We start from the raw sequence: 57,671 nt of genomic DNA, 5'->3' as shown, positions 1-57,671 counted from the left end.
CGTCTCAAAAAGCAGAAATGCGCTATGGGATTCCTATGCCTATTATTCTTGCAACCATTAATATGGAATCAAGTTTTCGTCATAATGCACGTCCTCCACGCAAAAAACTACTTGGTTTTATCCCATGGAAGCGTCGGTCGACAGCTTATGGTTATGCTCAAGCGCTTGACAGTACATGGGCAATGTATCTTCGCTCTACAGGAAAGTCTTTTGCATGGCGTACGAATTTCGCAGATGCTGCTGATTTTGTTGCTTGGTATCATCGCCAAAGTGTTCAACGCAATGGCGTGAGGTTTGATGATGCATATAGCCTTTATTTAAATTATCATATGGGACATGGTGCTTATGCGCGTAGTGGCGGGCATGTCACTGTTGCACTTTCACAGGCAGCACAGCGCATGGCGAGAATATCGAAACTCTATGAACAGCAATTAAAGAGATGTGGATGGCGTTAGGGAGGATTTTGAAAATCTCAATCAGAGAATTGATGTGGTGAAATTATTCGAAAGAAAAAACCCTTATGATATGATAAAATAGTGTCGTTTTTCCGATCGTTCAATGAAATAAATTGTTTCTTTAGAATAAACTCAAGCGACAGAAAGCTTTTGCAATACACAATGTGTTTGAAGATACTCTCGACATTTTTACCTCCTTTGTTTAAAAAATTTACAATGGAAATTATCTTCTATTTAGCGCTGGCATTTCGCATTGGGCTAAGTACCAGATATTATGAAAATTTTAAAATATAATATCATTTTTATTTTCATTATGCGTATTACTGGCTGATTATTACATGAATATTTTCTTTGCTAAGCGTATAAAATAGCAATTAAAACAAATGCAATTCGGGCATTATAAAAAGGGTAAAATATTCGATATAAAAAAACGAGAAATGCATTAAACGAAAAAACGTTATTTTGTATAAAGAGGGCAATACAGTCTTCAAAAGAACTAAGTGTATTTAGTATTGTATGAAATAAAACATACTCGTCCATCCAGTCCATCTTAATTGAAAGAAGTTATCTTATTGTATTGTAAAAACACTCCCGTTTATAGGATGATAAGGTATATGCAACTTTACACACAATGAATACTCAGGGTAGGGAGTATTCAGAGAAAGATTTGTAGCGCCTATGAAGTAACAAGTCAGCCTCCAATGTTGTGATAGCTTTTGCATTTGAGAATATTTATGAGAAGCATTTTAATTCTTTTTCTTAAATGGTTTAAGCATATTGATTTATAAAGATAATATATCGTTATTTATATTAAAGTAAGAATCTCGAATGGCGTAGGGTTTTATCGTTTCAGATCTCTTGAGGTTGAATCAATAAAACCATTGGCTTGCACATAACAAGCACAATGGGTATGTGGATAAGAACTGTGAAAGAAAAGACTAAAAATGTTTTTTATGAACATACATTCTCAAATATAAGAATTTTTGCAACATTAGGGATTGAAAAGTATAATGATGGTACTGCTTTACTCCTACACCTCCAACATCGTTTGTGATGTGTAAGGAAGGAATCCAATTGATTCAATGCGTTATGGCTTATGGTGAGAGAGGTTTATTTTGTTTAGAGTTATCACTTAATAATATAAATAAATTATAATGATAACAATACGTTATTTAAGATTTAACATGCTTCAGTATTGAGTTGGTGAATGCTACTCAAGGGGATAATTTTTTAAATTGCTAGGACATCTGATAAGACTAAAAATATTCAACAAAAGTCCTGCTTCGCAATAATTGGAAAATATATCTTAGTCTTCTATTCCCAAATCTTTGTTTAGGTACTTCCTATCTTTTAAAAGGATATCGATAATCAACAGATTATGATTTTGTAGTGAAGAAGGATTCAAATTTTGTCCTTTAAAATATAAGGTGTCAGTTAAACAGCTCCTTTTTTATTTCTGTGTAAAGCATAAAAAATGATCTCTTTCCATTGTTATGTAAAGTAAAACTTTACAATCCAACAAATAATTAGAAACGCATAATGATAGCATTAAAGCAAGGAACGCGCTACTGGATCAATGGTTACAGAGCACATAAACCTTTTAAATTGATGCACACATCTTTTATTATAATTAATTCCCTTGATAGAACAGTTAGCCCTTTTGGTGGAGCTAAGCGGGATCGAACCGCTGACCTCTTGCATGCCATGCAAGCGCTCTCCCAGCTGAGCTATAGCCCCTATAAAAACAAATTGTCCCAAAAGGACAGTATACAATTCCAGCTTTTCTAGAACGATCAAACTTGAAGATCAAGAAGAATTTACATTTAATGGAAAAGATGTCCTCTTTTACTTCTTTTAAGCATCATCATCATTAGAAACACCGCCTCCGAGAATATCAGTAACGTCATCATCTTCATCGTCACCATCATGAGACAAAAATGTATCATCATCATCATCACCAAGATCTACATCACTATCTTCTAAATCAGGAAGATCGTCATCTTTAGAATCCACATCATCATCTTCAAGAAGCATAAAAGCAGATTTTTCAAGTGCTGTATCAAGCTCTTCAGTATCAACTTCTTCTTCATTATTTGCTTCAGCTGCTGCAACTTCAAAGTAAGAACGCGGATAAGAAATTCCTGTATAGGGCGACACAATAGGATCGCGATTTAGATCGTAAAATTTTTTTCCTGTTTCTGGATCAACACGTTTAGTTCCGAGTTCTTGTTTTGCCATAAGCCGTGCCTCTTTGATTAACTATTATTCCATTAAAAGATAAATTTTATGGTGCTTAATCGAAAAATAATACCTTTGTCAAAGATAAATACACTGTTCCACAGTGATTTTTTCATGACGTCTTTTAAAGCATGTGCTAAAGGATGCACAATTTCATAAAAGTTAGATAGAATTAAATAGAATTTCCATGCAAAAAGCAATCCCTATAACCACCTATAAATCGAGTAGTCTCTCTGGAAAAATTCAAATACCAGGAGATAAATCAATCTCTCATCGCTCTCTTATATTGGGAGGATTAGCAAGTGGTGAGACATATATTCATGGATTACTTGAAAGCGCTGATGTACTCAATACAGCTGCTGCTATGCAAGCTATGGGTGCCTGTATTATTAAAAAAGAAGACTTCTGGATCATACGAGGAACAGGGAATGGTTGCCTTTTAGCTGCACAAAAACCTTTAGACTTTGGAAACGCTGGAACAGGTGCTCGTTTGGTTATGGGAATGGTTGGTCCGTATCATATGAAAACAACCTTTATTGGTGATTCTTCTCTCTCTAAACGTCCAATGGGACGTATCCTTGATCCACTGCGTCTCATGGGGGTTGAAATTGAGGCAACGCGCGACGATCACCTTCCTTTAACGCTTTATGGTCCGAAAATGGCTAATCCGATACGTTACCGTGTTCCAATAGCTTCCTCCCAAATTAAATCAGCAATCCTGCTTGCTGGACTCAACACCGCCGGCACTACAACTGTTATTGAACCAGTTCTGACACGAGATCATACGGAAAAAATGTTAAAAGCATTCGGTGCGCAACTTGAAATAGAAAAAGATAACGAAGGTGCGCGTTTGATTCATCTTAATGGTCAACCCCATCTTACTGGACAAACGATTCATATTCCGGGTGATCCTTCTTCTGCTGCTTTTCCAATTATCGCAGCCCTTCTTGTAGAAGACTCTGATATCACCATTGAAAATGTTTTGATAAATAACTCTCGAATAGGACTTATCGAAACATTGTGGGAAATGGGTGCTCAAATTGAATTTTTGAACCGACGTCAAACAGGTGGAGAGGATGTTGCTGATCTACGGATAAAATCATCGGTCCTTAGAGGCGTTACGGTGCCCAAAGAACGTGCTCCATCGATGATAGATGAATATCCTGCTTTGGCAGTAGCAGCAGCCTTTGCAGAAGGCAAAACAGTTATGCTAGGCATTGAAGAATTGCGTGTAAAAGAATCAGATCGATTGTCTGCTGTTGCTCAAGGATTAAAAATTAATGGCGTAGACTGTGAAGAAGGTCAAGATTTTCTTGTTGTTTATGGAAAAGGTTCTGCCAAAGGTTTGGGGGGTGGGTATGTTGCCACACATCTTGATCATCGAATTGCTATGTGTTTTCTCATTTTTGGGCTTGTGTCAGAAAAACCTGTTACCATTGATGATAAACGAATGATCGCTACGAGCTTTCCAGAGTTTATTCCTTTTATAAAAAAACTTGGGGGGAGAATCGCTTGAAGCCTTTTGTTATTGCTATTGATGGACCTGCAGCCTCAGGCAAAGGAACCTTAGCACGTAAAATTGCTGCACATTATCATCTTCATCATCTCGATACTGGTCTCACTTATCGTGGTGTTGCTTATGCGCTTTTACAACAAAATTTATCTCTTCATGATGAAAGTAATGCTATTATTTATGCTAAAGAACTTGATTTTAATACCTTAAATCCTTCTCTTCTTTCTTCTCATGAACTTGGTGAAGCGGCTTCAAAAATAGCAATTAACCCTGCTGTACGCAAAATTCTTGTCGAAAAACAACGCAACTTTGCTAAAGTTTTGCCCGGCTGTGTGCTTGATGGGCGTGATATCGGAACGATTGTTTGTCCTGATGCCGATATCAAGTTTTATATTCTAGCCAATGTTCAAACACGCGCCAAACGCCGCTACCAAGAGATTTTAAAAAAAGGTGTTCAAGCAAATTATCATGAAATCCTAGCTCAACTTGAACAGCGCGACAGTCGCGATATAACGCGCAAACAAAGCCCACTAAAACCAGCAAAAAACGCCCACTTGCTTGATACGTCAGAATTGAGTATAGAAGCAACATTTGAAATTGCATGTAGTTTTATTGATCCAATCATAAAAATGCATATAATTGGATAAATTCGTCAAGGTGACTTCCGGCCTAGCGCTAACTTTTTTTCCTGTATTTAAGGAAAAAGGCAAGAAGTTGCTTATGTTAACACTAACCTAGCGCTCATACCTTATAATACAAGGTATATATTAGGAGTTCTTATGTCACAATACAATCCCACAACAGCGGATTTTGAAGCCCTTTTAACAGAATCTTTTCAAACTAATGATCTTAATGAAGGATCTGTTGTTAAAGGTCGTGTTATTGCAATCGAAAAAGACATGGCCATTATTGATGCTGGTCTTAAAGTCGAAGGACGTATTCCTCTCAAAGAATTTGGAGCTAAAGCAAAAGATGGTTCTTTGCAAGTTGGCGATGAAGTTGAGGTTTACATTGAACGCATTGAAAATGCGATGGGTGAAGCTGTTTTATCGCGTGAAAAAGCACGGCGCGAAGAAAGTTGGGTCCGTTTGGAGGAAAAATTCAATGCTGGTGCGCGCGTTGATGGAGTGATCTTTAGCCAAGTAAAAGGTGGTTTTACAGTCGATCTTGATGGTGCCGTTGCTTTCTTACCTCGCAGCCAAGTTGATATTCGTCCCATTCGTGATGTTTCACCTCTCATGCATAATTCACAGTCCTTTGAAATTTTGAAGATGGATCGTCGTCGTGGCAATATTGTGGTCTCACGCCGCACTGTTTTAGAAGAAAGTCGCGCTGAGCAACGTTCAGAAATCGTACAAAATCTTGAAGAAAACCAAATCGTTGAAGGTGTGGTGAAAAATATTACAGATTATGGTGCCTTTGTTGATCTTGGTGGGATTGATGGTCTCTTGCACGTTACAGATATGGCATGGCGGCGTGTTAATCACCCATCTGAAGTGCTCACAATTGGCCAAACGATTAAAGTGCAGATTATTCGCATTAATCAAGATACGCACCGTATTTCTCTTGGAATGAAACAGCTTGAAAGTGATCCTTGGGAAAGTATCAGTGTCCGGTATCCGATTGGTAAAAAAATTACGGGTGCTGTTACCAACATTACTGATTACGGTGGTTTTGTTGAAATTGAACCAGGAATCGAAGGGCTGATCCATGTTTCTGAAATGAGCTGGACAAAGAAAAATGTTCATCCTGGAAAAATTCTGTCTACATCACAAGAAGTAGAAGTGGTTGTTCTTGAGATTGATCCTTCTAAACGGCGTATTTCTCTTGGCTTAAAACAAACATTTGAAAATCCATGGGAAGCTTTTGCCAATAAATTTCCTGTCAATTCTCAAATTGAAGGAGAGGTTAAAAATAAAACAGAATTTGGTCTCTTTATTGGGCTTGAAGGCGATGTTGACGGTATGGTTCATCTGTCTGATCTTGATTGGAACCGTCCTGGTGAACAAGTCATTGATACTTACAATAAAGGCGATATCGTTAAAGCTGTGGTTCTTGATGTTGACATTGAAAAAGAGCGCATTTCTCTTGGAATTAAGCAGCTTTCCAGCGATAAAGTTGGAGAAGCAGCTGCTTCTGGCGAATTGCGAAAAGGTGCAGTTGTAACATGCGAAGTGATTGCTGTTAACGACAATGACATTGGTGTGAAATTGATTGACCACAACCTTGAGACAACTATTCGGCGTGCTGATCTTGCGCGTGATCGTGATGAGCAACGTCCTGAGCGTTTCGCAATTGGGCAAAAGGTTGATGCTCGCATCACAGCATTTGATAAAAAAACACGTAAAATTTCAGTATCAATCAAAGCTTTAGAAATTGCAGAGGAAAAAGAAGCTGTTGCACAATATGGTTCTACAGATTCAGGTGCTTCTCTTGGTGATATTCTGGGTGCAGCTTTGAAAAAACAAGAACAAGATTAATCATCAATCATTAAAGTTGATGTTGTTATTAAGGTCACTCATTTTAAGAGTGACCTTTTTATTTTCTAAAGAAATTGTCTACTTATTTTTTAATTATTGCGTCAAAAATTGCAAATGCTTGCAAATAAAAACAAAAAGTTTGTTTTTTGTCTATCAACGGTTCACTATTCAGATAAAATGCTTACAATTTAAATAAAAAACGATGTAATTAAATAACAATGGGACATGGCGTGCATAATATCCTTCATAAAATACTTTTTTCTCAAACAGAGAGAAAAGATCATTTTACTAATACGGATTTTCCTCTTCGTGCAATTTATAAAGTACAGGAAGATCTTTATAATTTAGGGCATGATATAGCTTCTGGTAAAGAAGTTTTACTCCCTGAATATGAGGGAGTAGAAGATTTTCGCAAGAGATTGAATGAAAGTGCTAAACTTATTCTTCATGCCTTTCATACCAGTGATTTTGCTGCCCAAAATGATGAGACCATCGCACCGTCTGCTCAATGGCTCATTGATAATTATTACGCCATTGATAAAACCATACAACAGCTACGCCGTAACCTCCCCAAGTCCTTTATAAAGCAACTTCCTCTTTCTAGACAAAAAGCAGGAATGCCACGAATTTTTATTTTAACTTGGCTTTATATCGCGCATACTGATAGTAGTTTTTCACAAGAAACACTGACTGCTATGATTAATGGATTTCAAGAAGTTTGTGCGCTCACAATTGGTGAATTGTGGGCTCTTCCTTCTGTGATGCAGATGCTGCTCATTGAAAATGTCCGTCGTCTTTCAGTCCGTATTGAAAAAGCGCGGCGTATGCGTCATCTTGCTAGTCAAGTGGCTGATAAAATTTCTCTTGTAGAAAATAAACCGAAACTCCATTCTATTTTTACGCAGTATCAACCACTTACTATTGATCCAACCTTTTCAGCGCATTTATTTTATCGTTTGCGCAGTGCATCTATTGATTCAACCGTAGCATTAACTTGGCTTGAAAAACAATTGGAAAGCCAAGGCAGTAGCTTAGAGATTGCAACAGCCGATGAACACACCCGACAAGCAGCAGATGGTGTGACCATGGGTAATATTATCAGTGCTCTTAAAGCTATAGATGATGTTGATTGGACAGCATGGTTTGAAACAGTGAGTTGTGTTGATTCTATTTTGCGTAAAAATAGTGATTTTTCTGAAATTGATGCTCACTCACGCAATATTTATCGACAAGTCATTGAAAAAGTTTCACGCTTTTCACCTCTTAGTGAACTGGAAGTTGCACATAAAGTCGTAGAAATAGCAAATTCCACTTCTGAAGATACGCCTCATCATTCTTGTGTGGGGTGGTACCTTGTTGATGATGGTCGTGGCATATTTGAAAAGGCTTGTGGATATAGCCCGCCTTTTTTCATAAAATGGACACGCGCTTCCTGTTGCTCAAAATTGAGAGTCATCGCCGTTCCTGTCTCTTTTCTGACGCTCACTCTTTTGCTGGTAATTTACGCCCTTTTACAGCTATCTGGCATGACACAATGGATGTCTTTTTGCTTTACTGGATTGGCGCTTTTTCCTGCTATCGATGCTGCTTTTGCTTTATTTAATACTGTTGTTTCGTGGTTTGTCCCATCAAGACAGCTCATTGGTTATGAATATAAAGAAGGTATTCCCGAACATGCACGGACAATGGTTGTTGTACCTACTTTGATGACATCACGCGATGATATTGATGAACAAGTGCGCAATCTTGAAGTGCACTATCTTTCCAATCCTAAAGGTGCCATTCATTTTGCACTCATTACAGATTGGGTGGATGCTCCATTAAGAGAAACGCAAGATGATCTTGATTTATTACACTATGCGCAAAAGAGTATTGATAAACTCAATGGTCGTTATCCTCGTGATGAACTTCCGCTTTTTTTCCTTTTACATCGCCGACGCCTTTATAATACAAGCGAAAAATGTTGGATGGGATGGGAACGAAAGCGAGGAAAACTTCATGAACTTAATCGACTCTTAAGAGGCGATAAAAACACAAGCTTTTATCCTCCCAATCCACGTCTTTCTATGGATTGCCGTTTTGTTATGACTCTGGATTGTGATACACGTCTTACTCCAGAGAGCGTCACACAACTTGTTGGAAAGCTTAACCATCCACTCAATCATCCCATTTTTGATCCACAAAGTGGAAAGGTTGTAAAGGGCTATAGCATTTTACAACCGCGCATTATTCCTTCTCTTACAACAGAAAAAAAAACATCAATTCTCCAACGCGTTTTTTCTACCAACCGTGGTATTGATCCTTATGTTTTTGCTGTTTTTGATACGTATCAAGATCTTTTAGGAGAAGGCACCTTTATCGGTAAAGGGCTTTATAATATTGATGCATTTGAACGAGCACTTTACGGCAAAATTAAAGAAAATACTGTTCTCAGTCATGATCTCTTAGAAGGAGGATATGCTCGTACTGCTTTTGTAAGTAGCGTAGAAATTATTGAAGATTATCCAACAGCTTATAATATTGATGTTATGCGGTATCATCGCTGGATCCGCGGTGATTGGCAACTTTTACCTTATCTTTTTTTTCCTCGTCAAATAAGCTTTGTAACGCGTTGGAAAATGCAGGATAATTTACGTCGTTCTCTCATGCCACTTATGTGGTTAATCGCAGCATTTTCAGGATGGATTCTTTTGCCATTAAAGAGTGCAATTGTCTGGCAAATATTCTTGTTGTTTAGCTCCTTCATTTCACCCATTCTATGTGTATTAAAAACGTTTGTCTCATCCAATATAGATCATTCTTTGCGTGGACATTTTCAATTAATTTGGAACAAAATTGCTCTTACAAGCGCTGATATATTTCTTAAAACGACGTTTCTTGCGCATTCGGCGTATTTTATGACCGATGCGATTATTCGTACACTCTATCGTATGACGATTTCAAAACAACATCTTCTTGAATGGAAAACTTCTGCCGCAACAAAATCAATACCCAATAGTTTGCGTTTCTATGTTTTTACAATGGCACCAGCATCGCTTTTTGGTATTCTTACTATAGCACTCCCCCTTTTTTCTGATAGTTTTGCAAGCTTGGTTGCTTTGCCTTTTGGGATAGCATGGTTTTTTTCACCCTTCATTGCTTGGATTGTGAGTCAACCTTCAACCTTTCAAGATAGCCTTTATCTTTCTTCAAAAGATGAAAAAAAACTCCGTTCTATTGCACGGCGGACATGGCTTTATTATGCAACTTTTGTCAATGCACAAAACAACCATTTGCCTCCCGATAATTTTCAAGAAGATCCTGAACCTCTTGTGGCTCAACGTACATCGCCTACGAATATTGGCGTTTATCTCCTTTCTATTATTGCAGCACGTGATTTTGGCTGGATTGGTTTTGAAGAGACCATCAACCGTATTGAATGTACATTACGCTCTCTTACAAAAATGGAAAAGTTTCGTGGTCATCTCTATAATTGGTATGAAACGGATACACTCAGGCCTCTTTTACCTACTTATGTATCAACCGTTGATTCAGGAAATCTTGCCGGTCATTTGGTAACACTCTCTTCTGCTTTAAGTGAATGGGCTGAAAAACCTCATATTTTTTTTCAAAGTGACCGAGAAGGCTTATCGGATGTTCTTGCTATTCTTGAAGAAACTGTCAGAGAAATTCCAGATCATCAACCCAGTTTACGATCTTTACGCCAAAAAATCGAAGAAAACATCACTCGTTTTCATGACTCTGTCTTCACTTTTATAGAACAAGAAAATACGGTCCCTTCTCACATCATAGATCTTTCACTTGCAGCCCACGATATTGTGCACTTAGTCGGTGAACTTGACCACAAAATTCAAACGATAGAATCTGCTGGTGCGCTTTCTTGGGCTAAATGCCTTATCGACACCTGTAACGCTCATCATAATGATGCGACTGCTCATTGTGATACTGAAAAATTAAGTAAAAAACTAAACAGGCTGGCTATAATGGCACGGCAAATAGCCTTTGATATGAAATTTGACTTTTTAGAACAGCCTAAACGGCATCTCTTATCCATAGGATATCGTGTTCAAGAAAACAAACTCGATGAAAATTGTTATGACCTACTTGCTTCAGAAGCACGTCTTGCAAGCTTTTTTGCCATCGCAAAAGGAGATATAAAACTTAAACATTGGTTTCGTCTTGGTCGACTTCTCGTACCCATAGGTGGGAAAGGTGCACTCCTATCATGGTCTGGATCAATGTTTGAATATCTTATGCCATCTCTCGTAATGCATGAACCTTTAGGATCTCTCCTAGATCAAACAAATCGATTGATTATTCGTTGTCAAATACAATATGCCCATAAACGGGAATTGCCATGGGGTATTTCAGAAGCCGCATTTAATGCTCGCGATCATTTAATGAACTATCAATATGCTCATTTTGGTGTTCCAAGTCTCGGTCTCCAACGTGGACTCTCACGCAATGCTGTCATTGCTCCCTATGCCAGTCTTCTAGCGGCACAATATGCACCTTCTTGCGCTGTCGCTAATTTAAAACGACTCCGTGATCTTGGAGCTTTAGGGACATATGGTTATTATGACTCTATTGATTTTACTCCTTCACGCGTGAAGATAGGGGAAAAATACGCCATTGTACGCAATTATTATGCGCACCATCATGGCATGTCTATCCTTGCTCTTAACAATGTTATTTTTCAAGGGCGAATGCGTGATCGTTTTCACAGAGATCCCGTTATTGAAGCAACACAATTGCTCTTACAGGAAAGAGCGCCTCATCTCATTCCTATTATTCATACCAAAGCTGTTAATCGTATGCGCAATAAGTCTCAAGCATTTGACGCTGCCCTTTTGCGTATTATTAAAAATCCGTTGCTCAAACCACGAGCAACTTTACTTTTGTCTAATGGCTCTTATTCTACCATGTTAACAGCTAATGGTTCTGGTTACAGCCGTTGGCACGATTATGCGATTACGCGCTTTATTCCTGATGCAACAGAAGATCAACAAGGTACTTTATTCTTCTTACGTGATACGCATAGTGGACGCTGGTGGTCTGTTACTGGTGAACCAACACGCGTTATTGAAGAAGAAGCTATCAGCATTTTTACAGATGAAAAGGCTGAATATACAAAAATAGTTGATGGTATTAAATCAACACTTGAATGTCTTATTACATCTGAAGGATGTGGTGAAGGGAGACGTCTTCAACTGATGAATACGACAAATAAAGATCGACTCATTGAAGTTACCTCTTATGGTGAACTGGCACTCGCAACAATGGACGTAGATAGAGCTCATCCTGTTTTTTCTCGTATGTTTATAGAGACAGAAATTGCTGAGGAAGGCAAAACAATTTTTGCCAAAAGGCGTAAACGCTCACCTAGCGATCCTGATATTCATATTGCTCATTTTGTTTCTAGTACAACAGATACTCTCCAAGAGACAGAAGCTGAAACAGATCGCTCTCTGTTTATTGGTCGGGGGCGATCTATTCATCGTCCCGCTGCATTTGACCAAAATACTCGTTTTAGTAATAGTCAAGGTTGTGTTCTTGACCCTGTTATGTCATTGCGATGCCGTATAAAAATTTCAGCCCATGAAAAAGCAGAACTTATTTTTTGGACTTTTGCTGCTCATACAAAAGAAGCGCTAAATAATCATATTAAACATTATCGACAACCTGATATGTTTCAAAAAGAACTTTCAATGGCATGGACGCACTCACAAGTCGCACTGTATCAGAGCGGAACCCAGCTTAAAGAAGCTATTATCTATCAAAAATATGCAACACCGCTTATTTATCCAGACCGCACATGGCGTCTTCCTTCTGAAATATTAGCAAAAACGCTAGGAAAACAGTCTGATCTTTGGCCCATGTCTATCTCAGGAGACAATCCACTCTGTCTTCTTAGGTTAAATAACGAGGGAAATATAGCTGTACTGCGCGAGCTCCTTAAAGCACACGAATATTGGCGTATGCGTGGACTCATTGTTGATTTGGTCATTCTTAATGAACAAACATTTTCCTATATACAAAATACACAACGCGCTCTTGAGTGGGTCTGTGAATCTTATTATCACCACACGCAAAAAACAGATGAACGCCAACATATTTTCATGCTTCGACGCGATCAAATGAGTGAACAGAGTTTTAAAACGCTTCTTGCATCAGCGCGTATCGTTCTTGATGCCCAAAATGGCTCTTTATCTGAACAACTTAAACGGCTTGATGAGAATGATTTTAATCTCACAATTCATAAAAATTATCAAGAATCTTATGATCAATTAGACTTGCCAAGATATAACGAAGGACAGCAATTTACAACACAAATTGAACAAAATCTTTTTTCTTCCATTGGTCTTATTAGCCAACAAAAACCATCCTCTTTTCTCCCAAATGGAGAAGATCTAAGATATTGGAATGGTTACGGTGGTTTTAATCAGCATAATCATTATGTAATACGTCTTCATGGACGTACCAATACACCGCATCCGTGGATTAATGTCATTGCTAATCACAGGTTTGGTTTTCATGTCTCTGCTGAAGGTGCAATTTTTACTTGGGCTAACAATAGCCGCGATTATCAACTAACTCCTTGGGCGAATGATCCAACGTCTAACCGACCAGGAGAAGCACTTTATTTGGTTGATCGCCAGTCTTTAAAACGTTTCTCACCCGTTTCTACTGTTGAATGTGACGAAAATATTGTCTATGAGGCGTGTCATGGGTTTGGATTCTCAACTTTTAAATCAACACATTCAGAAATCGCATTAGAACTGACCCATACACTTGATCCTGAAAAACCTATTCGCTTTTCACGTCTTATCCTTACGAATGAAGGGAAAAAACCACGCAGTTTACGCCTTTATAATTATGTTGAATGGGTTTTGGGAAATGTCCGTACAAAATATGCCCCCTTTATTGTTTCCTCTTATGAGGCTAGATGGGGTGCACATTTTATTCAAAATCCCTATCACATCGAGAAATATCAACAAGTTACATTTTTATCAGCCTCCGAAATGCCAACCAGTACGACCACCAATCGCGCTGAATTTATCGGTGCAACGGGAACCGTAACACATCCAAATGCGATCCATAAAGCTGGTGCTCTTTCGAATACCATTGCAGCAGGATGTGATCCTTGTTCAGCATTTGCCTATGATATTGATCTTTTGCCAGGGCAAACAAAAGAAATCATCTTCTATCTTGGCAGTGCTGAAAATAGGCAAGAAGCTGAAAAACTACTTGATCAAGCACGTGCAAGCGATTTTGAAATTCTGCTCACAAAACAAAAACAACAATGGAGTGATTTTGTTTCTCCTTTCCAAATCAAAACACCTGACTCTTCTTTTAATCTTATGGTCAACCATTGGCTTCCCTATCAAATTTATGCATGCCGCATCATGGCACGCGCAGGCTTTTACCAAGCGAGTGGTGCATTTGGCTTTCGTGATCAGCTACAAGATAGCTTGTCTTTGTTATTGCTGGAACCACAATTGGCTCATGACCAATTGTTAAATGCTACAGCGCACCAATTTCTTGAAGGGGATGTGCAACATTGGTGGTTGCCTGACACAAATGCTGGTGTTCGTACATACATTTCTGATGATATCGTTTGGCTTGCATATGCAACAGCTCTTTATGTCAATACCACTGGCGATGATGCCTTTCTTGATACGCTCATTCCTTTTATTGAAGGTGATGTTCTCAAAAGTGGGCAACAGGATGCTTATTTTCAACCCACCCAATCCTCAAAGGTTACAACAGTTTATGAACATTGTGCTTTAGCTTTAGACCTTGCCATTAAACGCTGCGGACCACATGGTCTCCCTCTTATTTTAGGTGGGGATTGGAATGATGGCATGAATTTGGTAGGTGTGGAAGGAAAAGGCGAAAGCATTTGGTTAGGATGGTTTCTTGGGTACACATTACAAGCATTTATCTCTTTAGCAAAAAAACGTGGTGACAATAGCCATATGCAAATATGGAGTACGTATCTTGAACATTTAACAAAATCCTTAGAGAAAAACGGTTGGGATGGTGCTTGGTATCGACGTGGTTATTTTGATGATGGAACACCTCTTGGCTCTAAAATCAATGATGAATGTCAAATTGATACCATTGCTCAATCTTGGGCTGTCATTTCTCAAATGGCATCGCCTGAACGTCAAAAACAAGCAATGACATCAATGCTAAAGCATCTCTATGATAAAAAAGGTGGACTCATTCGCCTTTTTTGGCCGCCTTTTGATAAAAGTACACTCGAGCCTGGTTATATAAAAGGTTATCCTCCAGGAATTCGAGAAAATGGTGGTCAATACACGCATGGTGCCATTTGGAGTATTTTAGCATTGGCTGAAATGGGACAAAACGATGAAGCTTATGCTTTATTTTCCGCGATTAACCCTATTAATCATGGACAAGATCCTGAAACTTATCGTGTTGAACCTTATGTGATGGCGGCAGATATTTATGCTGTTGAACCACGATGTGGTCAAGGCGGTTGGACTTGGTATACGGGTTCAGCTGGTTGGTTTTATCGTGCCGCAACACAAGCGATTCTTGGAATACAGCGTCAGGGAGACCTATTGTTTTTGCAGCCACATTTACCCTCTATTTGGCCAAAATATGAAGCAACAATGAAGTTTTATGATGCCGTTTATAGCATTAAAGTAAAATGGGGACCTAAAAATATGCTCTATGTTAATAGCAAAGAATATACCGAATTTCATACAGGGATAAAGTTACAAAAAACAGGTCAGCATGAAATTATACGTATTGTCAAATCTTAAAGATGAAAGATGAAAAAAGAGAGCAGACTTTTTATTCTTGTTCAAAACTGTAGAGTTGTTATATTGCACCGCCTATATTAGCCGTGTTGGTGCATAATGTTTTAGATTTTATGAAAATGAAAGAAAAAGGTTATGAATCATCCGGATATTGCTAGACGTGTTTACAATCACACTTGGAAACTTGATCCCATTATTCGGTCACTTCTTGATACGGATTTTTATAAGCTTCTAATGGTGCAGATGATTTGGGGGTTATATCCTAATGTTAATGTTACTTTTTCCCTCATAAATCGCTCTAAAACAATACGTCTTGCCGATGATATTGATGAGAGTGAATTGCGTGCCCAACTTGATCATGCTCTTAGTTTGCGCTTTACAAAAAAAGAAATGATTTGGCTTTCTGGTAATACATTTTATGGACGCAAACAAATTTTTGAACCGGATTTTCTTCAGTGGCTTGAGAATTTTCAACTTCCAGAATATGAACTCACCCGCAAAGATGGCCAATATATCCTTCATTTTCATGGACCCTGGGCCCATAGTTCCATGTGGGAAATTCCTGCCCTTGCTATTATTAGTGAATTACGTTCACGTGCTGCTCTCAAAAAACTAGATCGTTTTGCTCTTGATGTACTTTATGCGCGTGCTAAAGCAAAAATGTGGAGTAAAGTTGAACGTCTCAAAAAATTGCCTGATATTAAAATATCTGACTTTGGGACAAGGCGCCGCCATTCTTTTTTATGGCAGCGCTGGTGTGTGGAAGCATTAAAAGAAGGCATTGGTAATTCTTTTACTGGAACGTCTAATGTCCTTCTCGCCATGGATACAGATTTAGAAGCTCTTGGAACCAATGCTCACGAATTGCCCATGGTTATTGCTGCTCTTAGCAACAACGATGATGAATTACGCAGAGCTCCGTATCAAGTTTTGCAAGATTGGAACCGTTATTATGGTGGAAATCTTCTCATTGTTTTACCAGATACCTTTGGTACAGAAGCATTTTTACGCGATGCTCCAGATTGGGTAGCAGATTGGACGGGGTTTAGACCTGATAGTGCACCCCCTATTGAAGGTGGCGAACGTATTATTCAATGGTGGAAAGAAAAAGGAAAAGATCCACGCGAAAAACTTTTAATTTTTTCTGATGCTCTTGATGTCAATACAATCGAAAAAACCTATCATCATTTTCATGGAAGAGTGCGCATGAGTTTTGGATGGGGAACTGATCTTACCAACGACTTTGCGGGCTGTGCACCTCAAGAAATTGCAACACTTGATGCTCTTTCCCTTGTTTGTAAGGTGACCTATGCCAATGGTCGACCAGCCGTAAAACTTTCAGATAATGCTGAAAAAACTATCGGTAATCCAGAAGAAGTACAACGTTATCTCAATTTTTTTGGTAATAAAAAGCGAATTGCTAGACCTATAAAGACATAGTTTCCGGTTCTTTAAAACAAGTATATTGACTCATCATATTGTTTATAAGATTGATTTTTGTCCTCCCCTAAGGATGAGGATTCTTAACCTTTGCTGGTCTGTAAACAGTTCGGCTGTTTTTGAGCAGATTCTACTTGGCCTACCACGCATACGCTTCACTTACATAAGGCGCGATAGATAAGACTTAAAAGTATTTACGACGCATTAAAAAAATACTTAACGTGCCAAGGAAGTTTAGCCAAGGAGATTTTCTCATTTTAACCCTGTTAAATCAAGCACACTCATCTCCTTGCATGTATGAAGGTTTTCAAGTTCTAAGGGTTATTGTTGTAGTTTGACAGTAGGTTTTATACTAAGTGGGAAGAGGTTGGATTAAGTAGGAATACGTGGTAATTTGTTGTTTTTATATACAATTTTGGCCATTAAATGCGCGTTTTATCAAAATAGATTTTGACACCTAAAATTGCAAAAATGACCGAAAATCAGAAAAAAGTGCGTTTCCATAAGTAAAAATGAGAAAAGACTTTCAAAACCCTTTGAGAACACCTTTAAACTCTTTGAAAAAAATAAATTGGTACAAAATCTAGTGCCAAAATATACAAAACCAGATGACAAGCTATAATTGTAGCATTAGGAATTACTAAGGCAACATTGGAGGATGACAAATAGCATGGTGACTATTGGTGTGCATTTTGAAAGGCAAGGATGATGGTGCTCAAATAGATTTTATACACTTTACAGGAGATTTTACTTTATCCATGTATGGTCTGCTATTATGAAATGAGTAAAGCGTTGAGAGATGTTTCATTAAAATAAATGTGTAAATAACATGATTTGGGAGACCTTTTGTTTTACGTGATGGGCATGACTTCATTAAAAAACAGAGAATGCAATAATATTTTTATTTCGAATAAGCTTTATACAAAGACAGAGAAATTATTTATTCGCATATTATAATAAGAATGCGTGTATGTATAAAACAATTTGAAAAGCTCTGTTGTTTCTTATGAATTATTCTTCAGTTAATAACAGATGTAACATTAAAGATTGATATAATGGACCGGCTTCTTAACTGTATAAGTATAAAATGATGGTGTTTAGTAAGCTTTGTATTATATCCTCATTAAGAGATATGAAAAAAAACGAAATGTCTTTTAGAAAGAAATGACTATCATATCAATGACTTTTCAATGATGTATATGTAGAGATTCATACAAACATGCTTTACAAAAATAATGACTCTCTTCCATGAATGTGATTTATCATTGTTTACCAAGTAAGAACATTTTGAGTATTCATAAACAACTTTCTTTGTTCATAAAAATTATTTCACAGACATATTATTAATTAATTGCGTTCAAAAAGCTTGCTATTTCATATGCATTTTGGGAATGGAGAGCTTATATTCAAAACTTAAAAGTTCTCATAGTTTTTACAAATAAGTCGAAGCTAAAAAGAGTATCCCATAAAGTCTTTTTTATCATTAATAAGATGGACGTGTTACAATATAAATGGCAATCAGCAATAATATAACCGCAACAAGTAAAGAAATCCATAAAGGAGGGTGTAGCATTACAAAAAAGGATAAAAATCCTCCTGTCATACTCATCATTGCAAAAACTTTAACGAATGGAGAGATTGCTTTTTTTTCTTCCCATCGCTTAATAGGGGGACCAAAAATACGATGATTATTCAACCATTGATGAAAACGTGGAGAAGAACGCGTAAAACACCATGAGGAAACCAATAAAAAAGGCACAGTTGGCATAATAGGTAATACGACACCGATAATACCTAATATAACCATCGCCCACCCTGCTATATAATAGCAGATACGTAAAGGGTGCGATATCTTCAAATCTTTTTTCATTTTCTCGTACTATTTTCCTCTACGCAAAACCCTATACAAAAACATTGTATCTGTTTTTTTCTGTTTACATGTCTGAGTGTACAATTACGCTCTATCCCTTCATGCGTAAGTGTCTTTGCTGTTATAAGTTCCTTGAAAATACCGAATAGCTTACACAATATTATAATCATTTTAAATGATTTCAAGAAATGAGAAAAAGTTTCAGAAAAAAATAAAAAGGCTGCAGAATAAATCAATGCAGCCTCTTAATTAAAATGCAGTCTTGGGGGGGGGGAGAATATACACTGCATTCGTTGCTAGGCATTAGGAGGAAAAATAACCTAACAACCCAATCTCTAACTAAAATAGGCACGAGAAACAATACATAAAAATGCATGGCTGATATGCATGAATTTTAACACTTTCAAGTCTCTTGAACTGTGCTTCGACGAAAGAAAATCATCATGAAAGTAGCCATAAAAATCAACGTCAAGATCAACACAATTGTGGAAGCAGAGTCAGAGCCGATAAATAAGCTGAGATAAATCCCTAAAAAACCAGAAAAAGCTGCAACAAGTATTGCGATCATTAACATAAAAGAAAACCGCTTTGTGACAAGATAGGCAATTGCTCCTGGTGCTATCAGTAAAGAAATAACGAGCACGATACCTACAGCTTTCAAGGCCGCAACAATTGTAAGAGAAATCATTGTTAGAAGGGTATAGTGGAGTAGAGATATTGGTAAACCCATTGCACGTCCTTGAACTGTATCAAAAATATACAGCATAAAGTCGCGCCATTTTGCTGCTAAAATAAAAGTGACAATAGCAGAAATGATTGCTGTCTGCGTAATATCAAGCCAGTTAACACCCAAGAGATTACCAAATAGAATATGATTTAAATCTAAGCTACTATAAATAGATGTGGCTAAAACAAGCCCCAAACCAAACATTGAAGAAAAGACCACCCCCATCACCGTGTCCTGTTTGATACGGCTATTGCTTCCTAAAAAACCCGTTAATAGTGCACACACCATTCCTGCAACAAAAGCACCGCAAGTAATCAAAGTCATTGTAATATTCTCGGGACGCATATGCTGAATCCAAGCAAATGGCAAAGAAGTTAAAAATGCAATTACCCATGGTGTTGTCATATAACCAACAACAACACCGGGAAAAACTGCATGGGAAATGGCATCGCCTAACAGTGCCCATCCTTTTAAGATAAGAAAGCAGGAAAGCATTGCCATTGGAACAGAAAGAATCATGACAATAAACATACCCTTAAGCATAAAAGAAAATTGAAACGGAAGCAGTAATTGATCAATCATGATAATATCACACCCTTTTTTGCCGCATTTATACGTAAGCGTGCAGCAATAAACCCGTGTTTAGGAGCAAAAATAAAAGCCAAAATAAATAAAAATGCTTGAAAAAGTACTACGACCCCGCCTGTTTGCGCATTCAAAAAATAACTTACATAAACACCCAAGACACTTGTGAATGTTCCAATTATAACTGCAATAATCAAGACATTTACGAAACGATCACTTAAAAGATAGGCTGTTGCCCCAGGTGTCACAACAAGACAAATGACTAAGAACGCTCCAACGGTTTGCATGGCAGCAACCGTACAAGCGGCCAGCAATGTGAAAAAGAGAATCTTTAAAAACTTTACGTTTAATCCAATGGCGTGCGCATGCGTTTCATCAAATAATGAAACAAGAAGATCTTTCCATTTCAAAAGCAATATAAGCAAAGAAAAAAATCCGATAAAAGCCAATTGTAGAATATCTGTTGAACTAACTGCTAAAATATTTCCCAAAACAATCGTATCAATATTAACAGCCATTGGTTTTAATGATTTGAGAAATAACCCAAAGGCAAAAAAGGAAGAAAAAATGAGCCCAATAATGGTATCTTCTTTAAGTTTTGTTCGATGGTTAAAAAAGAGCATTGCTGCTGCTGCAAGACCACCAGAAAAAAAAGCGCCGAGTGAAAAAGGTAACCCTAAAAGGTAAGCTCCTGCTACACCAGGAACAATCGAATGGGAAAGTGCATCACCAATCAATGACCAACCTTTTAACATCAAAAAAGCCGAAAGAAAGGCACAAACACACCCAACTAACCCAGAAACCCACATTGCATTCACCATATATTGATAGCTCAGTGGCTCAAGCAACCAAGAAATCATGCAACGTGCTCCACTCTTTCAATATCTTCACAAACTGCAGACTGCTTTCTTCCCATGAAAACATCATTTTTTTTTGTGCTTTGAAGATCAAAAATATGGTGGTGCAAAGACCCTCCAAAAGTTTTTTCCAGATTTTGCTTTGTAAAGATTTTTTCAGTTAATCCGGAAGCTAACACTGTTCCTTTTATTAAAACCGTATGATCACAAAATTCACGAACAGAGCCCAAATTGTGAGTTGAAACCAAGATCACAGCTCCTTCTTTACGAAGATCTTGTAACAAAGCAATGATTTTATCTTCTGTTGTAACGTCAACCCCTGTAAACGGCTCATCTAATAAAATAGCTTTTGCTTTTTGTGCAAGAGCGCGTGCTAGAAAAACACGCTTTTTCTGTCCACCAGAAAGTTCTCCAATTTGGCGCTTAGCAAAAGCCAGCATATCAACACGTTCTAAGGCAATACGAACGGCTTCATAATCTTGTGTACGGGCATAGCGAAAGAAATTCATATGACCGTACCGCCCCATCAATACAACATCTTCAACCAAGACAGGAAAATTCCAATCGACATCTTCACTTTGAGGAACATAAGCAATAAGATTTTTTTTCAAAGCTACATCAACGGGCAAATCAAACATGCGAATTTTTCCCTTTGAGGGGCGTACAAACCCCATGATCGCTTTAAATAACGTTGACTTACCGGATCCATTAACACCAACCAATGCCGTAATAGAACCCTTTGGACTTTCAAAATTCACTTCGCGTAAAGCTGTATGTCCATTACGATAAGTTACCGTTACCCCTTGGGCAAATATTCCACATTCCGTCATTGGCTTTTTACTCCCTCTGCTAGAGCCTTGCTAATACGCCCACTCGTGACACGTAATAAATCAATATAAGTGGGGACCTCACCATTTTTCTCACTAAGAGAATCAACATAGAGAACACCACCGTATTTAGCCCCTGTTTCTCTGGCAACCTGCTTAGCAGGCGCAGGGGAAATAGTGCTTTCAGAAAAAACTGCATGAATATTGTATTTGCGAACCATATCAATAACATGCTTGACTTGCTGTGGTGTTCCTTGTTGGTCAGCATTGATGGGCCATAAATAAAGTTCTTTTAGATCAAAATCACGCGCCAAATAGCTAAAAGCCCCCTCACTGGTCACAAGCCAACGCTTATCTTGCGGTACGGCTTCTAATTCAGCCCTAATTGGATCAATCGTTTCACGAATTTTCTGTTTATAAATTTCAGCATTCTGTTTATAAATTTCAGAATGTTCAGGGTCATATTTTACAAAAGCATCGCGAATATTATCAACGTAAATCAAAGCAGAGGTCGGTGACATCCACGCATGAGGATTGGGTTTACCGCTAAAGGGGCCCTCACCAATTTTAATGGGTACAATACCTTTTGAAACAACAACACTTGGAACATCCTTGATATTTTGAAAAAACTTTTCAAACCAAAGCTCTAACTCTAAACCATTCCACAATACAAGGTTAGCTCCCTGAGCACGCATAAGATCGCGTGGGGTGGGTTGATATTCATGAATTTCCGCACCTGGTTTTGTAATGGATTCAACATCAGCGGCATCACCTGCTACATTGCGTGCCATATCAGCAATGATAGTAAATGTCGTAACAGCTTTAAATTTACCAGCACACAAAGCAAAATTGGGTGTAAAAAAAATAACACTTCCAAAAACTATGGTGAAAAACGTTCTTACGTTCATTGATTCTCTCTTTTCTTTATATGCCTTCTTTTTATTGCAAATAATTTGCATTATCATTTAGCAATAGCAGTTATCTTTTACATTTGCAATGAAGGATTAAGAGAAAAAATAACTTTTCAAGATGTTTAAAAACAGTTTTTTTATATTGAAAAAACTGATGATTTAAGCAGCTTGTTTTGGTAATAAAATCCCCTTTCAAGAAGCTCTATAGCTCTTGAGTGCTAAACAAAAAGGGAGTACTCAAACAAGCTCCCACTTCATGTAAAATATCTCATAAAAAATGAGAATACTCAGTAGCGCAAATATGCACCTGTCATTTTGGTAACATTATCCACGATTTTTGAGGCAAGCTTTTCTAAATCTTCATCTGTTAGAGTCCGTTCTATGGGCTGAATAGTTACTTCAATTGCGACAGATTTTTTATCTTCACCAAAGCTTAAATCTTCAAAAATATCAAAAACCTGCACTGAATGAATAAGTTTTTTATCAGCTCCACCTGCCGCACGAATAATAAGAGAAGAGGCAACAGTTTTATCCGCTATAAAGGCAAAATCACGCCGCACCATTTGAAAAGGTGAGAGTTTCAAAGGAGGACGGCTTTTGGTCGTTTTTTTCTTTGATTCTGGAATTCGATCTAGAAAAATTTCAAAGCCGCATAAAGGACCACTGACATCTAACGTTTCTAATGTAGCAGGATGAAGAACACCAAAAAAACCAAGAATAATCTTTGATCCAAGTTTTATGACTCCTGAACGACCTGGATGATACCAATCAGGTGCCCCAACTTCAATCTGCACTTTCCCAACATCTATATCGCATGCTTCTAAAACAGCCAAAGCATCTGCTTTGGCATCAAAAACATCAACGACTGTTGCATTTCCATTCCAAAAACGCCCAGCCCCTTTAAATTGCTCTGTTCCGCGACGAATTCCGCTAACAACACTGTGTTGTTTATCAGGGGCGTCGCCTTCATAAATACTGGATATTTCAAACAAAGCAAGATCGGAAAAACCACGATCAGCATTTCTCTGTGCCGCCATAATCAAACCAGGTAAAAGGGAAGGACGCATTACTGACATATCAGCAGCAATAGGATTAACTAATTTAAGCTCTTCTTGACCTCCTCCAAAAGCAAGAGCTTGATTTTCAGAAATAAAAGACCATGTTACCGCTTCTTTCATACCACGTTGTACTAAAGCCAAACGTGTAGCACGTGAACGAATTTGTGCGCATGTTAAAATTTGATCTTTTCCTTCTGCAAAGTTTTCCAAAGGAATAGGTTTAATTTTATCTAACCCATAAATTCTCATGACCTCTTCCACCAAATCGGCTTTACCCATAATATCAGGGCGCCATGATGGTACTTTTACCGTAACGACATCTCCTTTTCCTTCAACGAAAAATCCAAGTTTTGTTAAAATAGAGCTGACTTTTTCAGGTTCTATTTCCAAATTTGTTAAACGTTTAATTTCAGAAAAAGGAAAAGCGATCTGTTTGATTTTTTGTTGCTGATAGCCAACGATTCTTTTTTTAGATACTTCACCACCACAAAGACGTAAGACCAATTCTGTTGCAATTTCAAGCCCTGTTTCTATAAAAGCCGGATCAACACCTCGTTCAAATCGATAACGTGCATCACTGATAAGACCTAATGCTCTTCCTGTTTGTGCAATGCTTTGCGCATCCCAAAGCGCCGATTCAATAATAACGCGATGTGTTGTTTCATCACAACTCGTTCTTTCACCGCCCATGATGCCGGCAATCGAAACAATTCCCTCGTCATCTGCAATGACACAATTCTTAGCGCTCAAATGATAGATTTTTCCATTCAGTGCTTGAAGCTGTTCTCCTTCATGCGCGCAACGTACACACAAATTACCTTTAATTTTATCTGCATCAAAAACATGGAGTGGACGACCAAGGTCAAAACTGATGTAATTGGTCATATCAACAAGCGCATTAATCGGTCTCAAACCAATTGCATTCAAACGTTGTTGCATCCACTGTGGTGATTCGCCATTTTGAACATTGCGTACTTCACGCCAAGCGAAACCTAAACATAATGATGAACCTTGCGAAAAATCTAATGAAACATCGAGAGGTGTTTCAAAAGCAGTATCAAATTTTGGTAAAGACAATTCTTTTAATTTTCCAATTCCAGCGGCAGTAAGATCACGGGCAATACCGCGAACACCTGTACAATCAGAGCGATTGGGAGTCAAACCAATATCAATGATCGGATCATCTAAACCAGCATAAGCTGCAAATGAATTTCCAATAGGTGCATCTTCTGGAAGTTCGATAATCCCGTCATGCTCATTTGATAATTCAAGCTCTGCTTGCGAACACATCATCCCAAAACTTTCAACCCCGCGGATTTTTCCTACAGATAATGTCACATCGAGTCCTGGAATATAAGTGCCTGGTAGTGCCAGAACACCAATAAGACCTGCACGTGCATTTGGTGCTCCACAGACAACTTGAACAGGTGTGGAAGTTCCTGTATCGACGGACAGAATCTGGAGTTTATCTGCATCAGGATGTTTTATTGCTGTTAAAACTTTTGCAATCACAAAACCTTTTAAAGAAGACCGATCATCAACGTGATCAACCTCAAGACCGATAGCGGTTAATTTTTCACAAATTTCATCCAAAGATGCATTTGTCTCTAAGTGATCTTTTAACCAGGACAATGTAAACTTCATTTTAAAACCTCACATGAAAGCGATGACTAAGATCACACATTTCTATTAGGAAAAAAAGCAGGCATATCAAAGCAACGAAAGCCATAATGGTCTAACCAACGCAGGTCAGCATCAAAAAAAGCCCGCAAATCAGGCATACCGTATTTCAACATGGCAATACGATCAATGCCCATTCCCCATGCAAAGCCTTGATATTCATCGGGATCTAAACCAACATTTTTCAACACATGAGGATGCACCATTCCGCATCCTAAAATTTCCAACCAACCCTGTCCTTCACCAAATTTTATTTCTGAACCAGAACGATCACATTGAATATCCACTTCCATAGATGGTTCGGTAAAAGGGAAAAAAGAGGGACGAAAACGCATTTTTACAGAGGGAACTTCAAAAAATTCTTTACAAAAGGTTTCATGTAGCCACATCATATGGGCAATGGTGGAGGTTTTATCAATGACAAGACCTTCTACCTGATGGAACATAGGAGAATGCGTTGCATCCGAATCCATGCGGTAAGTTTTTCCAGGAATAATGATCCGTATCGGTGCTTTTTGTTTTTCTAGTGTACGAATTTGTACGGGTGATGTATGGGTTCGCAATAATTTTCTCTCTCCCATTTTATCAACATCAAAAAAGAAGGTATCATGCATTTCACGCGCTGGATGCCCTTCAGGAAAATTCAATGCTGTAAAATTATAATAGTCTGTTTCAATATCTGGACCTTCGGCAAGAGAAAAACCCAACTTCGTATAAATGGCAATAATTTCCTCAATCACTTGTGAAATAGGATGAATACGCCCCCGTTCTATAGGTGAAGAGCGAACAGGCAAGGTAACATCAACTGTTTCACGAGAAAGACGGGCATCCAGTGCCTGTCTTTTCAGAAGATCACGCTTTTGTGCCCATAATTCTAAAATGCGATTTTTTAATCCATTAAGAACAGGTCCAACTTTATGGCGCTCGCCAGCATCCATTTTTCCTAATTCTTTTAATTTTTCAGAGATACTACCTTTTTTACCCAATGCTGAAATACGCACTGTTTCAAGTGCTTGTTCATCACCTGCTGCCTCTAAGGCTAAACAAATTTCTTGTTCCAGACGCTCAATATCATTCATATTTTTGCCTATTTTCTAATAAAGAAAAACCCGCACTCGCAATAGCCAGCACGGGACCTCGAATAAATAAATGCTTTAAGAGAACACGACTGGCTTACTTGACAGCGCCTTCAAAAGCATTAGGTGTTGTGTCTTTTAAATATTCTAAAGCTTTTTTTGCTGAAGCGACTAGAGCTGAAAATGCTTCCGCCTCGTGGATTGCTATGTCTGAAAGAACCTTACGATCAACTTCAATACCAGCTTTTGATAAGCCATCAATAAAACGTCCATAAGTTAAACCTTCTGCACGAACAGCCGCATTAATTCTCTGAATCCACAAAGCACGGAAAGTACGCTTTCTATTTTTGCGGTCACGATAAGCATACTGCTTTGAACGATCAACTGCTGCTTTAGCAGCACGAATGGTATTTTTACGTCGACCATAAAAGCCTTCAGCTTGTTTAAGAACTTTTTTGTGCTTAGCGTGTGCTGTCACACCTCTTTTCACACGTGCCATGTTATAATCTCCTCAAAATCAAAAGCGCAAGGTTTAAATACCATTCGGCAAATAATGCTGAATGACTTTTTTAGCATCTTGTTCACACAAAACCATTGTTCCACGTGCATCGCGAATAAATTTATTCGAACGCTTAATCATGCCGTGGCGCTTACCAGCAGCTGCTACTTTAATTTTACCTGACGCAGTGATTTTAAACCGCTTTTTAGCGGATGATTTGGTCTTCATCTTGGGCATTTTGCTACTCCATACATTAATTGATTCAATCAAACATTTTATTTGATCAAGCGGACCAACGCTTGAACAAGCATTTAAACAGCCACGGCATGCCCTGCCGGGCGGCTCCAAAAATGTTCTCATAAGCCAGTATACACAAAATAGCAAGACCGTATTATAAAAAAATGGGCGCTCCATTGCCTTGAATTTCAACCAGAGGTGCCGGAATAGCATTTGTTTTGCTTGCGGCTTTACATAAATCGGCAATAATGCATTGCGCACATTTTGCTTGACGTGCTTGACAAATATAGCGTCCATGTAAAATTAGCCAATGATGCGCATGACGAAGATAATAGATCGGTATAACCTTTAATAATTTTTTTTCGACAATCTCTGGTGTTTTGCCAGGCGCTAAACCAAGACGATTGCTTAAGCGAAAAATATGTGTATCTACTGCCAATGTAGGTTGACCAAAAGCAACATTCAAAACAACATTAGCCGTTTTTCGTCCCACTCCAGGGAGGGACATAAGTGCTTCACGCGTATCAGGGACTTGACCGCCATATTGATTAATTAAACAGTTGCAAAGTGCATAAATATTGCGTGCTTTTGCTCGCCAAAGACCGATTGAACGGATATGAAGTGCTATTTCTTCTTCCCCTAATGCAACCATTTTTTCCGGTTGATCAGCAAGGCGAAATAATTCTTTTGTCGCTTTATTAACGCTTACATCTGTCGCTTGAGCTGAAAGTACAACTGCCACCAAAAGCGTAAAAATATTTGTATAGATAAGATCACTCTTAGGCGCTGGGCGTTGCACAGAAAAACGGCGAAATATTTCTGCAACTTCATCTTTATTATATAATATACTAGATAAATTTCGCGCTTTTGATAATTTTATGGTACGTTGAGTCATTGAACTCTCTTAATCTTCTCTCTTGAAGTTATCATTTACGCTCGCCATATGAGAGGAATGCAGCGAACACTTTGTATAGAGTTTGGTCAAGTAACGCCGCTTTTCAAAGAGGATACTCATGAATGACACATGTGACGCCTTTCTCCAATCCTTTTCTTTTAGGATTTGAAACCGTAGAAAAAACATTGCAACGTATCGGTAAAGCTGATGAAGCTTACCCAGCCTATAACATTGAACGTTTACATAAAAACGATGATGCAAATCATATCCGGATAACTTTGGCTGTTGCTGGATTTAAGATTAATCATCTTAATATTTTGCTCGATGATAATCAATTGGTTATTCATGGTAAACAAACAGACAACCAAAATCATCAATATTTATATCGCGGTATAGCTGCGCGACAATTCCAGCGAATCTTTATTCTTGCGGAAGGGATGCATGTCACAAATGCGGAGTTGAAAAATGGTCTTTTATCAATTAATCTGTATCAACCAAGATTAAAAAAAGAAATAAAACAGATTCCAATTAAAGTCAGTAGTGGTGAGTCATAAAAGTTAAGGCGTAAAGGAACCGTGAAATGGGAGAACATAAACAAAACTTATCGTTTCAGAACACAGCCTACTCTGATGCGGGACAAATTGCCTATTTAAAAAAAGTTTGTACAGATGACTTGGCTAAAAACTTTCCAGATCTTCCACCAATGACCCCAGGCATTACCATATGGGCTCTCTTTGGTGAAACAGGTTATCCTATCATTTTATCCGATGAACGCTCTATCGCTCTTGCTGGAGCCAATGAGCATGAACTACAAATTGTAACTCTGCACTAGATTTCCTTACGAGAAAAACGGAGTTCTTTATAAATTCTATTCGTTTTTCTCATAAAGGGTATAATGATATAAGACATTGATTTATATTCATAATTAATTTTTTACAACTGGAATGAGAGTCCCGAATATCATAAGGTTCTCTCATTTGAGATCTTCTTATGTTAAAACAATTAAAGTCACTTGCTTGATGTCATAAGCAAGGAGAGCCATGTGGATAAAAACACTTGAAGAAAGGAATAAAAATCTCTCTTTTTAATTGTCTTAATTGCCAAGGACTTCGCAACATTGGGGATGAGTAAAATGTATGATGGTGTTTGTTTTTTTCTTCATAAGTGGTGAGGATGCTTCTCATAAGTTTATATTATTCACGAGGGCTGTTATACCTTTATGGGCGCTGTCATGAACTGAGTTCGAGCGCAGTGAGAAATGTTTCTTTAAAACGAATACGTAAATTGGCAATACAAGTGTATTTTGTTTGGTGTGTTTTGTTCTTCCTAAGGGGGTAACTCCATTGAAGAGTGTGAAAAACAAAAGTATGAGACAGCGCCTCATCATTATTTAAAAGATATTACTATGGAAGCTTTTGAAAGGTGTAAAGCTGAATTGTAAGGAGATGATAGATTTTTACCACGATGCCTTTATATTCTTTCCAATTTCAGAAATTACGCAAATAGATATACGCAATATAGCCATCAAATCTGGCATACAAAAATCTAGAACAGTTCATACTGCACTGAATCGTCTTGACATTTTTCTCAAACATAGAGTTACGCAGGGATGAGATGTTGATTGATAAGGAATAGAAAAAACAAAAGCTTTATGAGGAAGTTGATGCAAATCTTTTAATTTTGTGCTTCAAATGTCTCAGTCCAAGGTATTTTTCTCTTTTGAATACTAAAGCTCTTGTTTTTATAATGAAGTTACAGCACAACAAGAAAAATGGAATTATTTGAGGGGAAAAAAATAATGCCTTCTTACCGTTCAAGAATATCGACTCACGGGCGTAATATGGCAGGAGCCCGCGGTCTTTGGCGTGCAACAGGGATGAAAGATGCAGATTTTGGTAAACCCATTATTGCGATTGCGAATTCTTTTACACAATTTGTACCAGGACATGTCCATTTAAAGGATCTTGGGCAATTGGTTGCACAACAGATAGCCGTTGCTGGTGGTGTTGCGAAAGAGTTTAACACTATTGCTGTAGATGATGGAATTGCGATGGGGCATGATGGAATGCTTTATTCTTTGCCTTCACGCGAAATTATTGCTGATTCTGTAGAGTATATGGTTAATGCACATTGTGCGGATGCACTTGTCTGTATTTCTAATTGTGACAAAATTACGCCTGGTATGTTAATGGCTGCTTTACGGTTGAATATTCCAACAATCTTTGTTTCAGGCGGTCCTATGGAAGCAGGTAAGATTAAATGGAAAGATCAAGATCTAATGGTTGATTTGGTTGATGCCATGGTCGCAGCAGCTTCAGAACAGAATTCAGAAGAAGAAGTTGCTGAAATGGAGCGCGCTGCTTGTCCTACATGTGGTTCTTGTTCAGGAATGTTTACGGCCAACTCTATGAATTGTTTAACGGAAGCATTGGGGCTTTCGCTTCCCGGAAATGGATCAATGCTAGCAACACATGCAGATCGACGGATGCTTTTTGAAGAAGCTGGAAAACAGATTGTTACATTGGTCAAGCGTTATTATGAAGAAGATGATGAAACAGTTTTGCCACGCTCTATTGCTTCACGCAAGGCTTTTGAAAATGCAATGACCGTTGATATTGCCATGGGAGGATCAACCAATACAGTACTGCATCTTTTAGCCGCGGCGCAAGAAGGTGAGGTGGATTTTACCATGACGGATATTGATCATCTTTCACGTCGTGTTCCTGTTTTATGCAAGGTTGCTCCTGCTGTTGCGAATGTGCATATGGAAGATGTTCATCGTGCCGGTGGTATTATGGGGCTTTTAGGCGAATTGGATGCGGCGGGACTCATTGATACGTCAACTTATACGGTTCACGCAAAAACGATGAAAGAAGCTTTGTACCGTTGGGATGTAAAACAAACCAATGAACCAACAGTTCGTGCATTTTATCGTGCTGCTCCAGGTGGCATTCCAACCCAAACCGCTTTTAGCCAATCTAGTCGCTATGAGACTCTTGATCTTGATCGTGAAAAAGGTGTGATTCGCGATAGGAAACATGCTTATTCACAAGATGGAGGATTGGCAGTTCTTTATGGAAATCTTGCAAAAGATGGCTGTATTGTAAAGACAGCAGGTGTTGATCAGTCAATTTTAACCTTTAAAGGTCCAGCAAGAATTTTTGAAAGCCAAGATTCAGCTGTTTCAGCTATATTAACGGATAAGATTAAAACAGGTGAAATTGTTTTAATCCGTTATGAAGGTCCTCGTGGTGGACCTGGAATGCAAGAAATGCTCTATCCAACGAGTTATCTCAAATCTAAAGGATTGGGCAAGGTTTGTGCACTTGTTACGGATGGGCGTTTTTCAGGGGGGAGCTCAGGGCTCTCGATAGGACATATTTCACCAGAAGCTGCTGAAGGAGGAGAAATTGCGTTGGTAGAAGAGGGGGATATCATAGAAATTGATATTCCAAATCGTAGCATTCATATATTGGTTGATGACATTGAAATGAGGCAGCGTCGTGCTAAGATGGAAGCAAAAGGAAAAGGTGCTTGGCAACCGGTTGAGAAGCGTCAGCGTAAAATTTCAAAGGCTCTCAAAGCTTATGCAGCGATGACCACATCTGCTTCAAAGGGTGCAGTTCGTAATATTTGATGAGATAAAGGATGCGTTTTAAGAGACATCTCTCAATGCTCCCAAGCGCATTTTGCGACGGTACCTATGAATGGTATAATGATAAATCCATTGAACAGCCCCATCTTTACGCTTGAGAAGAAGCAAGCCGGCACCATCACACACTTTGCCAGCTCATGGATGTTGCTACAATCCTTGGGGTTCATAAGAGGCATTTGTATTATAGTTTTTCCCACACACTCATCCCGCTTGTGATGTGCAAGCAAGTGATTTTGATTGGTTTAAGATAAACAGGCTTGAAATGAAAGAATCTTACGATATTTGGGGGGCTAATTCAAGTTGAATAACGCTAAACTTTAATTATAAATCAATGTATTGACTTATAAAAGAAAGAGTGTCCTCTAAGAGATTTTTGGTATCTTTTGCACGATATTCTAAGCGGATAAGTTTATGAGCTTATCAGGATATTTTGAGTTATCGTAAGTATGATTAAAAGGCGATGCATAAAATTTATAAAAGCTGCTGCGGATTTTTTTTAGTAGTTGTGTAAGACAGGTGAGGTCGTATCAAGCGCTTTTCATATCATATTCTAGTTTTATGCAAGGTTATGATCTCTTATTACTCATCTTATGAAAGATATTTATTGTACTGGTGATATTATTTTGTTGGGCTATAAAACACTGTCATTGAGACGTGGGATATAAGAAAGCTTTCAACATTTAAGTGTTTTTAACGTGAGTTGTGAATATTCTTAGGCTTGTTTGTCAAGTCCTTGTGTAAGTTAATTACATGAGTGGGAAGCTTAAGAAGAAGCCGCTAGAATTGGGACTGTTTACAGATCAAATTCGAGTGGAAATCTTCGTCGTTTAAGGTTGGGAAGGATTTCAAAAGCTTTTTTTAGGAAAATAAAATGCAATTAGAATATCATTGATATACTTAATTATATGATTCATGTGGAAGCAGTAAAAGAGTTCTTTATCATTTGAAATATAAAGAAAAAGCGTAATCTATTGCACGTGAATTTATCATGCAAAATGGGGTAGTATGATACACACAGACAGCTTTAAACCAACGCTGTTGCTATGAGTAGGATAATATTGAGCGTGAAAAAGCGTAATTCATTAAATATGCATGTTGGCAAGGTGGAGGAGAATTCAAGATAATCGTTGCAAAAAATGATTGTCTTGTAAAAAGAATCGATGTGGATCAATTTTTTTGTATAAGCGCCAAGATTGATCTAGGGAAATATGAAATATAATGCATAGGATTTTTCCTCTAGATGCATTCTACTTATCAAAATATATTGCGTAGAAAAGCAATAGGAATAAGGTAAACAAATATTTGTACCAAAACATATCAAAAAAGGACACTTTATTTCCTATTAAGAAAGCTTATTTAATAAAAAATAACATCTGTTTTCTATAGGGGGGTACTCTCTTCAAGCTGTTTGAGGTGGTAAATTGTTTCTAAAGCTTGCTTAGGAGAGAGTTCATCAGGATGGATATTTTTTAAAGCTTCGTGAAGAACACAATGTTTGTTTCTTTCTTCATTGACAGGAGATGTTGCTTTAAGAGAAAAGAGGGGTAAATCATCAATGAGTTTATGCCCTTTTCCAGCCATTTCACCTTGTTCTAGTTGATGGAGGACATCTGTCGCTCGTGTAATAACGGCTGGGGGAAGTCCTGCAAGCTTTGCAACTTGTACACCATAGGAACGGTCAGCAGCTCCTGGTATGACTTCATGAAGGAAAACCACATCACCATCCCAATTTTTGACTTTCATGGTTACATTATGCAGTCTATCAAGTTTTTCGGTAAGCGCAGTCATTTCATGAAAATGGGTAGCAAGAATAGCACGACAATGGTTAACTTCATGGAGATATTCAACGGCTGCCCAAGCAATAGATAGTCCATCAAAGGTTGATGTTCCACGTCCTATTTCATCAAGAATAACAAGGGAGTGGTGACTTGCATGGTTGAGAATCGTTGCTGTTTCAACCATTTCCATCATAAAGGTTGAGCGCCCTCGTGCAAGATCATCGGAAGCACCAACACGGCTAAACAGACGATCAACGACGCCAATATGCGCTGAAGTTGCTGGAACAAAGGACCCCATTTGTGCCATAATAGCAATGAGAGCATTTTGCCGCAAAAAAGTTGATTTTCCTCCCATATTAGGTCCAGTTAAAAGCCAGATTGCTGCATACTGTTGATTTTTTTGTACAGAGAGATCACAATTATTGGCAATAAAGGGTTCTGCGGCTTGTTTGCGGAGTGCTTGCTCGACGACAGGGTGGCGTCCTGCTGTAATATGAAAGGTCAGTGAATGATCAATTTTAGGGCGGCAATATCCTTGTTCTTCAGCAAGATGTGCTAGAGCGACAGAGACATCTAAAATTGCAAGTGCTTCAGAGGCTTTACGAATAAAGTCAACTTGTTCGGTAATTTCCTGAACGAGAATATCAAAGATTTCTAATTCAAGCGTCAATGCATGGTTGGCAGCATGGGCAATACGGCTTTCAAGGTCAGCAAGCTCTGTTGTTGTAAAACGCATAGCGTTTGCCATTGTTTGGCGATGAATAAAACGTGCTTTAGCCTGTGGATTATTTGTGAGAGCAGATGCTTGTGTACTGGTTACTTCAATGAAATAGCCTAGAATATTATTATGCTTTATTTTAAGTGTCTTAATATCTGTTTCTTGGGCATATTGCGCTTGAAGTTCAGCGATAACGCGGCGAGATTCGTCACGTAAAGCCCGCATTTCATCGAGTTCTTTATGATAATTGGAACGAATAAATCCCCCATCACGTTTAAGCAGTGGGAGATCATCAGCTAATGCTTGCTCTAAATGAATGTATAAAGCTGTGGGTAAGTTTGAGAATATCTGCTGTACATCACTTATTTCTTGAGGCAGGAGCTCATTATTAAGGAGTTGATGCAGTTCACGAATGATTTCAAAACCGCGTTGGATTGTCGCCATATCACGGGGTCCTCCTCGTCCAAGAGCCAAACGTGAAACGGCGCGGGGCATATCTGGTCCCCCTTTTAAAATAAGCTTTATCGCTTCTGCAAGAGAAGGATTACGTAGAAAAAAATCGATAGAATCCAAACGCGTATCAATCGCTGAAGGAGTGGTGAGGGGAGCAATAAGGCGGTCAATAAGAAGGCGTGACCCTCCTCCTGTTACAGTGCGATCAATCGCTTTTAATAAACTTCCATCCCGTTGACCTGATGTCGTACGAATAAGTTCAAGGCTTAATCTGGTTGCAGCATCAATAAAAAGAGTCGCACTTTCATTTTGGCGCTCAGGCTGCATGAGGGGAGGACGATGCGTGATTTGTGTTTTTTCGATATAACGAATAGCCGCCACAATTGCAGAGAGTTCGGAACGTGAATAATCGGCAACACCCTCAAGAGTTGAGAGTTTAAAATAATTGCAAATATCGCGTTCAGCGGTGAGTGCATCAAAGAGACAAGCAGGTTGAGGTGAAACGATACGATCAAGAACATTAAAAAGCGATTTGTGAGATTTATCATGAAAAAAGGAATCAGCAACAATGATTTCTTGTGGATCCACACGCATAATATCTGCCAAAAGTTTTTCTTGGCGGCTTTCTGTTACACGAAATATGCCTGTTGAGATATCAATCCAAGAAAGAGCAAACTCTTCTCCATCACTGGTTTTTATACGGGAAAGCGTCATCAAATAATTTGCACGCGTTGGATCAAGGAGTTTTTCTTCTGTTATTGTTCCAGGTGTTACAAGACGAACAACATCACGCCGAACAACAGATTTTGAGCCACGTTTTTTCGCTTCAGCAGGATCTTCTATTTGTTCACAAACAGCAACGCGATAACCACAAGCAATGAGTTTTTGCAAATAATCATCTGCCGCATGAACGGGAACACCACACATAGGAATATCTTGTCCTAAATGTTTTCCGCGTGCTGTGAGTGTGATTCCTAAAGCCTGAGCCGCTTCAATTGCATCATTAAAAAATAATTCATAGAAATCCCCCATTCTATAAAAGAGAAGGGAATCGTGATTGATGGCTTTGATTTCTATGTACTGCTCCATCATAGGTGTAAGACGTTCTTGAGAGGAAGCAGATGAGGAGGCAGGCTGTGGAATTAAATTATTTTTATGATTGTTTTTTTTATCCATTTGTACGAGGCCTGTTTCCTTTAAGTGAAGTTTTTACTCTTTTTTGTTTACTTCGATATTTATTTATCTCTAAATTGCAACGTATCATCAGATTTGCTAAGGCAAGAATAGCGATTTCTAACATATGAATCAAATTTAATAACTATACGCATTATCAAGCAAAATTTACACTGTTTTTGGAGAAAATAAAGTGAGATGAAAAAGAGCGAGCAGGATCAGAAAATGTCTCAAACTGTTTACAGTGCGAGCGAAAGAGAAGCTCTAGATTTTCATAGTCGTGGTCGACCAGGAAAGCTTGAGATTGTTGCAACAAAGTCTATGGCAACACAGCATGATTTAGCACTTGCTTATTCACCAGGTGTTGCAGTTCCAGTTAAGGCAATTGCTCAAAATCCAGCACTCGCTTACGATTATACAGCAAAAGGCAATCTTGTTGCTGTTATTTCAAATGGTACAGCTATTTTAGGGTTAGGCAATTTAGGTGCCCTTGCCTCTAAGCCGGTCATGGAAGGCAAAGCAGTGCTGTTTAAGCGTTTTGCGGATATTGATTCCATTGATTTAGAAATTGATATAAATGATACGGAAAGTTTTATCAATTTGGTGCGTCATTTAGAACCTTCTTTTGGTGGAATCAATCTTGAAGACATTAAGGCACCTGAGTGCTTTATGATTGAAAGCCGCCTACGCGAGGTGATGAATATTCCTGTTTTTCACGATGATCAACACGGTACAGCGATTATTGTTGCTGCGGGTGTTCTCAATGCTTTGACTTTAACAGGGCGCGATATGCAAAATACGCGGTTAGTCTGTAATGGTGCTGGTTCTGCTGGGATTGCTTGTATTGAACTGATTAAAGCAATGGGCTTTCGTTCTGAAAATATCATATTATGTGATACAAAGGGCGTGGTCTATGAAGGTCGTAAAGAGGGAATGAATCAGTGGAAATCTGCGCATGCTATTCGAACGGATAAACGTACGCTTATGGAAGCAATGGAAGGAGCAGATATATTTTTCGGGGTTTCTGCTAAAGGTGCCCTTACCCCTGAAATGGTAAAATCCATGGCGCCGCAGCCGATCATTTTTGCTATGGCCAATCCCGATCCAGAAATTACGCCGGAAGAGGTTATGCAAGTGCGTCATGATGCTATTGTTGCAACAGGGCGTTCCGATTATCCAAATCAGATTAATAATGTTCTCTGTTTTCCTTATATATTTCGTGGTGCGCTTGATGTGCGTGCAACAGTTATTAATGAAGACATGAAGATTGCTGCGGCAAGAGCTCTTGCTGATTTAGCGCATGAGGAAGTACCTGACAGCGTTGCAGAAGCTTATCGTGGAAAGCGATTAAAATTTGGTCCTAATTATATCATTCCCGTTCCTTTTGATCCGCGTTTGTTCACAGTTGTTTCAATAGCGGTAGCAAAAGCAGCAATGGAAAGCGGTGTTGCACAAAAGAACATAGATGATTTAGAGGCCTATGAGCGTGATTTAAATGCGAGGCGTGATCCTACTTCTTCGATAATGCGTGGGGTTTATAACCACGTTCGTCAAGCGCCAAAACAAATTGTTTTTGCAGAAGGTGAAGAAGAACAAGTTATGCGGGCAGCCGTTTCTTATGTTCATCAAAAATTAGGACAAGCGATTTTGGTTGGTCGGGAAGAGCAAATAAGAGAAGCAGCTGTTATCGCTGGAATTGATTTGGAGCGTGAAGGTATTTCTATTATAAATGCCAAGCTTTCTTGCCGTACAGATGCTTATGCGAATTATCTTTATAAAAAGATGCAGCGTCAAGGCTGGCTATTGCGTGATTGTCATCGTCGTATCAATAATGATCGCAATTATTTTGCTGCGTGTATGGTGGCACTAGGAGATGCTGATGCAATGGTTACAGGGGTGACACGCAATTATGAAACAGCGTTGATCGATATACGTCGGGCAATTGATGAAAAACCAAAAGAACGATTGATTGGTATTTCAATGGCCATTTGCCGTGGCCGAACTGTGTTTATTGCCGATACAGCTGTTTATGAAAATCCTAATGCTGAAGAATTTGCTGATATAGCGGAACAAACAGCTTCGTTTGTACGTGGATTTGGGTATCAACCACGGGTAGCATTTTTAGCATTTTCTACGTTTGGCTACATGAAAGGGCAGACGACGCAGCAAATTCAGGATGCAATTAATATTTTGCACGAACGCAAGGTTGATTTTGAGTTTGATGGAGAAATAAGCGCTGATGTGGCGCTCAATTCCAAATTGATGCAGCAATACCCATTTATGGGATTAACAGAGACTGCTAATATTTTAGTTATGCCTGGATATCACGCGTCTTCCATTGCCAGCAAAATGTTACAAGAACTTGGTGAAGCAACCATCATTGGTCCTATTTTAATTGGATTGGAAAAATCTGTCCAAATTGTACCATTTAGTGGAAGCGATACAGATGTTGTCAATATTGCAATGCTTGCGGCTTATCATGCCGCAAAAGCCGTCTAAAGGGAAAAAGCCCCTAATATACCAATATATATCAAGGGGCTTTTTGATAGCAAAAGAATAAACTTTTTAAGAGGGCTGTATTTGACTGTCTTTTTGTTCTTCAGCAAGACGCTTTTGGAAGAGTGCTGCAAAATCAATAGGGTCAATCCACAAAGGTGGAAAACCACCACTTTGAGTAGCATCAGATATAATTTGGCGAGCAAATGGAAATAAAAGACGGGGACATTCAATAAAGACCAGTGGCATAACATGTTCTTGTGGAATGTTTTTAAGGTGGAAAACACCACCGTAAATCAGTTCTACATGAAATAAGGTTTCAGTGTCATCATTGGCTTTAACGGAGAGAGACAAAACGACATCATAATTATCATCACCAATTGGGTTAGCATTGACATTGATGTTGATATCAATTTGTGGTGACTTTTCACGTGCACGCAATGAACGAGGAGCACCAGGGTTTTCGAATGATAAATCTTTTAAATATTGAGTTAATACGGCAAAAACCGGCTCTCCACCACTGTTATTCATTTCACCTTCGGCCATACGACGAACCTCTCTCATTATAATATGTATATTTATTTTAGATCTAAAGACCAGATTGGTTATCACGCCTTGCAAAAGGTTGCAAGAAATGCGCTCTTTATCTTGAATATTTTTTTAGTTTGTTACAGATTTTTTAGGCATTTCAATGGTTATCATCATTTTTGCGCCATGGAGATTCTGTCGTATCATGAATTGTGTAATCTTCTGCGTTAAGGTCAATTATTTTTTCAGAGTCATTTTTTCTTTTAGTATTTTGATTCATTTTGTTTTTTAATGATGAAAAGAAATGCCAAACAACAGAGCGAATTGGTTTAATAAGAAGTAATATTCCCAAGAGATCACTTACAAAGCCGGGAAGAATAAGTAAAATCGCACTGAACATAATGAAAGCATCATTGATAATATTATTTTCTAATGTGCGTCCTTGGATAAGTTCAGTTTGTATGTTTTTTAAAAGGCTAATCCCTTGAATTCGCAATAAAACAACCCCAACTATGGTTGTGAGAATAACCAGACTCAAGGTTGCTAAAATACCAATTTCTTGACCAACAAAGATAAAACCAGCAATCTCGATTAAAAGAATGCAAAGAAAGATAACAACAAAAAAACGAGGATTTATAGAATAAAGTTTTATCACATGAAAATTTCCTTCTGGATGAGTAGGGGGAGAAATTCTTAAGAGAACTCCGTTTAAATATAAAATCTATAAAAATATTTGAATGATAAGATTCCTTATTTTACATATTTATTGATAAATGGTATTGACTGCAATGTTTATTAGAGACTTAATCTTTGGAGATTGACAGCGCCTATGGAATTTGACGTTATACTTGTCATCGCTCTTGTTATTATGGTTGTTATTTTTGTGCAACTCCGTAATGTATTAGGGAAACGAATTGGGTTTGAAAAGCCACCCTTTGATCCTTATTCACGACGTTCTAAAAAACAAGATGAGACAGAAACGACAGATAATATTGTTTCGTTCCCTCATCAGAAAAATTCAGAAAAAGGCAATTTTAGTGAAATTGATGAAATTGCACCAGAGGGAAGTATTTTGAATAAAAATTTGCGAGCACTGCGTAAAATTGACCCGCATTTTTCTCCTCAATTTTTTATAAAAGGTGCACAAATTGCTTATGAAATGATTGTAACAGCTTTTGCCAAAGGTGATCGCAGTCAACTAAAAAGCTTGCTTTGTCAGAATGTTTTTGAAAACTTTTGTACAGCGATTGAACAACGAGAAAAAAACAAAGAAAGAATAGAGTTTACTTTTGTTGGAATTAATAAGATCGAGTTTGTCTCGGCGGCAATACAAGAAAAAGACGAACTTTTAACGATACGTATTGTCAGTGAGATGATTTCTGTTACTTATAATGAACAGGGCGAGCGTATAGACGGTGATCCTGATGCTATTGTAGAAATCAGGGATATTTGGACTTTTGTTCGCAATAGTTTATCGTCAGATCCCAACTGGAAGCTTTTTGCTACAGAAAATGAAAATTAAAATACTTTTTGTTTTTCTTCCATAAGCATTCAATGATTTATGAGAAATTAAAATGTCCTCAAATAAATGGAGACAAAAAAGAGATTTATTGGCTTCACAAGATCGCCTTTTATGGGAGATGGTTTGTCGTACGATAACACCGCTTCACGGTAAGATGCTCTCTTCTACTTCAGAAACTATTGCAAATATTAATGATAAAAAACAGCCTGTAACTCAAATCTCCTTATTGTCTCAGGAAAATCAACAACCCTCGACAATTATTAAAAGAGAAAAGAGGGCAGTTACACAAGCACAAAAGGTTCATTTCTTTGATCATGTTGCACATCGTAAAATTTCCCAAGGTCGTTATCCTCTTGAGGCGCGTCTTGATCTCCACGGTTATATGCAGGAAGAAGCTTATTTTTTCTTAAAAAAATTTCTACAATCCTCTCAGCAGAGAGGATTGCGTTATGTTCTTGTGATTACAGGAAAAGGACGATCCGTTGGGAGCGATGGAGCTTTGTATAGATTTGTTCCGTATTGGTTATCAACACCAGCTTTTCGATATTATGTCCATGCGTTTGAAAAATCAGCGCGTCAACATGGCGGAGAAGGTGCGCTTTATGTTTGGTTGCGCCGTTCCGTATTGTGAAAAGCAATGTGATGTTATTGTGGTCGTTTTAGGTTCAATATTGATTTTATAAGATATCGTATATTACAGGTTATAGAAAAGACGTGATAATATACTGATTAATAATGATAATTAATTATTTCCATATATTGCGCAAAAGCCTTAAATACAATATCCCTTTATTTTTTAATTTTCTTATAAAGGCTTATAAAGACCATTGTTTTACACTCTCTCATTGCCTCATACTTTTGTTTTTACAGATTTAATGTGATAACAGCACTCACGAAAAACAGAATGTTTCAGGCAGAACATACTTATACTACATATTCACATGCTTATTAAAAAAATATCTCCTAATATTTTCAAATTCATTTTATGGAAGGGCGTGTAAAAAGTAATCTCCATGAGGTGTACAAAATTCATTGTACACCACCATCTTTACACTTACATATAAAGTGCAAGGTCGGATATTCTAACGTGATTTACCACTTCCCAATATGGCGACAGCCCTTGAATTTCCCCTTAGTACTTGAGAAAGTTTATAAGCCGTGTGCTTTTCTTTAAGTGTTTTTACTCTACACGGCTCTCATCTCGTTTGTGATGTGCAAACGAAAGGTTTTTATTAATTCAATATAAGAAGACTTAAAATGAGAGAGTCTTATCATATTTGCGGATCTGATTCAGGATGTAAAATGATAAATTGTTTTATAAATCAATGCATTAATCTATTAAGTATATGAAAAATAAAAACATGAGAAATTAAGAAACTACGTTCTTCAAAAGATATTGCTACTATGGATAGTTTTAAAAACTGTATAACTGAATTAAAGAGAATCGTAAAAATAAACAACAATAGACATTTTACAACACATAGCCACACACTCGCATCAAAAGATACAATTTACGATGAATGCTTTCATGAAGAAATTTTTTCATTCATTAAAGAACAAATTTCTTTCTCATAATAATTCAATAATTAAAAATAATGAGACGTAGAATACGAGATTCAATCGGAGGATATTACACTCTTATCCGACGTCTTTCAGATATTGGTTGAAATGCTAGCTTAGCGTGAAAGGCACAATAAGGGCTATTTTCATCAGAATCTGCACCACAAAAATGAAAATCTGCTGATAATGGATCGCCAACCGGCCATCTACATGTATTTTCACTCAATTGTAGAAGATTAAGTTGACGTGATATAGGCACAACTACATTGGATTTTGTGGACATATCAACTTCTTTTACATCTTCCACTACAAATTCTGTCTTTAAAGCGGTTTCTTCAATACTTACAGCTGATGTGTTTATTGGCGATACCGTGGATGTGTTGCGACGCACACGTGGAGATGATGAGCTGCTGCTTCCCACAGGAGTTTTTTGCGAACGCGTGCTTCCTTGTGCTGTCTTACCACGACCTGGTAACTTTAATCGATGTACTTTGCCGATGACTGCATTTCTGCTGACCCCACCTAATTGAGCAGCAATTTGACTTGCACTTAATCCTTCACTCCAAAGCTTTTTAAGAAGCTCAACGCGTTCACATGTCCAACCCATACCAGCACTCCATTCCGATTACGTCACTAAGATGCTCTCCCCCTTTGCATCTTCAAATGTTTCAATAATGTTTTCATTGCACTGAATGAAAGAACTTTACACTCTAAACGAGCATAAAAAAATCATCCAACCTATGGAACTCACAAATCAAAACACATCATTCTTTTCACTATATCATAAATTACAATATGCACTCACTTTATGACAAGAGTCTTTGCCTTTTGAAGAGTTTATTTAGAATGTTTTCCCCAACTTGCCAATCAATCATAGGTTAAGCTTTCACTTTTGTTTAGGTTTTTTTCCAAAACGCTTATTTATAGAACCTTCATTGACTTTTTTTCAATTGGTGTAATGATCTATTCCATAGGTGTAATCATTAATCGCAATGAAAGTTGAAAGCACCGTAACGAAATGTACCATGTTGTTTTATTTGTAGTGTTGCTTTGTATATATATTGAAAAGGTTAAAATATAAAGGAAATTATGATGGACACCATCTCTGTACAACCACTTTATGAATGCTTCGCACGACGAAATTTGCATTTTGAACAAGGGCATGGTGTATGGCTTATTTCCGATAAAGGAGAACATTATCTTGATTTCACATCTGGCATTGCTGTTAATGCATTAGGGTATTCACATCCAAAATTGGTTGATACACTCAAAATACAAGCTGAAAAGCTTTGGCATGTTTCCAATCTTTTTCAATCTCCTGAACAAGCAGCTCTTGCTACGCGGCTTTGTGCAAATAGTTTTGCAGATAAGGTTTTTTTCTGCAATTCAGGCACTGAAGCATTAGAATGCGCATTTAAGACAGCGCGTCATTATTACTATGCCGCTGGTCATTCAACACGCATTGAAATAATTACTTTTGAAGGGGCATTTCATGGACGTACACTTGCAGCACTTGCTGCGACTGGGCATGAAAAATATCTTGAAGGCTTTGGACCTAAAGCTGGTGGATTTATTCAAGTCCCTTTTTGTGATGAAACCGCTTTGCGTAACGTTATTAATAAAAATACCGCCGCTATTCTTATTGAACCTATTCAAGGAGAAGGAGGAATACGAACGGTCCCTCATGAATATTTAAGATTTTTGCGCAAAATATGCGATGATAATGGTCTGTTATTGATTTTAGATGAAGTCCAAACGGGTGTAGGACGAACAGGAAAGCTTTTTGCCTATGAATGGAGTGATGTCACGCCTGATATTCTTACCCTTGCAAAAGGACTAGGAGGTGGATTTCCATTAGGTGCTTGCCTTGCAACGGATAAAGTTGCAAAAAGTATGACACCTGGGACGCATGGATCAACCTTTGGAGGCAATTTGCTTGGAATGGCTGTAGGAAATAGTATTCTTGATATTTTGTTAGAGCCAAGTTTTCTCAACCATGTTCAGCGTATGGGGGATAAATTAAAAAATGGACTTTTGCACATTCTCAATATCTATCCTGATATTATCTGCGCTGTTCAGGGGATGGGGCTTATGATGGGCATTCAGTGTGTTGTGCCTTCAAATCTTGTTGTTAATGCCTTGGAAAGTGAATATCTCTTAAGTGTTGCTGCCAACAATAACGTTGTGCGCTTATTGCCTCCTCTTATTATCAAGGAAGAAGAAATAGATGAAAGTTTGCGTCGTATTGAAAAAGCAATTTCTTATCTTTCGAAAATAAATAAGGACAGACAAATATCACACACATGACAAATGCTCTTCGTCATTTCACGGATTTATCCATTTTAACGCCAGCAATGGCACGTGCATTAATCGATTATGCAAAAATCCTTAAAGCATCTTTTAAAGCAGGAAAAGGTTCAAAACCTTTTATAGGTAAAACGCTCGCGATGATTTTTGAAAAACCATCCACACGAACCCGTATTTCATTCGATATCAGTATGCGCCAGCTTGGGGGAGATACAATCATGCTCACGGGCTCAGAGATGCAGCTTGGTCACAGTGAAACTATAGCTGACACGGCTCGAGTTTTATCCCGTTTTGTGGATATCGTGATATTACGAACAACAAAACATCAACGTATGCTCGAATTGGCACAATATGCACAAATTCCTGTCATTAATGCCCTTACAGATGATACACATCCTTGCCAAATTTTAGCAGATATCTTAACCTATGAGGAACATAGAGGGTCAATTGCTGGCAAAATATTTGCATGGATGGGAGATGGTAATAATGTGCTCCATTCCTTAATTGAAGCTGCAGCTCTTTTTGGTTTTCATTTGCGTGTTGCCACACCAAAGGGCAGTGAGCCACAAGAACAATTTGTACATTGGGCACGTGAGCGGGGAGCGCATCTTATGCTAACCCATAATCCCCAAGAAGCGGCTCAAGATGCTGATTGTATTATGACCGATACATGGGTCTCCATGGGACAAGAGTTTCGTGCTCGCAGTCATTCTATTTTTCAGCCTTATCAAGTAAATGAAGCTCTCATGAAATTAGCAAAACCGGATGCTCTTTTTATGCATTGTCTTCCTGCTCATCGTGGTGAAGAAGTGGTTGATTCTGTGATTGATGGACCGCACTCCGTTGTCTTCGATGAGGCTGAAAATCGTCTTCATGCTCAAAAAGCAATTCTTTCTTGGTGTTTACAAGATGCGTTTTTCTCTCCACAATAGCCTCCCTACAACAAATTATATAAAAAAGGTAAAGCTATGAGTGAACAAGCTAAGGATGAAGCCTCTCTCAACAACAGCTTCTTGCATGAAGATGATAGTGTTATTCCCTTTCAAGTTGAAGAACTTGATATCCGTGGACGTGCCGTACAACTTGGGGAAACTTTAAATTCTATTCTCACAAGACATCAATACCCTGAACCGGTTTCTTATCTTCTAGCAGAAGCTTTACTTTTAACGGTTCTGATTGGAACTTCTCTAAAACTTACGGGAAAATTTATTCTACAAACCCATTCCGATGGACCGGTTAATATGTTGGTGTGCGATTTTTCGCCTCCTTCCAGTTTACGTGGATATGCTCGTTTTGATAAGGAACAGCTTAAACAAGCCATAGACAATGGTCAAACCTCTTCAGAAATACTTTTAGGAAAAGGCACTTTAGCTTTCACAATTGATCAAGGTCCCCACATGCAACCCTATCAAGGGATAGTTGCATTAGAGGGATCAAATTTACAAGAAGCTTCTCGTATTTATTTTGATCAATCAGAGCAAATTCCTACCGATATTCGTTTGGCTGTTGCCATATTAATTAATCGTGACCAACAAGGAAAACCCCAGAAAAGCTGGCGAGCTGGAGGTATTTTGACCCAACTTTTACCCCAAGAATCGTCTCATCATAAAATAGATGCTCCTCATCAAAAGCGAGAAGAAAAGAAAACCAACACCCAATTGAATAACCAATGGCAGGAAGCTAAAATACTCATGAAAACGATTGAAAGTTCAGAATTAACAGATCCCCAAGTGGGTAGTAAACAGTTATTGTTTCGTCTTTTTCATGAACAAGGTGTTAGAGTTTTTAATTCTTTTTCTCTTGTCGATCAATGTTCTTGTTCATGCGAAAAAATTAAAGGAATCCTAGAAGGATTTCCTAGTGATGAACGCAATAAAATGGTTAAAGATAACTATATTTCAGTCACATGTGAATTTTGCTCAAAAACGTATCGTTTTACACCGCAAGAATTTCTAGAAGAAAAAACATAATCAAATATTTTTCATAAAAAATGATGATTGCAACAAAAGCCTATTTTATTTGCGTCATAAAAGTTTACGCATAAGCTCATATGAACTTCTAGAATATTTCTTGTTTTAGAGTTTTTTTAGTGTATACGAGTGATCTTTCTGTTGAAATCAGTAATTACGTCATAGAGTGCTTAAAAAAGAGTTCTCTGTAAAATATATTTCCTCTTCTCGAAAAAGCTTCTTTTGTACTTTTTACATCTCAAAAGTTTATTTCTTACAATGAATTCTTTTATAATGTTCATTGATAAATTGATTATGTACTCATAACTTATCTTCTCTGTTAAATGAGACTTTTTGATTGTAGTCATATTTTCTTACTCGAATTTATCTTATTAAGACTCAATAAAGCTTATTAGTTATAATCATAAGGGAAATTATCGAGAGAATAAGAATGTATAGATTCAATATAGGCTTTATGGAGTCTATTACGAACAGATAAGTGTAATGGGAATAAATATAACAATGACGCTGCAAAAAAGCAGATTTATTATTTTATAAAGATGAGAATAGTGGTGAAGTCCCCTCATAACAATGTGTATTTCAGATAAAAAAGCGGAGAAAAAATACTATATGATTTTGAAAACAATAGTTTGTTGCTGTCATTAAGCTAACGATGGTTCTATAGCAATATTGTTTTGTCCAAATAATCAAAACTAAAGCTCCCAAACAGATATTTAATCGCTAAGGAAAAATGAAAACTACTTAAAATTTTTGTCATATTTTGGAGGTTTGTTCTACAGATATTTCTTTACATATGTTTTTGAATCAACAATGATAATACTCTTGTCAAATTTTTCTAAGAAGAATAAGTGGCCGTATAAATAAAATAGCAATACATAGCATGATAAAACGTTATGTTTTTACAAACCTGCATTATTTTTCTTCTGTCATAATCGCTTGTTCAATTTTTGGTAGAATTTTTTTTTGATAAATTTGCCATGTTAAGGGACCAACATGTTTGGCAATAATAATACTCTCTTTATTCAAGAGAAAGGTTTCTGGTGGTCCATACACCCCCCAGTCAATAGCTGTATATCCTGAATCATCAAAGCCAATAAATTTAAAAGGATTACCAAAACTGTTTAAAAAGCGCAGGGCATTTGCTTTGTTATCTTTATAATTAATGCCAATTAGATCAAAACGTTTATCTTGTGCAATTTTCATAAGAAGAGGATGCTCTTCGCGACAGGGTAAACACCAAGAACCCCAAAAATTGACCAATGTGACACGTCCTTTAAACTGTTTTGAATTGAGATAACTTTCTTTATCAAGAAGAGGAAGATAAATATTGGGAGCAGGTTTTTCAGCTAATGCGTTTGGGAGAAGAGAAGAATCTTGAAGGTGTTTTTTATCCATAAAGTTGAAAAAAAACATCATGAGAAGAAGAAAAAGCACAAATGGTCCAAAAAAAACAAGCAGAACAGGCAAAGATATATTTTTTTTAAGTTTTGGAGGGATGTTTTTCATTATACTTTATCTTTTTGTGACAGCTCTTTTTTGTTTAGCTGTTGGAGAATTTTTTTTTGGTAGAGAGCTTTGCAAAGAATATATCCAATAAGACATAAGAGGGATATTGCAGAAAGCACATAGCTTAAAACAACAATTTGCTCGTGTTTAAGGGTGCTCAGGAAAAAATCAATTTTCTGAGATAGATTTCCTAAAAGTCCGCCGTGGATGCCATTGAGGTCGAGCATAATGAAGCGCCTATTGTTGTGCACGACGGGATTTTTTTATCTGAAGTATTTGGATATAACGATGATTGATTTCATTTCGCATAGCCATCAAATAGAGCGTAATAAACATAAAGATGAAACAAAAGAGCATTGTTATAAGGGGCCATAACATAGCATTGTCGATTGTTGGTCCTCCAGCGCGTAACAATGATGCGGGTTGATGCAATGTATTCCACCAATTAACAGAAAATTTAATAATAGGGATATTAACAAATCCAACAAGTGTAAGAATTGCAGTAGCGCGCGCGGCTTTTATTGGGTTGTCGAAAGCTCGTCCAAGCAGGATAATAGCAAGATAGATAAAAAGCAGAATTAAAACTGATGTTAACCGAGCATCCCAGACCCACCATGTTCCCCATGTAGGTCGTCCCCAAAGTGCTCCTGTCATAAGAGCCAAGACGGTGAAAATTGCTCCAATGGGCGCCCCACATTTGAGTGCCACATCAGCAAGATGATATTTCCAAATCAAATTTCCTAATGCCGCGGTACTCATCGTTATATAACAGAATGTAGACAACCACGCAAAGGGTACATGAAGGTACATAATCTTAACAGTAATCCCTTGTTGATAGTCATCAGGGGAATGCATCACAAGAATCAATCCAAAGATAAGAAAACACAATGTTATGCTGGCTAACCAAGGCAAAATCATTTTGCTTATTTTCATGAAATGGGTAAAACTTATAGGGAGTGATCTCATTTTATATGTGCGCATTATTTCATTCATAAAATTCATAATAGGCAGAGTTTTGCTATGCGGCAATCAACTTTTATTATTCTGATAAAAGTTTAAGCGTTATCGCAGCAACAAAAGAGCTAAAGAGACTCAAAAGAAGTGAAAAAGCGCTGAGAAGAGCTAGGGAAGTGAGAAAAGAGGTATTTGGGTTTATTGGGGCTGTAGCAGCGGAAACACCAAAAATCATAATTGGAATGATCCACGGCAAGATAATGATAAAAATAAGCAAAGTACTATGCAACAATGAGGTTGCGAGTGCAGCGCCTATAGCACCAATAAAAATAATAGCTGGTGTTCCGCATAAAAGGGTAAGTATTGTTGTAAAAGTTATTACTACATCTAAATGAAGCATGAGGGCTAAAATAGGTGTAGCAAAAATAAGAGGAAGCATTGTTCCTACCCAATGGGCAAGACATTTGGTAAAGACAATTAGTGTAAAACTTTGTCTTTGTTCTGAAAGGATAAATTGGTCGAGATTACCATCATCGCGATCGATTTGGAAAAGTTTGTTCAGATTGAGGAGCCCTGCAAGAAGGGCTCCAAACCACAATATACCTGGTCCTATTTGTGCAAGAGTTTTGGGATCTGGTCCAATGGCAAAGGGGGTTATGACAACAACAGCGATGAAAAACAATAATCCTGTTAGTGAAGTAGCTTGTAGCGCTAATAATAGTTTAAGATCACGCCAGAACAGTGCTTTCATTTTATTCTCTTTATTCTCTCCTAGAGAGGTAAAAATTTTTCCAGAGCGATGGTATGGTTTTCTGGAATACCTAGGGAATTATGAGTCGCGGCGATAATCATACCACCTTGATTGAGATGACGCTGGAAAATACGGGCAAGGAGTTTCTGAGCATGGTTATCGAGACCAGATATTGGTTCATCCAAAATCCAAATAGGACGATAGGAGAGTAAAAGACGGGCAATAGCGACACGTCTTTGTTGTCCAGTTGACAGAGTGTTAAAGGGTAAATGTTCAAGATCAGAAAGACCAATATCGGCAAGGGCTTCATGCACAAAGCGTAAATGTTGACCATAAAATTCTGCCCAAAATTGCAAATTATCAATGACAGATAAGAGAGGTTTCATAGCGTTTTGAGGACCAAGGTAATGACAGGCAGTTGCAACAGGGTATGCTTGATTATGGTCTTTAAGGATTATATGACCTTCAGCAGCTTCAAGAAGACCGACAATGATTCGGAGTAATGTAGACTTTCCGATACCATTAGGACCGGTGATTGTCATAAGTTGCTGTGAAAATAAACAAAAAGAAAGACCTTGAAACAGAATTTCCTCGTTTCTGTAAGCAGCTAGATCTTTGCCTGATAACACCATGTGATTGCCTATTTTGTTTTTATTTTCATATTCTTTAGTGCATTATAGAATAAAAAACACATTTTTTATGCAATTGTACCTAGAATAGTTCTAGAAATAGTTCTATAAGGGGTACCTTACATCAATATCTGGTGTAAAATGGTTTCTGGCGCTGATTTCCGCATTTGCCTATGAGCGGGTGGAGGGGGAAATGGATAGCGGAGGTAATTGCGTCTGCGCTCAAGCTGCGACCTTGACTCGTAGTTTGTGTTGTTCATTCCTGGAAATTGGGTGGTTATAGTATGAGGGTGGACAGTCATGACTCAAATTGATAGCTTTAATTGTCGCAGAGTATTAAATGTTGGTGGCAAAGAATATACTTATTATAGCTTGATCGAAGCGGAGAAGAATGGACTTGAAGGTGTTTCTCGTTTACCGTTTTCGATGAAAGTTATTCTCGAAAATTTATTGCGATTTGAAGATGGTCGCACGGTTAAAAAAGAGGATATCCTCAATGTTGCTAAGTGGTTAAGTGACAAAGGGAGTGCTGGGGCAGAAATTGCCTACCGTCCTGCACGTGTTCTTATGCAGGATTTTACAGGTGTTCCAGCAGTTGTTGATCTTTCTGCAATGCGTGATGCTATGGTTAAACTTGGCGGTAACGCTGAAAAAATCAATCCTCTCATTCCCGTTGATCTCGTCATTGATCACTCAGTTATTGTTGATGCTTTTGGCAATTCCATGGCTTTTAAGGAAAACGTTGAGCATGAATATGATCGCAATGGTGAGCGCTATCGTTTCCTTAAATGGGGGCAGCAAGCTTTTCAAAATTTTCGTGTTGTTCCTCCAGGAACAGGGATTTGTCATCAGGTTAACCTAGAATATTTAGCACAATGCGTGTGGACGAAGAAGGAAGAGGGATGTGAGACGGTTTATCCTGACACCTGTGTGGGAACTGATTCGCATACGACTATGGTAAATGGTTTAGGGGTCTTAGGTTGGGGGGTTGGTGGTATTGAAGCAGAAGCAGCAATGTTAGGCCAACCTGTTTCTATGTTGTTACCTGAAGTGATTGGTTTTCGTCTAACAGGGAAACTTAAAGAAGGTGTAACCGCCACCGATCTCGTGTTGACGGTGACCCAGGTGTTACGCCAAAAGGGTGTTGTTGGTAAATTTGTTGAGTTTTTTGGTCCTGGTTTGGAGCATATGACGCTTGCTGATCGGGCAACGATTGGGAATATGGCTCCTGAATATGGAGCAACGTGTGGTTTTTTTCCAATTGATAAGGAGACAGTGCGTTATCTCAATATGACAGGGCGTGATGAAGATCGGATTGCCTTAGTGGAGGCTTATACCAAAGCACAAGGGATGTGGCATGATGAAATGGTGGCTCATCCCATTTTTAGTGATACAATTGAATTAGATATGGGAACCGTTGTCCCTTCTATGGCTGGTCCTAAACGTCCTGAAGGACGTATTGCATTTGAAAATGTTGGGCAGGGTTTTGAGAAGGCATTGGTCGAAGACTATAAAAAAACTTCTGGACAAGGTGAGCGCTATCAGGTCGAAGGTGAAGAATATACGCTGAGTCACGGTGATGTGGTGATTGCTGCGATTACTTCTTGTACGAATACATCAAATCCAAGTGTTCTCATTGCAGCAGGTCTTTTGGCACGAAATGCTGTAGCAAAAGGTCTCAAAAGTAAACCATGGGTAAAAACTTCTCTTGCACCTGGTTCACAAGTCGTTGAAGCCTACCTTCAAAATTCAGGTCTGCAAAAAGATTTAGATGCGTTAGGATTTAACTTAGTAGGATTTGGGTGCACAACATGTATTGGAAATTCTGGCCCTTTGCATCCAGCTATTTCCAAAACGATTAATGACAATGGTATCATTGCAGCTGCGGTTCTTTCAGGAAATCGTAATTTTGAAGGGCGCGTTTCTCCTGATGTGCAAGCGAATTATTTAGCTTCACCACCGTTAGTTGTTGCACATGCGCTCATTGGGACAGTGTGTAAAGATTTAACCAAGGAACCTCTTGGTGAAGATTCAGATGGTCAACCGATTTACTTAAGAGATATTTGGCCAACTTCTCAAGAAATACAGGAATTTATCGAAGAAAATGTTACGCGTAAAGTTTTTGCTGAAAAGTATGCAGATGTCTTTAAGGGAGATGAAAATTGGCAAAAAGTTCGGATTCCTACAGGTTCTACCTATTCTTGGGATGAGCAATCCACCTATGTACGCAATCCACCTTATTTCGATGCTATGCAGAAAACTCCTGATGTCTTACCAGATATTAAGGATGCACAGATTTTAGGTTTATTTGGTGATAAAATCACGACGGATCATATTTCTCCTGCTGGTTCTATTAAGGCAGCTTCTCCTGCTGGGAAATATTTAATGGATCATGGTGTTAAAGTGGCTGATTTTAATCAGTATGGAACGCGTCGTGGGAATCATGAAGTTATGGTGCGTGGGACTTTTGCCAATATTCGCATTCGTAATTTCATGTTAGGGGAAAATGGTCGAGAAGGAGGTTATACGGTTCATTATCCGTCAGCGGTAGAACAAACCATTTACGATGCAGCAATGGCGTATAAACAAGAAGGTGTTCCGCTCGTTGTTTTTGCAGGTATTGAATATGGCAATGGATCATCACGCGATTGGGCTGCCAAAGGGACCAATCTTCTTGGTGTCAAAGCAGTGATTGTGCAGTCTTTTGAAAGGATACATCGCTCTAATCTTGTTGGTATGGGCATTGTCCCTTTTGTCTTTGAGGAGGGGCTAAGTTGGAAATCTTTAGGCTTAAAGGGAGATGAAAAGGTGACAATTGAAGGGATTCATAACTTGAAACCTCGTCAAAAGACTGTAGCGAAAATTACTTTTTCTGATGGTACGGTAAAAACCGTTCCATTATTGTGCCGTGTTGATACTGAAGATGAGCTAGATTATTTGCATCATGGTGGAATTTTGCAATATGTCTTACGTAAGTTAGCCGTTTAAATTCTTTTGTTTGTTAAGAAATATCTATTATTAAGCTATAAAGTTGCGGATCAAAGAGTTTAGCTTCGTTTTTTTATGACTATCTTTGAAAATCTAATTGACGTTAGCTTTGGGATTGCGCTATAAGCCACACAGTTATAGGCAGCTTTATAGTTTTGCTTGGGTTGGATTTATTTATATTGGTAGAGTTGTTATTGGGACTCATTTTACCAAGGTGTTGAAAGAGAGATTATATTTATGGCGAATACACCTTCTGCTCGAAAAGCGGTGCGCAAGGTTGCGGCGCGCACACAGGTTAATAAGGCCCGCCGTTCACGCGTTCGTACTTTTATACGTAAGTTTGATGATGCTTTAGCGGGTGGCGATAAAGCATCTGCAGAGATTGCATTTAAAAATTTTGAGCCTGAAATTATGCGTGCAGTTTCTAAAGGGGTTTTTCATAAAAATGCTGCTGCGAGGAAAGTATCACGTTTAGCTAAACGTTTGAAGGCTCTCAGCGTTTAAGCTTTTTTTCCTTTAATTGAGAACAAAGCCAGTATCCATGAGGGTGCTGGCTTTTTGTTTATTATTTCAAAAAGTTTCTATTGAAAATAAGAATCGATAATGATTCTCCACTTGAAAAAGGAGAGAAAGTTTATAGGGGGAGGTATGGTTATCCACAAGCTTTGTGGATTTGTACAGAGTCTTTTTTGTCAAGCATTTTATTTTTTTTTTTTAATCTGAAGAGATTCTTTAATTATTGGTAAATTTAGAGAAAAAAAATGAATTGAATCAATATTTTTTTCAGTCCTCATTAATATAAGCATTTTTTTCGGGTTTTTTGATTTTATTTTGACCTCTTGCATTTTACCTCTGCTGTTTTGTATGGTTCTTATGAAGACTAAGAAGCATGAAGGGGTCACATCAGCGCATTATTCTGTATTTTGTTGAATACAAGATGTTTTGATTTAGGTTTTTCGAAACTTTTGTGTTGGAGAGGTTTCTGGCGGTTTTTTAGTTTTCTTAATGGATATGTTTACCATTTTAGAAGGGTGGGTCATATCATGAGTGCAAATAAATCTTATTGGTCATCTTTGTTAGTGGGGTTGTGATGAGGCTATCCTAGGGGAGGGTGAGTAATCTTATTTGGGGTAGGGCGTTTTGCCTTCGCTAGATTTATTTTAGTTGTTTGGCAGGACAAAATTTTATTTTTATCAGGATGGAAGATGGTGGATAAATTGAACTCTAAAGCTAGTTCCTTTAAAAGGGTTTCGGTAAATATCCTGTCGGCAGAGAACATAATAAAGAATAGGATGACGGAAAGTGATGAGAACGTTTGTAGAAATGCTTCTATAGGGCATTCTATTGTTTCAGAGGAGGAAAGTGCGGCGGCTTTTGTCCGTGTTATGGCGCAGTTAAAGGTGCAGGTTGGTGTTGAGGCTTATACCAGTTGGTTTGGACGTGTGAAGCTTGCTGAATATAGTCATACTCTTGTAAAGCTTTCTGTTCCTACTGCTTTTTTACGTTCATGGATTAATAATCACTATGGTTCTCTTTTGACTCATTTATGGAAACAAGAGAATTCAGCAATTATTCGTGTTGAAGTTATTGTTCGTGGTATGGAACGCGTTTCAAGAGATGTCGTTTGTAAAAGAAGTGTTCCTCCTGTTGTGCTAGAGGAGCAGGCGACTTCATCTTTTGTTGAAAGTTGCGCAGAGCATTCAGTTAAGAATTCTCAAACGGGAGTTTTTGGATCCCCACTTGATTCTCGCTATACTTTTGAAAGTTTTGTTGAGGGGGCTTCTAATCGTGTTGCTTTAGCAGCTGCACGTTCAATTGCGGAGGGGCATAAAAGCGCTTTGCGTTTTAATCCTCTTTTTATTCACGCATCTGTTGGTTTGGGAAAAACACATTTGCTTCAAGCGATTGCTGCTTCTGCATTGAAGCGTTTAACGTCTGCGCGCGTTATTTATTTAACTGCTGAATATTTTATGTGGCGTTTTGCAACAGCTATTCGTGATAATGATGCTCTTTCTTTTAAAGAACAGCTTCGTGATATCGACCTTTTGATTATTGATGATATGCAGTTTTTGCAGGGAAAGTCGATACAACATGAGTTTTGCCATTTGCTTAATATGTTGCTTGATAGTGCAAAACAAGTTGTTGTCGCTGCAGATCGTCCACCAGCAGAATTAGAATCGCTTGATCTTCGCGTTCGATCTCGTCTTCAAGGAGGAGTCGCACTTGAAATTGAAGCACCAGATTATGAAATGCGTTTACAAATGTTGCGCCAGCGGTTAAAGGTGGCACAACAAGATGATGGCATGATATCAATCTCTGATGATATCTTGGAATATATTGCCAAAACGGTTTTAGGGTCGGGACGTGATATTGAAGGAGCATTTAATCAGTTGTTATTTCGTCAATCTTTTGAATCTAATTTATCTTTAGAACGGATTGATGAGTTATTAGGTCACTTGACACGTCCTGGAGAACCTAAGCGAATTCGGATTGAAGAAATTCAGCGTACGGTAGCGCGCCATTATAATGTTTCTAAACAGGACTTGTTGTCTAATCGCCGAACACGTACGGTTGTGAAGCCACGGCAAGTTGCGATGTATTTAGCAAAAGTATTAACTCCTCGCTCATTACCAGAAATTGGGCGCCGTTTTGGTGGGCGTGATCATACAACAGTTTTACACGCTGTGCGTAAAATTGAAGATTTGGTTTGTGGTGATCAGACCTTGGCTAAGGAACTTGAGTTGCTTAAGCGGTTGATTGGAGAACAGGCTGTATAGTGTTTATCGTTTCTTTCTTTGGAGAGACTTTAAAGAATTTAATGAAAAGATTTATTTTTTCTTATACAGGAGTGACTTGCCATTTTAAGAGAGGTTTAATAAACTCTAGCAGGCGATTCTCTAAAGGGATCTATTCTTTAATTCTAAGGAATTTTTATAGTTTTTAGTAAATCATACGGGGCTTTTATGCGTATTACAGTTGATCGCAGTCAATTTCTCAAGTCTCTTGGTCGGGTTCACCGTGTGGTAGAGCGCCGTAATACTGTTCCTATTTTATCGAATGTGTTGATTGATGCAGAAAATGGCCGTGTACAGTTAAAAGCAACAGACCTTGATTTAGAGGTTATGGAATCTTTTGCAGTTAATGTTAAACAAGCTGGAGCAACAACTGTTCCGGCACATTTGCTCTATGATATCATTCGAAAACTTCCTGATAGCAATGAAGTTGTATTATCCCTCGATGAGAATCAAGCAGGTACAATGTCCGTTGTTTCGGGTTGTGCACATTTTCAGCTTCAATGTCTTCCGAAGGCAGACTTTCCAGAGTCGCTTCCTGGGCAATTTGGTTATCGTTTTTCTCTATCGGCATCAGGCTTAAAACATTTACTTGATTGTACACAATTTGCTATTTCTACTGAAGAAACCCGTTATTATCTTAATGGTATTTATTTCCATATTATTAATGATGGTGTTTTGAAATTGCGTTTGGTTGCAACTGATGGTCATCGTTTGGCACAAGTTGAGATGGAAGCTCCTTCGGGAGTTGAGGGAATGCCTGGAGTTATTGTTCCCCGTAAAGCTGTAGGAGAATTGCAAAAACTTCTTTCAGAAGAAAATGATAGCGATGTATGTATAGAGCTTTCGGAGACAAAAATTCGTTTTTCTATAGGCTCTGTGATTTTTACATCAAAATTAATTGATGGAACATTTCCAGATTATCAACGTGTTATCCCTCTTGGAAATGATAAAGAATTAATTGTTAATAGGCAGGACTTTTCTTCTGCAGTTGATCGTGTTTCAACGATTTCAAGTGATCGGGGGCGTGCAGTTAAATTAACGATTGAGCATGGACAGTTAAGGCTTGTTGTTAATAGCCCAGATTCGGGCAGTGCAGAAGATCAGTTATCAGTAACTTATGCATCTGAACCGCTTGAGATAGGATTTAATTCACGTTATCTTTTGGATATTGCTGGGCAGCTTTCAAGTGATGAGATGGTTTTTATGTTGGCTGAGGCTGGAGCACCAGCTCTGATTCGTGATAATGATGATGCGGATGTGCTTTATGTACTGATGCCTATTCGCGTTTAGGGGCAATTGTTTTGCAATGCATGGCGAGTCGTGTGCACAAAGTGGCAGTGAGGCAGCTGAAGCTTTTACGTTATCGCAATTATTCTTTTTTTAATATTCATTTTTCGGGTCAGCATGTGGTTTTTACTGGCCATAACGGTGCTGGTAAGACGAATCTTTTAGAGGCGTTATCTTTTCTTTCTCCTGGTCGTGGTTTGCGACGTGCTGCTTATTCTGATGTTAGCTTTGTAGAGGGCGGAGGTGAAGGATTTGTTGTATTTGCACGTCTTGAATGTGCTCTTTATGGTGAAGTAAAGATTGGTACAGCTTTGGAGGTTAGCGATAACAGTCGAAAGGTCCATATTAATGGTGTGAGTGAACCAGGTGATTGCTTAACAGATTATTGTCATATTAGTGTCCTAACACCGTCTATGGATGGTCTTTTTACAGGTCCTTCACTTGAGCGCCGTAATTTTTTG

General features: G+C 38.1%; 38 protein-coding genes, 1 tRNA gene and 3 pseudogenes (2 of these 42 only partly in view). 20 read left to right on the top strand and 22 right to left on the bottom strand.

The features are described from left to right. Window positions 1–455, top strand: the 3' portion of a protein-coding gene (locus tag ACFIN0_RS00405) for a hypothetical protein (RefSeq protein ID WP_375606157.1). It extends 133 nt beyond the left edge of the window; the window shows 455 of its 588 coding nt (coding positions 134–588); its start codon lies beyond the left edge, outside the window; it ends in the stop codon at window positions 453–455. Between the two features lie 1,661 nt (window positions 456–2,116). On the opposite strand, the gene ACFIN0_RS00400 is transcribed toward ACFIN0_RS00405, so the two are convergent. Continuing rightward, window positions 2,117–2,192 (bottom strand) — tRNA-Ala (locus ACFIN0_RS00400). A gap of 117 nt (window positions 2,193–2,309) precedes the next feature. Then, complete coding sequence (locus ACFIN0_RS00395; protein ID WP_375606158.1) at window positions 2,310–2,693, bottom strand: TIGR02300 family protein; 384 nt, start codon at window positions 2,691–2,693, stop codon at window positions 2,310–2,312. 187 nt (window positions 2,694–2,880) lie between these two features. On the opposite strand from ACFIN0_RS00395, the gene aroA reads away from it, so the two are divergent. The 5 genes and pseudogenes from aroA to pncB all read left to right on the top strand — a co-directional run bounded on the left by aroA (window position 2,881) and on the right by pncB (window position 16,918). Further along, window positions 2,881–4,209 carry a 3-phosphoshikimate 1-carboxyvinyltransferase gene (aroA, locus tag ACFIN0_RS00390; protein WP_375606159.1) on the top strand — a complete coding sequence of 443 codons (1,329 nt, stop codon included), beginning with the start codon at window positions 2,881–2,883 and terminating at the stop codon, window positions 4,207–4,209. Continuing rightward, window positions 4,206–4,853: a (d)CMP kinase gene (gene cmk / locus ACFIN0_RS00385; protein WP_375606160.1), complete on the top strand. Its 648-nt coding sequence runs from the start codon at window positions 4,206–4,208 to the stop codon at window positions 4,851–4,853. Before aroA ends, cmk begins: the two co-directional genes overlap by 4 nt. Before the next feature lie 132 nt (window positions 4,854–4,985). Then, entirely contained in the window at window positions 4,986–6,686 is a 1,701-nt protein-coding gene (rpsA, locus tag ACFIN0_RS00380; protein ID WP_026500132.1) for a 30S ribosomal protein S1, read from the top strand. A 225-nt stretch (window positions 6,687–6,911) separates the two neighbouring features. Next, window positions 6,912–15,481 (top strand): annotated as a pseudogene (locus tag ACFIN0_RS00375) (GH36-type glycosyl hydrolase domain-containing protein). A gap of 132 nt (window positions 15,482–15,613) precedes the next feature. After that, a complete protein-coding gene (gene pncB / locus ACFIN0_RS00370) occupies window positions 15,614–16,918 on the top strand; it encodes a nicotinate phosphoribosyltransferase (RefSeq protein WP_375701681.1) in 1,305 nt (434 codons plus the stop codon). Between the two features lie 1,483 nt (window positions 16,919–18,401). Here pncB and ACFIN0_RS00365 read toward each other — a convergent pair. The 10 genes from ACFIN0_RS00365 to nth all read right to left on the bottom strand — a co-directional run bounded on the left by ACFIN0_RS00365 (window position 18,402) and on the right by nth (window position 28,140). Then, window positions 18,402–18,788, bottom strand: a complete 387-nt coding sequence (locus tag ACFIN0_RS00365; RefSeq protein WP_375606163.1) for a YbaN family protein — start codon at window positions 18,786–18,788, stop codon at window positions 18,402–18,404. A gap of 403 nt (window positions 18,789–19,191) precedes the next feature. Continuing rightward, window positions 19,192–20,097, bottom strand: coding sequence for a metal ABC transporter permease (locus ACFIN0_RS00360; protein ID WP_375610018.1), 906 nt, complete (start codon window positions 20,095–20,097; stop codon window positions 19,192–19,194). After that, a complete protein-coding gene (locus ACFIN0_RS00355; protein ID WP_375606165.1) occupies window positions 20,094–20,960 on the bottom strand; it encodes a metal ABC transporter permease in 867 nt (288 codons plus the stop codon). The genes ACFIN0_RS00360 and ACFIN0_RS00355 overlap by 4 nt, the downstream gene beginning before the upstream one ends. Further along, complete coding sequence (locus ACFIN0_RS00350) at window positions 20,957–21,787, bottom strand: manganese/iron ABC transporter ATP-binding protein (protein WP_375607867.1); 831 nt, start codon at window positions 21,785–21,787, stop codon at window positions 20,957–20,959. The genes ACFIN0_RS00355 and ACFIN0_RS00350 overlap by 4 nt, the downstream gene beginning before the upstream one ends. Further along, window positions 21,784–22,692 carry a metal ABC transporter substrate-binding protein gene (locus ACFIN0_RS00345; protein WP_375610019.1) on the bottom strand — a complete coding sequence of 303 codons (909 nt, stop codon included), beginning with the start codon at window positions 22,690–22,692 and terminating at the stop codon, window positions 21,784–21,786. Before ACFIN0_RS00345 ends, ACFIN0_RS00350 begins: the two co-directional genes overlap by 4 nt. A gap of 290 nt (window positions 22,693–22,982) precedes the next feature. Continuing rightward, a complete protein-coding gene (gene pheT, locus ACFIN0_RS00340) occupies window positions 22,983–25,397 on the bottom strand; it encodes a phenylalanine--tRNA ligase subunit beta (RefSeq protein ID WP_375701680.1) in 2,415 nt (804 codons plus the stop codon). Window positions 25,398–25,429: 32 nt separating this feature from the next. Beyond that, window positions 25,430–26,512 (bottom strand): phenylalanine--tRNA ligase subunit alpha, encoded by a 1,083-nt coding sequence (gene pheS, locus ACFIN0_RS00335; RefSeq protein ID WP_375606169.1) that lies wholly within the window; start codon window positions 26,510–26,512, stop codon window positions 25,430–25,432. Window positions 26,513–26,606: 94 nt separating this feature from the next. Then, window positions 26,607–27,008, bottom strand: a complete 402-nt coding sequence (gene rplT, locus ACFIN0_RS00330; RefSeq protein ID WP_012754515.1) for a 50S ribosomal protein L20 — start codon at window positions 27,006–27,008, stop codon at window positions 26,607–26,609. A gap of 33 nt (window positions 27,009–27,041) precedes the next feature. Further along, the gene (rpmI, locus tag ACFIN0_RS00325; protein ID WP_183193590.1) at window positions 27,042–27,245 is read right to left on the bottom strand and encodes a 50S ribosomal protein L35; all 204 of its coding nucleotides are present in this window, start codon (window positions 27,243–27,245) and stop codon (window positions 27,042–27,044) included. 154 nt (window positions 27,246–27,399) lie between these two features. Continuing rightward, on the bottom strand, window positions 27,400–28,140 hold the full coding sequence (gene nth / locus ACFIN0_RS00320) for an endonuclease III (protein ID WP_375610021.1): 741 nt from the start codon (window positions 28,138–28,140) through the stop codon (window positions 27,400–27,402). A 122-nt stretch (window positions 28,141–28,262) separates the two neighbouring features. On the opposite strand from nth, the gene ACFIN0_RS00315 reads away from it, so the two are divergent. The 3 genes from ACFIN0_RS00315 to ilvD all read left to right on the top strand — a co-directional run bounded on the left by ACFIN0_RS00315 (window position 28,263) and on the right by ilvD (window position 31,777). Next, window positions 28,263–28,694: an Hsp20 family protein gene (locus ACFIN0_RS00315; RefSeq protein WP_375606171.1), complete on the top strand. Its 432-nt coding sequence runs from the start codon at window positions 28,263–28,265 to the stop codon at window positions 28,692–28,694. Between the two features lie 26 nt (window positions 28,695–28,720). Then, window positions 28,721–28,972 (top strand): DUF1150 family protein, encoded by a 252-nt coding sequence (locus ACFIN0_RS00310; protein ID WP_375606172.1) that lies wholly within the window; start codon window positions 28,721–28,723, stop codon window positions 28,970–28,972. 966 nt (window positions 28,973–29,938) lie between these two features. Further along, a complete protein-coding gene (gene ilvD, locus ACFIN0_RS00305; protein ID WP_375606173.1) occupies window positions 29,939–31,777 on the top strand; it encodes a dihydroxy-acid dehydratase in 1,839 nt (612 codons plus the stop codon). A gap of 18 nt (window positions 31,778–31,795) precedes the next feature. Here ilvD and ACFIN0_RS00300 read toward each other — a convergent pair whose 3' ends face one another. Together ACFIN0_RS00300 and mutS are read right to left on the bottom strand one after the other, a co-directional pair. Next, window positions 31,796–31,921, bottom strand: coding sequence for a hypothetical protein (locus ACFIN0_RS00300; RefSeq protein ID WP_375610023.1), 126 nt, complete (start codon window positions 31,919–31,921; stop codon window positions 31,796–31,798). Between the two features lie 1,254 nt (window positions 31,922–33,175). Next, window positions 33,176–35,920, bottom strand: coding sequence for a DNA mismatch repair protein MutS (mutS, locus tag ACFIN0_RS00295; RefSeq protein WP_375695433.1), 2,745 nt, complete (start codon window positions 35,918–35,920; stop codon window positions 33,176–33,178). Window positions 35,921–36,115: 195 nt separating this feature from the next. Between mutS and ACFIN0_RS00290 the strand changes: the two genes are divergently transcribed. Then, window positions 36,116–38,416, top strand: coding sequence for an NADP-dependent malic enzyme (locus ACFIN0_RS00290; protein WP_375610025.1), 2,301 nt, complete (start codon window positions 36,116–36,118; stop codon window positions 38,414–38,416). A gap of 66 nt (window positions 38,417–38,482) precedes the next feature. On the opposite strand, the gene secB is transcribed toward ACFIN0_RS00290, so the two are convergent. Both secB and ACFIN0_RS00280 read right to left on the bottom strand, forming a co-directional pair. Next, entirely contained in the window at window positions 38,483–38,959 is a 477-nt protein-coding gene (secB, locus tag ACFIN0_RS00285; protein WP_375610026.1) for a protein-export chaperone SecB, read from the bottom strand. A 142-nt stretch (window positions 38,960–39,101) separates the two neighbouring features. Further along, window positions 39,102–39,596 carry an FxsA family protein gene (locus ACFIN0_RS00280; RefSeq protein ID WP_375608953.1) on the bottom strand — a complete coding sequence of 165 codons (495 nt, stop codon included), beginning with the start codon at window positions 39,594–39,596 and terminating at the stop codon, window positions 39,102–39,104. A 174-nt stretch (window positions 39,597–39,770) separates the two neighbouring features. On the opposite strand from ACFIN0_RS00280, the gene ACFIN0_RS00275 reads away from it, so the two are divergent. Beyond that, a complete protein-coding gene (locus ACFIN0_RS00275) occupies window positions 39,771–40,463 on the top strand; it encodes a Tim44/TimA family putative adaptor protein (protein ID WP_375606178.1) in 693 nt (230 codons plus the stop codon). Between the two features lie 52 nt (window positions 40,464–40,515). Then, window positions 40,516–41,094, top strand: a complete 579-nt coding sequence (locus ACFIN0_RS00270; RefSeq protein WP_375701679.1) for a Smr/MutS family protein — start codon at window positions 40,516–40,518, stop codon at window positions 41,092–41,094. 999 nt (window positions 41,095–42,093) lie between these two features. Here ACFIN0_RS00270 and ACFIN0_RS00265 read toward each other — a convergent pair. Then, window positions 42,094–42,630 (bottom strand): GcrA family cell cycle regulator, encoded by a 537-nt coding sequence (locus ACFIN0_RS00265; protein WP_375610028.1) that lies wholly within the window; start codon window positions 42,628–42,630, stop codon window positions 42,094–42,096. Between the two features lie 485 nt (window positions 42,631–43,115). Between ACFIN0_RS00265 and ACFIN0_RS00260 the strand changes: the two genes are divergently transcribed. From ACFIN0_RS00260 to ACFIN0_RS00250, 3 genes are read left to right on the top strand one after another with little or no spacing between them, the layout of a single operon-like run. Continuing rightward, complete coding sequence (locus ACFIN0_RS00260) at window positions 43,116–44,330, top strand: aspartate aminotransferase family protein (protein WP_375606227.1); 1,215 nt, start codon at window positions 43,116–43,118, stop codon at window positions 44,328–44,330. Then, the gene (gene argF / locus ACFIN0_RS00255; protein WP_375606181.1) at window positions 44,327–45,262 is read left to right on the top strand and encodes an ornithine carbamoyltransferase; all 936 of its coding nucleotides are present in this window, start codon (window positions 44,327–44,329) and stop codon (window positions 45,260–45,262) included. Before ACFIN0_RS00260 ends, argF begins: the two co-directional genes overlap by 4 nt. Before the next feature lie 36 nt (window positions 45,263–45,298). Further along, window positions 45,299–46,300: an Hsp33 family molecular chaperone gene (locus ACFIN0_RS00250; protein ID WP_375610029.1), complete on the top strand. Its 1,002-nt coding sequence runs from the start codon at window positions 45,299–45,301 to the stop codon at window positions 46,298–46,300. A 912-nt stretch (window positions 46,301–47,212) separates the two neighbouring features. On the opposite strand, the gene ACFIN0_RS00245 is transcribed toward ACFIN0_RS00250, so the two are convergent. The 5 genes and pseudogenes from ACFIN0_RS00245 to ccmA form a co-directional block, all read right to left on the bottom strand. Beyond that, entirely contained in the window at window positions 47,213–47,806 is a 594-nt protein-coding gene (locus ACFIN0_RS00245; RefSeq protein ID WP_375606183.1) for a DsbE family thiol:disulfide interchange protein, read from the bottom strand. After that, window positions 47,781–48,033, bottom strand: a pseudogene (locus ACFIN0_RS00240) (hypothetical protein). Before ACFIN0_RS00240 ends, ACFIN0_RS00245 begins: the two are co-directional and overlap by 26 nt. Continuing rightward, a pseudogene (locus tag ACFIN0_RS00235) lies at window positions 47,997–48,799 on the bottom strand (heme ABC transporter permease). Before ACFIN0_RS00235 ends, ACFIN0_RS00240 begins: the two co-directional pseudogenes overlap by 37 nt. Window positions 48,800–48,845: 46 nt before the next feature. Continuing rightward, a complete protein-coding gene (ccmB, locus tag ACFIN0_RS00230) occupies window positions 48,846–49,511 on the bottom strand; it encodes a heme exporter protein CcmB (RefSeq protein ID WP_375606184.1) in 666 nt (221 codons plus the stop codon). Window positions 49,512–49,531: 20 nt separating this feature from the next. Further along, window positions 49,532–50,143: a heme ABC exporter ATP-binding protein CcmA gene (gene ccmA / locus ACFIN0_RS00225; RefSeq protein WP_375701678.1), complete on the bottom strand. Its 612-nt coding sequence runs from the start codon at window positions 50,141–50,143 to the stop codon at window positions 49,532–49,534. A 297-nt stretch (window positions 50,144–50,440) separates the two neighbouring features. Between ccmA and acnA the strand changes: the two genes are divergently transcribed. The 5 genes from acnA to recF form a co-directional block, all read left to right on the top strand. Next, entirely contained in the window at window positions 50,441–53,128 is a 2,688-nt protein-coding gene (gene acnA, locus ACFIN0_RS00220) for an aconitate hydratase AcnA (protein ID WP_375701677.1), read from the top strand. Window positions 53,129–53,365: 237 nt separating this feature from the next. Beyond that, window positions 53,366–53,632 (top strand): 30S ribosomal protein S20, encoded by a 267-nt coding sequence (gene rpsT, locus ACFIN0_RS00215; protein ID WP_273790272.1) that lies wholly within the window; start codon window positions 53,366–53,368, stop codon window positions 53,630–53,632. Between the two features lie 701 nt (window positions 53,633–54,333). Then, window positions 54,334–55,905 carry a chromosomal replication initiator protein DnaA gene (dnaA, locus tag ACFIN0_RS00210; protein WP_375606187.1) on the top strand — a complete coding sequence of 524 codons (1,572 nt, stop codon included), beginning with the start codon at window positions 54,334–54,336 and terminating at the stop codon, window positions 55,903–55,905. Window positions 55,906–56,091: 186 nt separating this feature from the next. Beyond that, window positions 56,092–57,213, top strand: a complete 1,122-nt coding sequence (dnaN, locus tag ACFIN0_RS00205) for a DNA polymerase III subunit beta (RefSeq protein WP_375606188.1) — start codon at window positions 56,092–56,094, stop codon at window positions 57,211–57,213. 20 nt (window positions 57,214–57,233) lie between these two features. Further along, a protein-coding gene (recF, locus tag ACFIN0_RS00200) for a DNA replication/repair protein RecF (RefSeq protein WP_375606228.1) crosses the window boundary here: on the top strand, window positions 57,234–57,671 show its beginning. 696 nt of this gene lie beyond the right edge of the window; only the first 438 of its 1,134 coding nucleotides appear in the window; its start codon is at window positions 57,234–57,236; its stop codon lies beyond the right edge, outside the window.

The sequence above is a fragment of the Bartonella sp. AA89HNZF genome (assembly GCF_042196905.1).
Classification (GTDB): domain Bacteria; phylum Pseudomonadota; class Alphaproteobacteria; order Rhizobiales; family Rhizobiaceae; genus Bartonella.
The sequence above is the reverse complement of the archived record's forward strand: the minus strand, read 5'-3'. Positions and strand labels throughout refer to the sequence as shown.

Bases quoted from the DNA above. Each gene is read 5' to 3' on its own strand.
- ACFIN0_RS00395 (WP_375606158.1), bottom strand. From the start codon at position 2,693: ATGGCAAAACAAGAACTCGGAACTAAACGTGTTGATCCAGAAACAGGA.
- aroA (WP_375606159.1), top strand. From the start codon at position 2,881: ATGCAAAAAGCAATCCCTATAACCACCTATAAATCGAGTAGTCTCTCT.
- rpsA (WP_026500132.1), top strand. From the start codon at position 4,986: ATGTCACAATACAATCCCACAACAGCGGATTTTGAAGCCCTTTTAACA.
- pncB (WP_375701681.1), top strand. From the start codon at position 15,614: ATGAATCATCCGGATATTGCTAGACGTGTTTACAATCACACTTGGAAA.
- ACFIN0_RS00365 (WP_375606163.1), bottom strand. From the start codon at position 18,788: ATGAAAAAAGATTTGAAGATATCGCACCCTTTACGTATCTGCTATTAT.
- ACFIN0_RS00360 (WP_375610018.1), bottom strand. From the start codon at position 20,097: ATGATTGATCAATTACTGCTTCCGTTTCAATTTTCTTTTATGCTTAAG.
- ACFIN0_RS00355 (WP_375606165.1), bottom strand. From the start codon at position 20,960: ATGATTTCTTGGTTGCTTGAGCCACTGAGCTATCAATATATGGTGAAT.
- ACFIN0_RS00350 (WP_375607867.1), bottom strand. From the start codon at position 21,787: ATGACGGAATGTGGAATATTTGCCCAAGGGGTAACGGTAACTTATCGT.
- ACFIN0_RS00345 (WP_375610019.1), bottom strand. From the start codon at position 22,692: ATGAACGTAAGAACGTTTTTCACCATAGTTTTTGGAAGTGTTATTTTT.
- pheT (WP_375701680.1), bottom strand. From the start codon at position 25,397: ATGAAGTTTACATTGTCCTGGTTAAAAGATCACTTAGAGACAAATGCA.
- pheS (WP_375606169.1), bottom strand. From the start codon at position 26,512: ATGAATGATATTGAGCGTCTGGAACAAGAAATTTGTTTAGCCTTAGAG.
- rplT (WP_012754515.1), bottom strand. From the start codon at position 27,008: ATGGCACGTGTGAAAAGAGGTGTGACAGCACACGCTAAGCACAAAAAA.
- rpmI (WP_183193590.1), bottom strand. From the start codon at position 27,245: ATGCCCAAGATGAAGACCAAATCATCCGCTAAAAAGCGGTTTAAAATC.
- nth (WP_375610021.1), bottom strand. From the start codon at position 28,140: ATGACTCAACGTACCATAAAATTATCAAAAGCGCGAAATTTATCTAGT.
- ACFIN0_RS00315 (WP_375606171.1), top strand. From the start codon at position 28,263: ATGACACATGTGACGCCTTTCTCCAATCCTTTTCTTTTAGGATTTGAA.
- ACFIN0_RS00310 (WP_375606172.1), top strand. From the start codon at position 28,721: ATGGGAGAACATAAACAAAACTTATCGTTTCAGAACACAGCCTACTCT.
- ilvD (WP_375606173.1), top strand. From the start codon at position 29,939: ATGCCTTCTTACCGTTCAAGAATATCGACTCACGGGCGTAATATGGCA.
- mutS (WP_375695433.1), bottom strand. From the start codon at position 35,920: ATGGATAAAAAAAACAATCATAAAAATAATTTAATTCCACAGCCTGCC.
- ACFIN0_RS00290 (WP_375610025.1), top strand. From the start codon at position 36,116: ATGAAAAAGAGCGAGCAGGATCAGAAAATGTCTCAAACTGTTTACAGT.
- secB (WP_375610026.1), bottom strand. From the start codon at position 38,959: ATGGCCGAAGGTGAAATGAATAACAGTGGTGGAGAGCCGGTTTTTGCC.
- ACFIN0_RS00275 (WP_375606178.1), top strand. From the start codon at position 39,771: ATGGAATTTGACGTTATACTTGTCATCGCTCTTGTTATTATGGTTGTT.
- ACFIN0_RS00270 (WP_375701679.1), top strand. From the start codon at position 40,516: ATGTCCTCAAATAAATGGAGACAAAAAAGAGATTTATTGGCTTCACAA.
- ACFIN0_RS00265 (WP_375610028.1), bottom strand. From the start codon at position 42,630: ATGGGTTGGACATGTGAACGCGTTGAGCTTCTTAAAAAGCTTTGGAGT.
- ACFIN0_RS00260 (WP_375606227.1), top strand. From the start codon at position 43,116: ATGGACACCATCTCTGTACAACCACTTTATGAATGCTTCGCACGACGA.
- argF (WP_375606181.1), top strand. From the start codon at position 44,327: ATGACAAATGCTCTTCGTCATTTCACGGATTTATCCATTTTAACGCCA.
- ACFIN0_RS00250 (WP_375610029.1), top strand. From the start codon at position 45,299: ATGAGTGAACAAGCTAAGGATGAAGCCTCTCTCAACAACAGCTTCTTG.
- ACFIN0_RS00245 (WP_375606183.1), bottom strand. From the start codon at position 47,806: ATGAAAAACATCCCTCCAAAACTTAAAAAAAATATATCTTTGCCTGTT.
- ccmB (WP_375606184.1), bottom strand. From the start codon at position 49,511: ATGAAAGCACTGTTCTGGCGTGATCTTAAACTATTATTAGCGCTACAA.
- ccmA (WP_375701678.1), bottom strand. From the start codon at position 50,143: ATGGTGTTATCAGGCAAAGATCTAGCTGCTTACAGAAACGAGGAAATT.
- acnA (WP_375701677.1), top strand. From the start codon at position 50,441: ATGACTCAAATTGATAGCTTTAATTGTCGCAGAGTATTAAATGTTGGT.
- rpsT (WP_273790272.1), top strand. From the start codon at position 53,366: ATGGCGAATACACCTTCTGCTCGAAAAGCGGTGCGCAAGGTTGCGGCG.
- dnaA (WP_375606187.1), top strand. From the start codon at position 54,334: ATGGTGGATAAATTGAACTCTAAAGCTAGTTCCTTTAAAAGGGTTTCG.
- dnaN (WP_375606188.1), top strand. From the start codon at position 56,092: ATGCGTATTACAGTTGATCGCAGTCAATTTCTCAAGTCTCTTGGTCGG.